Raw genomic sequence first — 57,671 nt, forward strand, 5'->3', positions numbered from 1 at the left:
GATTTTTCATCATATGAAGGACCTACTTTAAGTTCCTTTGCATATTGTACAATAAGTTCTACTAGCTTATCCGCTATACTTTCATGAGCTACTACCACTGGAAGAGCCATGCATCTTTCTCCTGCACATCCAAAAGAAGAGTTTATAATGCCGCGAGCTGTTCTTTCTAATGCTGCATCCTCTAATACAAGTCCATGATTTTTTGCTTCACATAACGCTTGCACTCTCTTGCCGTTAGCTGCTGCTGTTGCATATATATGCAAGCCAACAGAAGTTGATCCAACAAAGGTTATGCCCTTTATATCAGGATGTTTTAAGAATATCTCAGCTTCTTTTCTACTGCAGGTAACTATATTTAAAACACCATCTGGAAGACCAGCTTCTTTCCAAAGTTCTGCACATCTTAAAGCAGTCATAGGTGTCATTGAGGATGCTTTTATAACAATAGTATTTCCTGCTGCTATACAAAGAGGAGCCATCCATCCCATTGGCACCATACCTGGAAAATTAAATGGAGCTATACCTGCAAAAACGCCTAAAGGTTCACGATATAGAACAGTATCGTATCCTGTAGAGGTATCCATAAGTGATTCCCCCATCATTAATGTAGGAGCACCACATGCAAATTCTACACACTCCTTAATTTTCATTATGTCTCCTTTTGATTCTTCCAACACTTTTCCGTGCTCTGTTGCTACCATCCTAGTGAGCTCTTCAGCATGCTCATCTATAAGCTCTCTAAATTTGTATAATACTTGTACTCTTTTCATTACAGGTTGTTGAGACCAAGAAGGAAATGCATCGTTTGCTGCCTTTATTGCAAAGTTAACATCCTCTTCTGTACAGCAAGGTGCCTGCGCTAATACTTCTCCTGTACTTGGATTAAATACATTCATATATTTATCTGTTTTTGATTTATGAAATTTTCCATTAACAAAAAACCCTAATTTTTTTACTTCGCTCATAGTAACCCCCCTAAATTTGCTTACACAATAATATAATTACTTTAATATTAAAAGTCATTCATCTGTTTTATTAGATATCCAAGATAAAATTCTACTCTTACCTTTATATCCGTTAGGTCCTGTTTCAATATTTCTTGTATTTTATTGATTTTATATATCAATGTATTTCTATGCATGTAAAGCCTTTGTGCTGTTTGTACGTAATGTCCATTTTCTTGAAGGAATATATAAAATATCTTGGTGAAATCTGTACCATTTTGTGCATCATATTGTTCTAATCTTCCAATTGTAGCGTCGTAATACTCCTTTAAACTGCTTATATTTTCTATTTCAGTAAGCAGCTTATATGCTCCTATATTTGAATAGTACATGGTTTCACCCATATGTTCTTCTGACTTTATTGCTTTTAAAGCTTTCTCTGCTTCTATATAACTCTTTTTTATTCCCGAAAACTCTGTATAAGCATTACCAATCCCTATACTTATACCGACATCAGGAAAACCATTTTTAATGCTTTCTCTAATAATCTGAGAAATATCCTTTAAATTAGTAAACTTATCTTTTTCATTAATTATAAGCAAGACAATAGAGTCATTTTGTAAAAAACTTATAGCTCTATATCTAGGATCCCAAACTGCATTGTTTACCGTTCTTAGCAAGCAGTTCTTGACATGAACTATGTTTTGCTCATCTTCAATATTTTTAAAGGATAGATATTTTTCAAGTTTATTCGTTTTTACAATAATTATTCTAAATGAATTTAGATAGCTGTAACCATAGGCTGAAATCTTTTCTATAAAATCTTCATAAATAATCTTGTTATTAAATATAATATTCTTTAATAAATCCTGACAGGCAATCTCCTCCAACTGTCTTTTTATTATATCTCCACATATAATTCTAGTTATTTCAGCTAAACTAATTTCCCAAGGAATTTCAAATACTGGAAAATCATTTTTATCTGCAAGTTTCTTTACTTCATTAGGAATCTCTGCAAGATATCTACCAGTATTTACAATAAGCCCTGATGCCTTTTTTTCAATTAGTCCTTCTATCATTTCAATTAAACCTAATGTATTGTTTAAAATTCCTATGCCTGTAAGCATTATTAAATCATCATTTTTTACGTATTTTATAAGATCTGGAGTTTCTAAAGCATGAACCCAAGTTACTATTTTAGAAACTCCCTTATTTCCACCTACTAGCTTTAAATCCTTTAATTCAGGCAAGTTTATTAACTGATCAATTCTAACCCCCATAATTCAACCTCTCTATATATACAATATTTTAAAATATAATCAATACACTATTATATTTGATTATATCTCAAATTATTTGTAATTAAAATTCAGTTTTGTTTAATTATGGGTGTGCAGCGCAAATTATTATTCTACATAGCCATCAGCAATGTCTAAAGCTTTATCTATTGCGATAAACGCCTTTTTCATTTCTTCTTCGTTGATTATACAAGGTGGTACAATGAAGATATAGTTCCATCTAATATACATATAAATACCATCATCCATCAATGATTTTTTCACCTTATCCATTACTTCTCCACTTCCATTCCATGGAACAATAGGTTCTTTAGTATTTCGATTCTTAACAAGTTCTATACAACCAAATAGACCTATATTTCTCACATTACCTATGCATTTATGCTTCTTTATCTGTTCTTCTAAAAGCTCTGTCATTAAAGTGCCTTGTAATTTTGCATTTTCAATTATTTTTTCTTCTTTATAGGCCTTTATGGTTGCAACAGCTGCCGCACAGGCTACAGGATGACCACTATATGTGAGACCACAGAAAAGATTTTTATCATAAATAGCTTTTGTAACTTCATCAGATAAACCTACAGCCCCTAATGGTATATAACCAGAATTTATACCTTTTGCCATAGTCATTATATCAGGAAGCACTTCAAAGTTATCAATACCAAACCATTCTCCAGTTCTGCCAAAGCCACTCATAACTTCGTCAACAATAAGAAGTATCTTATATTTATCACATAATGCTCTAAGTTCAGTAAAGTATTCTTTTGGAGGAATAAAAATTCCATTAGATCCAGTTACAGCTTCTATAATTATTGCTGCTACAGTATCAGGATTTTCATACATAATTGTTTCTTCAATATGCTTTACACATTCCATGTTGCATTTACCATGTTCTTTGCCAAAAGTACATCTATAACAGTATGGATCAAATACTCTAACAACACCAGGCATCGCAGGTTCAACTGGCGGCCTTCTAGGATCTCCTGTCATTGCTATTGCTCCATAAGTAGAGCCATGATATGAACGATAGCGTGAAATAATCTTCCATTTTCCCGTTGCCATTCTTGCTATCTTAATCGCATTCTCATTTGCATCAGATCCTCCGTTAGTAAAAAAGAAGTGATTTATGCCTTTAGGTGTAACCTCACTTAATAACTTAGCAAGTGAACTACGAGATTCTGTAGCAAAACTTGGAACAACGTAGCAAAGCTTTTCTGCCTGTTCCTTTATGGCTTGAACAACCTTTGGATGTTGATGACCAATATTTTGATTTACTAGCTGAGCGGCCATGTCCAAATATTCTTTTCCTTTGTCATCCTTAAAATAGCATCCTTTTGCTTCATTAACTACTAAAGGGTTGAGCTTAGATTGTACCGACCAAGAATGAATTACATGATTTCTATCATTTTCATATACATCATTCGTATTCACCTTATCACAAATATTAGTATTCATTATTCCTATACACCTCGCTTTTCTAGATTATAAACCACTTATTTATTTGAATTCCCTTGCTTTATGATATTATGATAGCATCTATAAAAAGCTATGTATATGTACCAAGTGTACAAGTATTTTCGTATTTTTTACGAATAATTTAATATTATTTAATTAATTATATCGATTCATATTAAAAGTGTTAAAATTATCACAATCATCAGTCACATATTGTCAATATTTCGTATGTTTATCTATAGTAAAATAGAAGTAGTGTGCCTTTACTTTTACAAAGACCGCACACTACTTTTGTAAAATAGCACCTATTTTCTTGTATTTTAATTTAATATTTTACCTAAATCCGTTAAATTTTCTCCAAATTCATTATCTCTATTTATCTTTAGAAATATGGGAAAGGCTTTATTAGAATTCTTATATCTATTAAAGCTTTTTTCAGATATATTTAGCATTTATAACCCTCCTGTTTTTGTTTAATATTTGTTATCAGCACTTTACTTAAATACAAAAAAGGCCACTCCATCCACATAATGAGACGAAATGACCGCGGTGCCACCCAAATTAGTTTATACTTATAGTGTATTTTTAGAAATAAAAAACACCTCATCCACAAAGGACGAAATGCCAAATTTCGTTATACCACCTAAGTATAAAACTATCTCTTACAGGTACAGATTTACTCGATACCCTGTCTTTTTAACGGTAGACTACCGGCTGCTGCTACTATCATTTCGCATCACACCTCCAAGACCCATTCAATACAGGCTGCAGTGTTTGGCTCACACCATTCCAAACTCGCTTAAACTAAACTCCTCTATCTACTATTTCTTGTCATCGGTTTTAAATTGATAACTTATTTGGAATTCTATACAATTTTTTATATCTTGTCAACATTAACTTTATTCAATCTTAAGCATAAGGTTAATAATAAACTTGTTTTTTTCTTCTACTATATCAACTATTCCATTGTATTTTCTCACCACAGCCTCTATATTAGAAATTCCCATGCCATGATTAAGCTTATCAGATTTTGTACTTATAATTTTATTTTTAACATAAGAAAGCTTGTTTGTAGTAGTATTTGAGACTTCAATTATCATGTACATATCTTTGATATAAGATTTTATCCATATTGTCTTAAAGATATTGCTATCTGTAATTCTCATGCAAGCCTCTATTGCATTATCTAAGGTATTACTTAAAATAGTACATAAGTCCATAGGTTCCAACAAGGTTTCTTTAGGTATCATAAAATCACATACAAAATCTATTTCCTGTTTTTTTGCTATATTATATTTTTCGTTTATAACTGCATCAGATATAGGATTGCCTGTTTTTATTTTAAGGTCAAGTTTATTTATGGTTTGACTAATGTTATCTAAATAATTCTTTATCTCTTTAATATTGTTAACACATGCCAAAGTTCTTAAACAAGCAAGATGGTTATTCATATCATGCATTATTCCTCTTATTCCATTATAAAGTGTTTCAATGCTTTTACTATGTTTAAGCTGCTGTTCCATAAGCATATTTTTTTGTTTTTCCTGTTCTCCTTCAATCATTTTTTTAAATGTGTAAGCCGTAATTACTATTGATATTATTAAAGCGAAACTTAGAAGAGGCAAAACATAATAAATTTTAGGGAAAATAAATGGTAAATAGTATTGCCTACCATCAATTTTAATACTTTGAATAATATAAAATACAAGTGCTAAACTATAACTTGAAAGACAAGGAATAAGTAAATATAAGCCCTGATATAAATTCACTGTCCTTTCTTTTAGATCTAATAAGTTACAGATTTTTTTTAAGAATACAAATAATATTGTAAAACTTATAATATCTCTACTAATGTTATTTATAAAACTTATAATCATGTGTTCATTAAAAGACATATTTAATTTATGTGTAATGCGAAGAACTGAGAAATCAAAGGTTAAAAAAGTTATATTAATAAGTAATAATATTGCATTTTCCACAACAACAGCATAAAGCTTAATCAAAAAACTTCCTTTACATAAAATACATATAATTATTATCCAAATTGCACCATCCATAATTATTTTCAATATCTCAGATGCTGTTGTTAATATAAAAAGATTAGCAACTGTGAATAATACTATACTTAAAACAAACTTCCAAGCTTTACTTCTAAATCCTAAAAAGCTTTTATAAAAATAATATTTAACTGCATATAAAAAGGGTAATGTGAAATATGTTGATGAAAATTCAATAATTTCAGCTATTTGTTGTTTTTCCATACTTATTGTGCCTCATCTTTTAAATAATACATAAATGCCTTTGAGAAATTATTCAATCTGTATTTAGATATATATATCTTTTCTGAATTCTTTAAGGTTATAAAGGTATTATCAAAGCTCTGAACATAACTTAAATTTACAATATAACTTTTATGGCATCTAAAAAAGTGGCTCTCTCGAAGTTCCTGCTCGATATCGGACAACTTATGGTAATATTCAATAATATCATATATAGTATGAACCTTTAGCTTTCTTTGTTCTGATTCTAAATACATTATATCCTTGAGAAAAATTTTAGTTGAATGGCTAATTGTTTTAGCGACAATAAACTTGTCCTTTTTTTCCAATTGTAATAAAGCTCTATATAAAATATTCTTAAGCTTTTCCTCATCAATAGGTTTTAAAATATAGTGAAATGCGCTTACATCAAATGCATCAAAAACATAGTCTTTATATCCTGTTATAAATATAATAATTGACTTTTCATTTACAAGTCTTATTTTTTTTGCAACCTCTATTCCTGTTAGCTTATTCATCTGTATATCCAAAAAATATATATCAAAATCTAAAGCTGAGAACATTAATTGTTCACCATTTGTAAATGGCACTATTTTATAATGTTCATTTGTTAACTCTAAAGCTTTGTTAACAATATGTACTATTGTTTCTCGTTGTTTATTTTCGTCATCACAAACAGCTACTTTTATCATAGAATCACCCCAAAAGTAATTATAACATGTTTTAAGCCTGTGGATAAACCTTCCACAGACTATAATGAAACTTAAGCTGTTGCATTAATTTTTTTACCATTATTCTCAGCGCTATTAGCGGAATTATCATTATAATGTTTAAGCTTTTGTTCAGCTTTTTGTTGTTCTATTACTAATTTATCTTCACTTTCCAAATTACTCTTACTACTTAAATCCTTACTTTTTTTATTTTTAGCAGCAGCATTTTTTGAAGTATCAGCTTGTACATTATCATTATTTTGATTATTTACTTCCTTTAGTTTGTCATTGATTTTTTCATTAATATTTTCAATATTTTCATCCAACTGAGCAACACGTTTCTTTTTATTAATAGGATTAATCCCTCTTCCCTCGTCTATCTTTATTTCAAATTTTAGAACTCTTGCTTCACCTGATATTGAAGTTCTTTGTGATGATAAAGCTTTGGCCTGAGATAAGCTTCCCGAAAGACTTAGCATACTGTCCATTTTATCTTTAGGAATACCTATTTTTTCATCCTCAGTAGAAGTTTCATTTGATATTTTGTTAGTTTCTTTGCCTTTCTTATCCTTACCTTCATTGCCAAGAGCCTTACGCTGCTCCTCCAATTGAATTTTATTCATCTGCTTATCGATTTCTTCAATTTGTTTATCAATATCTTTAAGCTTTTCTTTTACAGATGATAGATTGTCGCCATCTTTCAGAGCTTTCTCCATAATGGCACTTTTACTATCCATTAAATTTTCTTTTTGTTTCATTAGGTTTTCTAGAATATTATTCTTCCTTAGACTTGCTTCTAAAGATTTATCCATATTCTTTTTATTTATTCCCAAATGTTTTTCAGTCTTTTCATTGTTATCAAGAACATTTTTAGTCGAGCTATCATTAGAACGATAGCTTAAATTTACTAGACCTATGTGTTGTTGTGATGAAAAAGATATACGCATATAAACGCCTCCTTTCGCTGTATTTTCAAATTTTGTTACACTTGTTATATCGTCAGATAATATATTAATTGCACTAAATTGCAGTAACTGGTCGTGAAAATGTAGTGAATGGATAAAATTCATATAATATTTTAAATACATTTACAATGCAGGAATTATTATGTATTATTTAAGTATAATTGTAAAATAGTGTAGGAGGCTATCATGAAAATTAGAAAAATAGGATTAATATTATTTTTATCAATAATGTTACTTTCAGTTGGATGCTCAAATACTTCTTCTAATACAAACAGCAATGCAAATGCTTCTGAAACAAAACATGAAACTAAAGAAATAGATCTTAATGAGGCAGAAAGAGTTAAAACAGAAATTAACATTGGTGCTGGAAAATTAAATATAAGTGGCGATTCAGATAAATTAATGAAAGCCGAATTTATCTACAATGTTCCTGAATGGAAACCAAATGTTAAATATGGTGTCGATGGTAAAGTAGGAACCCTTTTACTAGAGCAACCTTCAAACAATAAAAATAATGCTAGTAATGTAAAAAATGATTGGAATATATCTTTAAATAATAACATACCTATGAATTTAGATATAACATTAGGAAGCTGTACTGGCACACTTGATTTAAATAAACTTAATATAAAAGACTTATCTATAGAAATGGGGGCAGGAAACGTAAACTTAAATTTATGTGGTAACTATAAAAATTCAGTTACAGCCAATATCACTGGTGGGGTTTGTAATAGCACAATTTATTTACCTAAAAATATAGGTGTATGTGTAGAAGTAGACAAGGGAGTAGGTAAAATAAATGCAAATGGATTTTCTGTGAATGGAACCAAATATACAAATGAGGTATACGGTAAATCTCAGGTTAACATTAATTTAAAAGTAGAATCAGGAGTTGGAAATATTAATTTAGAACTTAAATAATATAAATTAAAGACCGCACTATTCATTGGTACGGTCTTTAATTTATGTTTATTTTCTAACAGCAAGACAGTAATTCACGTTATCAAAAGCTGTCATTTGATGGTTTGGATTTGCTTTGTTATATTTTTTGAAATACTGCTCTGTTATTTCATTCGGCGTCAAATGTTCATAAATCATGAAATTACTTTCGTCCAATAGTTTCTCCAATTCTATATAAGAATAGCTTCCAAGCATTTTTTCATTTGCAGCACCCGCCATTGCTGCTTGTTTTTTAGCCCGTTCTCCTGCTTTGTCTGTATAAGCATTCTCATCATTATAATCAAAAACAATACTACTGCCTTTCGGTATAAAGCTTGAAATTGCATTGATTGTTTCTGCAAATACCTGTTTGGACAAATAGTAACTTACTCCAAGCAAACTACAAAAGCTAATTTTGCTTTTGTCAAATTCTATACAGGCAAGTAAATTGTTTTGCCAGTTATTTTCTCTAAAATCCGCAGACACATAATGCAGATTTGCTGGCTTTTCTGATATCACTGATTTAATACGTTTTTGCTTGTCTGCACCAATAGCAGGGTGGTCAATTTCAAAAATTTCAATTTTTGATGCCCAGTCAGACTGGCGGTATGCAAATGTGTCATATCCAGCTGCAAAAATTAAATACTGTTTTGCACCAACTTTCACAGCATTTTCAAGTGAATTTTCTGCAAATGCCGCTCTACCAAGTGGAGTTGGAGATAACTGATTATCAACAATCCAACGCAAAGCCTCTTCCTGTCTACCTACAAAAGATGGATTGAAAAAAGATATTCCTTTTGACATATTGCTTACAATTTGTTCGTATTCATTCTCTGTCAATATTTTTTTTGCCAAATAATCATCAAATACTTTCTCTGAATTTTGTGTTGAATGATATGCTCTTGAAAAGGCACTTACGAGTGCCGTCATGCTTTTTTGCTCCATAAAATTATCACCTCTAATAATATATACAACACCCTCATCAACACTACAACACTTGACTTTTCTGCCATTTTGTGTTATAATAATAACATAGAGAATGAAAAATTTACAAAATCGTCACATTTGTTGTGGCGTTTTTTTATAGAACAAGATAATAAAGTATATTCAAGATCTAAAAAGAATTATCCCTTTTCAAACACAAGAGTCTACTTTAAACAATGCATATACCTTTCTGCTTCCTCTCCACTTACCAAAAACGATTGCCCCTTTGAACAAAAGATTGAAGTAGATGTATAATCAATATCCGCATTTTTATCGTAACCTATTTTTTTAATTACTTCCTCTTCATTGTGGCAGCTATCATATCCATCAAAAATGAAATTGGCTTTTCCTTTGCCCTTTGTTAACGCTGCAAATTCCATGCTATAGTTCATAAAAGTAGCCACAGGACCTCTTCCAGTTATAATAACTTTATCATGAAAGGTTTGTGGTGCTTCAAAAGAACCATTTAACTTCTGTATATCACTTAAAATTCTTCCAATATAATCAATACCTGCTTCCATCTTAAAACGACAATAAGGTTCTAATAAGAGATTTTTTGTATTTTCCAAACCTTGTCTTAAAGCTCTTGAGGTTGCTTCTCTAAAATCTCCTCCACTAGTATGTTTATTATGTGCTCTCCCAGTTAACAAAGTAATTTTCAAATCAGTTATGGGAGAACCTGTTAATACACCATGGTGCTCTCTTTCATAGATATGTGTACGAACTAAATTTTGATTGCCAATAGTTAGATCATCAGCATGACATATATTATCAAATATAATTCCGCTGTTTCTTTCTCCTGGTTCTATTTTAAGATGAACTTCTGAATAATGTCCTAAAGGTTCAAAATGACCATAACCCTTTGTTTCCCTTAAAATAGTCTCCTTATAGAGAATTTCACAAGGGCCAAAATCTATACATAAGCTAAATCTCTCTTCCATCAGCTGTTTTAAAACCTCCAGCTGGATAGTTCCCATGATATGAACTTGTATTTCCTTTAATCTTTCATCCCAAATTATATTTAAAGCAGGATCTTCTGCTTCCAAAAGCTTAAAACAACCTAAAACATCTTTTACATTTAAGGTTTTATCAAATATAACCTTTGATTTTAGTGTTGGAACCATTTCATAAGTTATCTTTTCCTTTAATGTCCCAACTCCATCTCCTATAGCTGCACTGGTTAAGCCTGTAACCGCAAAAATTTCCCCCGCTGAGACTTTATCGATAGTCTTAAACTTTGTTCCATTATAAACTCTTATCTGGCTGACTTTCTCATAAGTATTATCATCATTAATTCCTACAGATATTTCTTCCCTAACCTTCAAAATACCACTTAAGGACTTTATATAAGTTAATCTTGTCCCCTGCTCATCATGGCGTATTTTGTATACCAAACCGCTAAACTCTTCTTTATCATCATATTCCGTAAAAGTCAGCATATCTAATTTTTCTAAAAAGCTTTCTATGCCGATATCTTGCAGTGCTGAACCACTTAAACATGGAAAAATTTTATTTTCCTTAATCATTTTCTTCATAGCATTAAGCCATACTTCCTCTTCATAGTTCTCTTCTAAATATTTTTCAAAAAGTATATCATCATGTTCTGCAATAAATTCTATAAGTTCTTCACTCATTTCTCCTTTGTTAAATGAATCAGTAATAAAACAAACATCTTTGGTTAAACTTAATCTAATTTCTTCAAGGACTCCTTGAATATTTGCACCTATTCTATCAATTTTATTAATGAAGAAAAATGTAGGAATATTATGCTTTCTAAGGAGCTGCCACACTATTTCTGTTTGTCCCTGTATTCCTTCAACTCCACTTATTATGACAATAGCATAATCCATTATTTGAATAGCCCTCTCCATTTCCGGCGAAAAATCTACATGTCCAGGGGTATCCACCAAATAATAAGTTGAAGAATTATATTCAAAAAGCCCCTGATCAGAAAATACCGTAATTCCCCTTTCCCTTTCTATACTATGACTATCTAAAAAAGAATCTTTATGATCAACTCTTCCTCTGCTTCTTATACTTTTTGTATGATATAGCACTTGTTCTGCAAAAGTAGTTTTACCAGCATCTACATGTGCTAGTATTCCAATTGTTTTATTCATCTTCGGCACCTCTGTAAAGTAATTATATAGATTATTATAAATTAAGTATGACTTTAACTCAATTACAGAAGAATTGTTATAAGTGTAATGGCAGATACAATCTGAACTGCAGCAACTCCTAATGCATAAATTGAAATTTTAATTCCTTGATCTATAAGTTCTCTGAAGTTTACTCTCATCCCTATACCTGCAAGAGCAATTATTTCAAAATTGTTGCTTATCAATTTAAAGGTTTTAGAAACCTGCGGTGAAAGTATCCCAATTGTAAATAAGAAGCACATAATAAAGAATCCTAGTACATACCAAGGTACCTTTACCTTAGTATTAGATTTTTTACAATTTGATTGAGAATTATCTTTCTTCATTGTTCCAAAGCTTAATACAACAAAAACCAAAAAAATTATACGCACTATTTTAAATATAGTTGATAAATCCTTTACCTGTTCATTTACCATGCTTCCGCTAGCAACAACTTGTCCTACAGATTGAAGTATCCCTCCTATAAAAGCAGAAGTTTTTATTACTTCCGTTGAAAATATTATTTTAGCAATGAGTGGAAGTAAAATCATTAAGACAGTACCAGTAACATTTACTGTTGTTATAGCAATTCCTTTTTCGTTGTCATCTGCACCTACAACAGGAGCTGTAGCAGCAATAGCAGAGGAACCACATACCGCATTACCACTTGCCATTAAAAAGCGAAAGTTTTCAGAAAAACCAAGTTTTTTTCCTATCAACATTGCGAAAGTAATTGTTATAAGCATTTGTAATACTATGAAGGTTACTCCTGAACCTCCTAACTTCAGTATAGTTTGGGCACTTAATGTTCCACCAAGCAGAACTATGGAGTAGGATAATAAGTCACTTTCAGCAAACTTGGTTCCTTTAGCATATACTTTTTTATTTCCAAAGGTATTTCCAACTGCCATACCTATAAATATCGCTATAGATGCACCACCTATGCTAGGAATATAATTTCCTATAAACTTCCCCATAGCAGCAATAATTATGCATATAATAAGACCTGGTAAAATTTTGACGACTTTATTTAGCTTTTTTACAATATTTTCATGAATTCTAAGCGAAGTCAATAACATTTAATATCATCCTTTCAAAATAAGTTTTATATGAAATGATTTTTTTTACATGTTTGAGTATAATAGATATATAATCATAAGTAAAATATATATATATCATGATAATCATTAATAAAATTAATGGTTGTAGAGAAAGGAGGATATTTTGTGCTAGAGGAGATTAAAACATTTATAGCAGTTGTAGAATATAAGAACTTTACTAAAGCTGCTGAGGCTATTAATTTATCTCAGCCTAGCGTAAGTTTACATATTAGACATCTTGAAGAATACTTTAATACAATATTGATACAGCGCTCAGTTAAGCAAAAAAAAATATATATAACTCAAGCTGGAAATTTACTTTATGAGCGTTCAAAACAAATGATTAAGTTATTAGAGGATACAAAAGATGAATTAGCAGATTATGAGAATACTGTGCGAGGTCGGTTGCATATAGGAGCTAGTTTTACTATAGGCGAATATTTTTTGCCAGCTTTCTTGGGCCAATTTGCTAAAAAGCATCCCAATTTAGAGTTAGAAGTTACAATTGAAAATACCTATAATATTTGTGAAAAAGTTAAAAATTTTCAAGTTGATTTAGCATTGATTGAAGGTACAGTTCCATCATCAAATTTTGTAATCAATCATTTTTATAAAGATAAAATGGTGTTAGCTGTTCCCTATAATCATTATTTAGTGAATAGAGAATTTTCTATTGAAGAATTAGAAAATCAGACATGGATTAGTAGAGAGGAAGGCTCTGGAACTAGAGAATATTTAAACCTTTTTCTGTCATCTAATAATATTAATGCTAAAAATATTATTGTATTTGGAAGCAATTATTCTGTAAAAGAAGCAGTTAAAAATAACTTAGGTATAACATTTATATCTTCTCTTGTTACGGAAAACTCCTTAAGAAATAAAGAACTTTCTATTTTGAAAACTAGTCAGGAATATACTCGTAACTTTTCATATATTTTGCAAAAGGGTATAATTCCCTCAAAGAGTACACTAGTGTTTATAGATATGTTAAAAAATTATATAAAGCAATAATGCAATTATATTGTCGAGACTAATATTGGAAATTTAGCTATAATTCAAATAGGACAAATTTTTCTATAAATATATTCTTTTTTCAGAATTAACACATTATTCTTAATTTTTGTTGTATTTTTACATAAAAGTAGTGTAAAATGTTATTAAAACATATTACTTTTTTAAGGAGGGTTAAATATGGCTGAACAAATGTTTTGTTATCAATGTGAACAAACTGCAGGTGGTAAAGGATGTACTAAAGTAGGTGTATGTACAAAAACACCAGAAATTGCAGCAATGCAGGATTTATTAATTTATCAATTAAAAGGGACTAGCTGTTATGCTGTCAAACTTCTAGAAAAAGGAGAAAAGATTGATAAATCAATAGTTTCTTTTGTTGAAGACGCATTGTTCATGACTTTAACTAATGTAAACTTTGACCCTGAAGCTCATATTAATATGCTTAAAAAATCTCAAAAAATTAAAGAAGACCTACGACAAAAAGTTGGACAAGTATCTTTAGAGATTCCTGAGGCACTATACAACTTAAGTGATTCAAAAGAAGAAATTCTTGAAGACGCTAAAAAAGCAGGAATTATGTATAATCAAGATTTAAATGAGGATATTCGTTCTGTTAGAGAAACTATAAAATATGGATTGAAAGGAATTGCTGCTTATGCTCATCAAGCAAGATTTATAAAATACAGTAGCAATGAATTAGATGAGTTTTACTTTAAAGCTCTAGCATCACTAACTGACGATAGCTTAACTCTTGAAGATTTAATCAAGTGGCTAATGAAAACTGGCGAAATGAGCGTTAAGATTATGGAAGTGCTTGATAAAGCTAATAACGAAAAATATAACTCTCCTTCCCCTAAGAAAGTTAATGTAAATATTAAAAAAGGACCATTTATCATAGTTTCTGGACATGATTTAAGAGATTTGCAAATGCTGCTTGAACAAACTGAGGGTAAAGGTATAAATATTTATACTCATGGCGAAATGTTACCTTCACATGGATATCCTGAATTAAATAAATATCCTCATTTAGTAGGTAACTTTGGAAGCGCATGGCAAAATCAACAGAAAGAATTTGATAGTATACCAGGTTGTATTTTAATGACAACAAATTGTTTGATGAAGCCGAAAGATTCTTACAAAGATAGAATTTTTTCCACAAGCGTTGTTGGCTTTGATGGTATAAAACATATAACAAAAGATGAAAATGGTTATAAGGATTTCTCCGAAATAATAAATAAAGCGCTAGAATTAGGCGGCTTTGAAAAAGATGAAGAAGTAAAAGAAATTTTAGTAGGCTTTGGTCACAAGGCAACTTTAAGTCATGCTGATGCAATAATAAATGCAGTTAAGGATGGAAAAGTTAAACGTTTCTTCTTAATAGGCGGATGCGATGGAGCAAAACCTGGAAGAAATTATTATACAGAATTTGCTGAGAAGATTCCTAAAGATTGTATTATTCTTACTTTAGCCTGTGGAAAATATCGTTTCAACAAATTAGAGTTTGGTGAAGTAGCAGGGCTTCCAAGATTACTAGATGTTGGCCAATGTAACGATGCATACTCAGCAGTTAGAATAGCTTTAGCTTTAGCAGATGCATTTAACTGTGGAATTAATGATCTACCATTATCACTAATAATTTCTTGGTATGAGCAAAAAGCTGTAGCTGATTTATTAGCATTGCTTTCCTTAGGGGTAAAAGGAATTTATCTTGGACCAAGCTTACCAGCTTTCTTAACTCCTAATGTATTACAATTCTTAGTTGATAATTTTGACATTAAACCAATTAGCACTCCGGATAATGACTTAAAGCAAATACTTGGATAAAATAATGTTCTTATAGATCAGATGAGCTGTTTCAAAAGTGCTTAAATTACCTTTTGAAGCAGCTATTTTTGACCTATTGCAATAAATATAATAAAATTCAATACCTTATTAAGATTTAACTGCATTTTCATAACTAATAATCTTTTCTTTATTAACCATCCATATACCTAAACATACTAGTATAAGAGCAATAATATTTTTATACTCAAGAATATTTTCTCCTAAAAATACTGCCGAAAGTATTGCACCGAAAATTGGAGTTAAAAAATTGAAAATCGATACTGGACCCACCTTATTATATTTTAAAAGTAGATTCCATAATGAAAATGCTGCAGAGGACAGCAAAGCCAAATAAATTAGTAATAATGAGGAAGCCATTGTGAAGTGATGAACACTTCCACCACAAAGAGCACCAACTAATATTAATAGTATACCTCCTATAAAAAGACTGTATCCTGTTACTACCATTACATCCATACTTTTAGTAAGTTTTTTCCCATAAATAGCTCCTACTGAAAAAATGAATGCCGCAATTACTAAAAATCCTTCTCCCCAAAAACTAAAAGAGAAACTCAATAAATCATTACTAAAATTTACCATCATAACTCCTATAAATCCTGCAATACACCCAACTATTTTTTGCATATTTAACTTATCATTTACGTATATATAATGAGCTAAAATAACACTAAAAAATGTAACAGTAGAATTCATTATAGAGCTTTTAACGCCGGTAGTATTAGCAATCCCAATATAAAAGAATATATATTGTAGTGTTGTTTGAACAGTACCTAAAAATAATAAATTTGATATGTTTTTCTTTGAAAGTTTAAATACATTTTTCCCATACTTTTGTGCAAGGATAAGTAAAATTATTCCTGCTGCAGCAAACCTATAACCTGCAAATACAATTTTTGATGGGATATCACCAGTAGAAATATTAAATAATATATATCCACTTTTTACTGCAGGATATGCACTTCCCCATAGTAAACAGCATAATGTTGCAATAATAGTAACAAATTTTTTATCTGTAAAAATCTCTTTATTCTTCAAAATAATCAAACTCCTCTCTTACTCATTACCTTATGCCTAATTATATTATAGGTATTTAAATTAGTAAAATTAATGTTTATAATATATAATATGAATATTTTTCATGAAAGAAGGTTTTTTAATGACACTGCAGCAATTTGAAGTTTTTGTTAAGGTTGTTGAAACTGGAAGTTTTACAAAGGCTGGAGAGCTTCTAGCACTTACACAATCAGCGATTAGTCATATTATATCCGCACTTGAAATTGAGCTAGGTTTTACACTTTTATATCGGAATCGTACTGGTGTTAGTATCACTAACGAAGGGCAAAAAATATTTCAACATGCTCTAGATATTCTAAATAAAGCTGAGTTGCTAAAGCAAGAAGCGGCAGCTATACTTGGAATTGAGTCAGGAATACTAAAAATAGGGTGTTTTCCAAGCATATCTGCCAAAATATTACCGGATATAATTTTGAGTTATCAAAAAAAGTATCCTAAAATAGACCTACAAATCTTTGAAGGAAGTTATAATGAAATTGAAAACTGGGTTTCCACTGGAGTTATAGATTTAGGTTTTTCCGCTATTCCACCTGAAAGCTTAGATTTCATTCCATTATTTCAGGATGACATGGTAGTTATTGTAAGCGAAGATCATCCATTCAGTTTAAAAGAAGAAATATCTATTAATGAAATGGAGTCTCAATCTTTTATAATGCCAAAGTCCGGCTGTGACATACAATTGAAACAACTCTTTAAAGAAAATAAGATAAGTCCAAATACAAAATTTGAGCTTGAGGATAACAATACTATTTTAGCTATGGTCGGTAGAGGATTAGGAATATCAATAATGCCAGAAATACTTTTAGATTTTAAATCCTTGCCATTAAATGCAATTAGGCTATTACCTAGACTTTCTAGAACTGTGGGCATTTTGATAAAATCCTACAAAACTGCATCTCCAGCTTCTTTGTCTTTCATCAAAGAGACAAAAAGTTGTCTAGAAAGGTTAGCTTGATTTTTACTATGTTTTAAAATAACAAGCCAATAGGAGAACTAGTATTAAGTCCTATTGGCTTACTTTAATTTATATTAATATTCTTATCATTTAGATAGAGTACGCCCCTAAAGTAGCGTACTTATTTTTTTAAACAATTCTTTCTAGTGATCTCTTAATATCTTCCGTGTATATTCCACCATGATAGCATATGATCTTATCTATTTCATAGTTTAACAATTTTTTTATAGAATTTTTTGCCTCAGCAATATCTAGAGTATATTGTGGATTTGCAATAGCCAGTTTATTATCTTCTACTACTAATGCATCTCCGGAAATCAATGTTTTACTGTCTTTTATATAAATTGAAATATGTCCTGGCATATGTCCCGGAGTAGCAACTATCTCTACTCCTCCACACCAAGAAAATGAATCTTTATCTCTTAGGCACACATCCACATGAACATTCTCTATTGATTCAATAAACTCTTGAAATTGTTTTGCGTTTCCCTTTTGATCTTCAGGAAGATTGTCATATATTGCTTCCGCTTGCTGTAATCTTAAAGACTTTTCTTTACCGCTAATATATTTATCATCATCAATTGAGGATAAGACTTTAATGTGTGGATTCTCTCTTTTAAATTCTGCTAAAGCTCCCATATGATCAAAATCATGATGTGTTATAATTATTTTCGTTAATTTACTAATATCAATTCCATTTGCTTCAGCCTCAGCTTTTATTAAAGGTAAAAATTCAGGATATCCACAATCAATTAAAACAATTTCCTTTTCATCACTTAATATAACTGGATAAATAACATTTGTGCTATTATTAAAATCAAACTTTATTTCTAAAACTGTTAATCTATTCATTAACTTGCCCCTCCCATATTTAATATATAAATATATTACCCTTATTACCTACATTTTCTCAAATTCATAAATAGTTCTGTATCAAAGTTGTTCGTATCCTGTTATAAAAGTTTAGGTATTCTTAGATTAATTCTATATAAAATAAGCTAGTCCTTGATATATCAAAAACATTATTATACAATGAAAATTACAAGGATGTGATTTTATATGGAAAGTAAATTATTGAGTATTCCTCAAATGATTTTAATTGGTTCATCAGGCCGTAATAGCGGCAAAACTACTCTAGCTGTTGAAATGATTAATAAATGGAAAAATAAATCTTCTATCATTGCACTAAAAATAACTTCACTTCAAGAAAAAAACGGAAAATGTCAAAGAGGTGGAGAAGGCTGCGGTGCTTGTTCTCATATAAGCGGAAACTTTGAACTCATAGAAGAAACCAATAAAAATGCCAACAAAGACACTTCTCTACTGTTAGCTGCAGGTGCGGAAAAAGTATTTTGGCTTAAATCCTTACGTAGTGATATTTATGATGCTATTAAATTTTTTATGTCAACGGTTCCTCCAGACACCTTAATAATTTGTGAATCCAATAGTCTTCGCAAAGTCGTTCTGCCTGGAAGCTTTATAATGTTAAATAACACAAAGAATGGCGTCATTAAAAAATCCGCCAGTGAAGTAATTGAAAAGGCTGACCTAATTATAGAAGATGATTTTAGAAATGATATAGATAGCATAATTAAAAAAATTGAATCAGATCTATTTACTCTACCCTTAAATTTAGAAAAAGGGAAATAACAAAATACTCTCTTTTGAGAAAGTACTTAATATCAAATCTCTAATATATGTTTTCTGAATCCAAGGTTAACTTATAGATTAAGATATATTGGTAATATTTAAATTTAAGATAAATACTTTTTAGTTGAAATTTAAGAATTTAGAGTGAAAAATGATAGAGAAACTAACTAGAAAGTTGACTTATACAGAGGGATATGTTTCCAAAGCTGAAGTAGATTTAAAAACTTTGTGCCAGTCTTAGTGAAGGGTTTTAAGAGAACCTTAGAACTTTAGAGGTTGTGAAGAGCCTAAATGGCTTTTCACGAGCGACTTATCAATGGTAATTGATAAGTTGGTCCGACTGAGCACAGCGGCTTAATGTTATATGAAACTCCTCTTCTTTCCGTCAGAGGAGTAAGCGATTCGCACAAAATCATAGATTTTGGCTCTCTGCTTAACGTGCTGAAGCTTGGAAACATATACCGGCGTATAAGTTAACTTTCGGCCTAGTAACCCTATACTTTTAGCTTCTTAGCCTCCTAAGTAGCTAAAGTGCATATAATCTTTTGAGTTTGGGAAATTACCTCCCCAGTCCCAACCATATTTCTGAAATACTTTAACAACCTCTGGTGTAATTGAATATGGATCTTTATAAGGATTATAATACTTCCCTACTTGTTGCTTTACTGTCCCATCTTTTTCTAATTGAATGAAATAATTTTCATCTGGATTTATATCAATGGCAGCACCAGCAGGGTGGTTAATGCAAGGATCCTTGTCCCTAAATCCACCGACATCCTTAATTGGAAATTGCTCTGGAAGATTATATATTTCATCAAAAATTTGTTTTACATCCTCTGATATTTTTTTATTAACTTGAATGGTTTTAGTTACAGTACGCTTTCCTTTGCTTCTATCATTGTTATCTACATAATTCCATACCTTAACAGTGACAACTTCTATATTTTTTTGTTTTGCCTCTTTGCTTGTATACTGCCAGTTGCCGTCAACTTTAGCAAAACTTCCATTTTTTTCGTCATCACCAATAAGAAACGCTCGTCTATCAGCTATAGGAATAGGCTTATTTTTATTATCATTAACTCCTTGAGATTGCTGAAGCAAACTATTAACTACTTTTATAGGTAGTACACCTTCTCCACCTAGTATTATATTATTATTAATAGATTTCCCAGCTAACAGCTGTTTCATATCACTATTACTAGAATTGCTGGCAAATATTATTGGATTACCACTTTTAACAGCCAATCCTATGCCACTCAATGCATCTGCAAAACCTTCTCCAGATGTTATATAAACAGTGTTAAAATCCATACTTAATTTAAAATTATCTATAATGTTTTTATTTAAAGAATAACGTGTATTACCAGATATCCTTTTATTATTAGGAAACTTGCTAGCTACTTCATCTGTTATTACTGTTTTATCCCCTAATACATATGTAGTTTTTATATTTTGTTTTTTAAGATAAGTTTGCACTACACTGGACACTTTATCTTTAGAAACTAATATTATAGGAATGCCATTTTTGCCGGATATCGGGGCTACGGATAATGAACCTGCAAAGTCTTCACTATTTGATATGATAACCTCACTTACATTTCCCAGCTTTTCTGCAATTTTAATAGATGTCGCATATCTATCTTCTCCAGCTAATCTTTGCAAATTGTAACCACTTTTTCTTAATGAATCTTCAATACTTTGAGAAACTACACCAGTTCCACCTAGTATTGTTATATTTTTAGCTTTTAGCCTCTTTAACTCACTTACTAATATAGGGTTGTCTTTTAGCGAGTTACCCTGAACTAGCAATATAGGTGCATTATATTTATTCGATAAAGCTGCTGCTCCTAATGCATCCGGATAATTTTCACCATTTGCTATAATAACATTTTCTGAAGTGGTCCAACCGCTCTTTGAAATTTCTTGACAAGTATCATAGCGAGTTTGTCCAGCTAATCTTTTCATTGTAGTTTCTGCATTTACGCTGCTTCCCAACATTCCTGTCATTAAAAGCGTTAACACTATTGGCATTATTATTTTACTTTTGTTCATTTTCTCCTCCTTCATTTTCTAATTGCAGCTAACATTAACTGCAATCAGAAAATAGGCAAATATATAATATATGAAACTCCTTCCCCTATCGTCGAATGAGTACCCGCTGAGTAAGTGACTATCTCCAAATCATAGATTGGGAATATCTGCTTAAGATTTGGGTTCGCTACTTAACCGACCATATCAAAATCAGAGATTTTGTATGTCTGCTTATGTTCTATATTCTGCAGTTATGAGAAATATCCTTTATTTTTAGCTAAGGCATCTTCAAAAAATAATACTATATTCTGAGCAATCTAATTATCAAAATATATATCAGAAAATTCTACGCTTAATTGATCTATACTGTTGCTATCTACTGCAACTTCAAGAGTATCATTCTTAGCAGTAAATATTCTTACAGGAAACTCCATCTTAAATTCACTGCCTTTTCCATATTCACTACTTACAGTAATTTCTCCATCGTGCATATTGACAAGAGCTTTTACAATAGAAAGACCTATACCACTTCCCTCATTGTTTCTTGTTAACGATTTGTCCACTTGCCTAAGTCTATCAAATATAAATTCAAGCTTATGCTTAGGTATTCCAATTCCCGTATCCTTAACCGATATAATAATACTTTCTCCTCTATCTTCTACTGATACTAATATTTCATCTCCTGGATTTGTAAACTTAACTGCATTTGAAAGAAGATTAAGCATAATTCTTTCCATTTTTTCTGCATCACAGGCCATTGTTTTTTCCTCTACATTTGTGTCAAATATTAATTTAACTCTTTTAGTCTCTATATATTGAGCAACAGACAAAGTTATTTCTTCAACCACATTTACAATGTTATGGTTATTAAGCCTTAATTTAAAAAACCCTGAGTCCATCTTTGTGATATCAAGTAGATTGCCAAGTAATCTAATTAATCTATAACAATTTTGTTTTATCGCTTTAGCATTTTTCTCCAACGTTTCTCTTATTTTACCTGATGCATTTTGGGCAACATATAGTTCCATAAATTGAAGTGTTGCATATATAACATTTAAAGGAGTTCTAAATTCATGTGATATATTTGCGAAAAACTCACCTTTCAATTTATCATACTCTATTGCTTCATTTAATAATCTGCGTTCAGTTATATCTCTTACAACACTAACGACAACATTTTTTCCTCTTCTCACAGAAGATGTACTTGTAATTTCAACATCTACAGTTTGTCCATTAAATTTAACAAATTTTTCTTCGACTATTGGCACCGTACTAGAATCCTCTTTTAGCTTATCTAATCTATTATAGAGCAATTCATGATAGTCCTTGTGTACAAAATCCGATATCATTTTGCCTATGATATTATTAGAATCTGGTGCCCCCAAAAGTTTTTTTGCTTCATCATTTACAAGTATTATTTTTCCGTCTACATGAACAAATATAGCATCCGGTAAGGTTTCTACAAGATTTTTATATCTTTTTTCACTTGCTATAAGTTTATTTTCCGTAATTTTACGCTCTCTTATTTCTGCTTTTAGTTTTTCATTGGATTTTTCTAATTCCTGAGCCTTTAGCTTTAATTCATTATTGGCTTGAGTTAATTCATAGAATAAAAGATTATATGGACGCTGAAGACTTGTCCCGCTAATTGCCTTATACATAAGATAAAAAGATACTGCATGTAAAATATGGCCAACCATATTAGATATTCTAAATACATTTAAATATAGTGTAAAACTTATTTCTGAGATAATCATTGTTACTAAAGAAAATATCATATAAATATATACACTTCTATGAAACATCTTATTTTTTTTAATTAAAGTAAGAATCGAAAGGATTAAAATACCTACTATAATATATTCACTTATTTTTTTAAATACAGTTAACCCACTGCTCTCTATATAACATACAGGAAATACACCCCATGAAAATATTGACATTAATAAAAGTACGGACACTATAAAATAAATTAATAATATAGTTTTTTCTTTTAATTTTTTTTCTAATAGATTAAATGACACTAATATAGATGTACTTTCTATAAACTTTGTGATAATCCATAATTGTGTTGCTAAATTTGATGTACCGTCTTGAAATATTCCCATGCCTTTATATGCCAATGCATGTAATAAATTAAAGCCCCCAACAAATGCAAATGCCACTCCTAAAAAAGTAAAATAACTGTTATATGATATCTTATAGGTGTTTATAGCAATTATAGATATAATAAAGGCAGAAGTAACACTGGCAATCTCAATAAGAGTATGAAATAGCAAATAATTCTTAAAACTTATACATACTGCAGTTATTATTAATACAATGGCTAATGTTATATTCTTAAAAGCTTCTAAATTAATTAGTATCTTATTTCTCCCTATAATTTTAGTGTTAATCATAACTAACCCCACCCTTTTTATTAAATATTGGTAAAGTTCATTTTAGAATTATACTATAAGATTACTGAAGTGAGAAATACCAAGTGTAATGAGATAATTGATTTATTTTCGAGATTTTTGATAAAAAATTCTGAATTTAAAGATATGCATTTTAAAAGTCTTTGTATTACATAGTAACATTAGTTACGCAGTAATTATTTTCCTTTGATTTCATATTATAACATCTACTTTTGTTTTTTTCAAATTTATTATAAGTCAATATTTTCTATTAAACGACATATTATAATATTTGCAATTTCGCCAAATATTTTAGGTAGTATTATATTAATATTGATTACTTTAGTATAATACTACCTTATCTATTGTTAGTTTAGTCGTATTATACTATAATAGTTAAATGAAAAATCTGAAAAGGATTAACCAATGGAGGTCATAATGAGTTTAACATCCTTATTCAATGATAAAAAATTTTTAAAAACTTTGTTTAAGCTTGCATTGCCAATTGCACTTCAGAATTTAATACTTTCTTCCCTTAATCTTGTAGATACGATCATAATAGGTGGTCTTGGAGAGTATGCCATAGCCGGAGTAGGCATTGCTAATCAATACTTCTTTTTATTAAATTTAGTTTTATTTGGAGTAGTTAGTGGTAGTTCTATATTTACTGCTCAATATTATGGTGATAATGATATACCAAATATTAAAAGAGTATTAGGTATTTCTATCTTAACCAGTGGAACTGCTGCATTTGTATTTTTTATAGTAGGTTTTTTCTTTAATAATCAAATTATAAGCATTTTTTCAACTGATAAAGTAGTTATATCAATAGGAAGTGAGTATTTAAGAATAATAGTCTTTAGCTATGTTATTACTGCTATTACTTTTTCCTATTCCTTTACTTTAAGAAGCATAGGACAAGTTAAAATTCCTATGTTAATAAGTGTTATTGCATTGGCAATAAATACGATACTTAATTATTTACTTGTTTATGGTTACTTTGGTATGCCTAAGCTAGGAACTAATGGATCAGCCATAGCTACTCTTATTGCTAGAACTATTGAAATGATACTTATGATTACTGTTGTATACTCTCAAAAACTTATTATCGCTGCAAAAGTTAGAGAAATGTTAGACCTATCTATTGATTTTGTAAAGAACTTCTTTAAAATCACTGCTCCCGTAATTTTAAATGAATCTATGTGGTCACTAGGAGTTAGTATGTATGCCATTGTTTATGCAAGAATGGGTACTGAAGTAATAGCTTCAACTAATATTTCAGCTACCATTGAGAGAATCACTTGGGTAATATTTATGGGACTAGGAAATGCCTGTGCTGTTATGATAGGAAATAAAATAGGTGAAGGTAATGAAGATGAGGCTTATCTATTAGCTAAAAGATTTATAGTACTATGTCCTATCCTTGCAATTTTGGCTGGTTTAATAGTGTTTTTTACTTCTGGATGGACTCTTTCAGTATATAAAGTGTCACCAACGGTATATAATTATTCTCATAACATTTTAATGGTATTCTCCATATTCTTAATTGCAAAAGTCATTAATTATGTTAGTGTAATTGGAATTTTCAGAAGCGGCGGAGATACTAAATTTTGCTTAGCCTTAGATACTGGTGGTGTTTGGCTTATAGGTGTACCCCTTGCCTTTCTCGGTGGATTAGTTTTTAAACTGCCAATTCACTTTGTTTATGTTTTGGTATACCTAGAAGAAGTAGTAAAGCTTATGTTTTGTATACCAAGAATTCTATCTAAAAAATGGATTAATAACTTAACTGCTAAAGATTAAATTTGGAGGAGATATTGTGGATTTAAAAGCAAAAGTCAAAGAACTTCCTTCTTTACCAGGTGTGTATATGATGAAGGACTCTCTTGACAGTATTATTTATGTTGGAAAATCAAAGAACCTTAAAAGTAGAGTTGGATCCTATTTTCAAAACTCAAAGTCACATTCTCCAAAGGTTGTGAAATTAGTTAAAAATATAAAAGACTTTGAATATAAACTTACCGATACTGAGTTTGAAGCTTTTATGCTAGAATGCAAAATGATAAAAGAAATAAAACCTATATACAACAAACTAATGAAAAGTCCAAAGTCTTATTCTTATATAAAAATTAAAATCAGTGAACAATGTCCCGATATTGAAATTTCCAACGAAGCTGATAAAGATGATGGAAATCTTTATTTTGGACCATACACCAGCAAAAATACAGTCCTAAGAGCTCTCAATGGTATGAGAGAGTGTTGTAAAATACTCTGCAACAATAGCTCACGAAAAGCTTCCTCTTGTTTAAATTATTCTTTAGGCTTATGTATTGGTATGTGTTCGGAGGGTGCTCCCCGAAAACAGTATATTGATACAATAAATAAAATAATACTGCTGCTCAATGGAACTGATAAAAGCATTCTTCAAGAAATGGAGCATAAGATGACCGTTGCATCGGAGAAATTTGATTTTGAGAATGCTGCTAAATATAGGGATTATATAAGCGCAGTAAACTATCTGCTAGGTAGTGTAAAAGTTATAAAGTTTACGGAGGACAATAAAAGTATTGCTTTACTTGAGTACCTAAGTGATACTACCTTTAAGTTTTTTCTTATTAAAGGAAATAAAGTTCTTTTTAGTAAAAAGTATGACCTAGAGAGCTTTAATTTAGAAGAATTAAAATCTACTTTAAAATCCATTATTTTAACTTACTTTAATGATAAATCTCTAAAAAACCCGATAAAGATTGGAAAAGAAGACATCGATGAAGCTCAAATAATTTATACTTACTTAAAGAGCAAAGCTAGCAGCTGCAGACATGTGTGTGGTAATTTCAAAAAAGTGGCTTAATACTACAAATAATATAAATATTGATAAGGCACTCAATAAATTGCTTCCTGAAATATAACACCATGAAAATCCCTGAAATAAGCTAGAATTTTGATACTAAAAACTAAATTCTAGCTTATTTTCTTATTAGTATTTGTTTTATACTCACTATTGACTATATATCTTTCAAAAATACACTATATAATTCTTCAGCAAATTTACATTCATAATATAATTAATTAGCTTTTTCAATAAATAATTTTATTTTTTCTCCTGTTAAAGTTAATTCTTTTACTAAATCATTATGCTTTATATCCAATTTATTAATGATATCTTTCACATTATCATATATAATATAAACTTTGCCTAAGGAATCTTTTATTTTTGATTGAACAATCCAATCTGATATTAGACCATCAAAGAAATAATCTGCAAAAGTTTCAAAAGAGCCTATATTTATCTCAATATTATTGGGTAAATCTACATCAGAAAGTTCTCTTTTAAATATCCTTAATAGTTCCTGTGCATAATATAGGTAGTCTTTAGCTTCATCTATTTTGGAATGCTTTGCTGTAGTAGCTAAAAATCCCCCTCCCACAATGTCCCATTGTCCCCATCCCTGTGCACTCTCAAGTGATTTTAAAACATTTTTTAATGCATCTTGAGCATTTTCTCCAGCCTTAATTGCTTCTCTAACTTCTCCAATACCTAGTCGTAAATCTGACTCTTTGTCCATAAGACTTATCAATTTATGAGAAACAATACTGTTATCAATTAGGATTAGTCTTTCTTTCTGTTTCATTAAAGACTGATATTCTAAATTTAAAGTTGAATATTTCTTTAATTCCTCCTCGTAAGAACATAACTCTCTTTCCAGTATGCTAATCGTACTACAGCACTCATCATAATTTAGCTTCGCAGCAAGATACTCCTGTCTCTCCTTTTCAATTTGCTGCTCCTTACTTCCAAGTATAGAATAGAACAATCCCATGATACTTAAAGACTCAAGATTCTTAACATCCTTCTCTTCATTATTTAGAATATTATAAAGCTCATTTTTTCTAATTTCCTGTTTTTTTAGTGCCTCTCTTGTTTGCTCCAATGCACTCTCAAATTTTTGCTTTGTTCTCAATTTTTCTTTTACATCCGAGATTTTTTTGTTCAATTCTTCAATCATACTATCTTACTCCTTTTGTAATTTCCATACATAATCGCATAACTCATTTAATAGTATTGTATACCATATTATACAACTATAATTTTGATAATGCAAGCTTTTGAAATTTTGTTTTAAATTTAGCTTAAATTCAATTAATTGTAATTTAAGCTAAACAAGTATTTCAAAAAATAAATATAAAAGACACCAAGAATTGTATGCCTTCGATAATTTTCTTATAATTATTAATAAAGAAATTTATAGGTTTAAGGTGAAATTATAGTTACTTGTAAAAAGTGCGGTACTAATTTTAAAGGAAGAACTTAATATAGGAAATCTAGGATAAAAGTTAGAAACCCTGCAATTCGGAATATAAAAATTTTGCGAGACAAAATTTTTATTAGAGGACAATTGACAGAGGACAGTGAAGGTGAGTTTTCTTCCTTACGTCAGAAAACTAATTTATTTTTTTAGGCTTGTTTTGCTAATGCAAAACATCGCTTACACAGAGTGTACTCCTGCGAAACAAAAGAGCAGGAGTTTCTTTTAAATTAAAGATTTTTCATAGTATAGCGGAGAAAAATCCTCCTTCACTGTCCTCTGTCAATTGTCCTCTGTCCTCTAAAAAATAATATGTCATATTATTTTTATAGTGTTCTATTACTTAGCCACATTTCTACCATTTCCTGCTCTAAGGTAAGCTCTATCCATTTCTTTATCCTTTTGCCTCTTCCATGCATGAAGTACTAATGCCAAGGTAACAACACCATAAGATACAAACATTCTAAAGTATTCACCTATCATCGCCTGTCCTGTCAGGTTTTTGCCTGCCATTGGCATAACAACAAACATTAGATGGAATAAACCAGTACCAATAATGGCATTTGGTATGGAAGCTTTACTTACTGTAGCACCACCTACAAGTAGTGCCGCAGCTGCGAACAATGCTGCCTGATCTGATCCATTATAGGTATTTAGAGTACCTATATTCTGTAAATATATAACTTGACCATAACAAGCAATAACAGTAGAAATTATGATTGATTGTATACGAGTTTTTTCTACCTTTATACCTGCTGTTTCTGACACAGTCATATCCTGTCCTACAGCTCTCATCTCCTGTCCAAGCTTAGTCTTTCTAAACCACATTGTGAATATACATATTAAAGCAATTATTAGGAATGTTCCTACAGGTATAGGTACTCCTCCTATATTAATTAAGAGCAGCTTGTCAAATCCACCTGTAGCATCTAAATTTATAGCATTTCTAATACCGTAGCCTCTTGAAAGCAGCAAAGTGGGACTTTTGATTGGTATTATTGATCCACATAAATATAAGAGGAAAAATTGATATATACCAGCAATAAAAAAACCAAGCATCATTGAGGTAATCATTTCACGCCCCTTTGCTCTGTTTAAAACAACACCACCGAAATACCCTAAAAGTATTGCAATAGGCGTTCCGATTATCATTGCTAATACAAGTCCTGCAGCCCCTTTAATACCCCAGTCAGTTATGAATATTAGACCTATTTGTCCTGCCATTGCACCTAGAACCATTCCAAAGTTAATACCCATCCCGGCCATTACAGGCAGCAAAAGTGCTAATACAAGGAATGAGTCTCTTGAAAGACGTGTAACTATCTCTCTAATCAGATATATACCTGTAAATTTTGAAATAGGTATAGCCACTGCGCTTATTAATATAAATAGAATTGGAACAGCGCTGCTGGTCAAAAACTTTTTCATAGATTGATTATCAAGCTTCATGTTTCTACCTCGCTTTCCTAGTAAGGGCATATACTATCATCCCATTTGATACAATAATTCTTAAAATTTCAGAAACATCTATGCTGATTGCGCTGTTGATTACTGAAGGAGTCATTGTAAGTATACCTTGGAACAATATAGTTCCAATAACGACATTGGCAATAGACGCTTTATTTACAGAAGCCCCTCCAAGGAGTATAGCAGCTACAGAAGGAAATACAAAGGCAAGTGGAGCATTATACATTTGTATAAAGCCAAAGCTCTGTTGATAAACTATCATTCCTATAGCTGCAAGTACAGTAGAAAGAACAACTGATACTGTTCTCATTTTATCTACATCTATGCCTGCAGCCCTTGCAAATTCCGGGTTAGAACCAACGGCAGTTATTGCAGTACCTATTTTGGTCCTAAAAAACCCCCATACTAATAAACTCATAAAAATAAAGAACAATATCATCCCTGTTGGAATTATAAAATTATTCGTTATTTTTATTTTTAAAAAATCACTGATCTGGTGAAACCAGTATTCCTGAACACTTATTGTTACACGAAGACCTTCTCCTTTAAATCCCAGTACACTTGCGGGATTTTTGAAAGGAAGTACTACCCATAACATATTCATAAAAAATACGAAAGAATAACCTACATATGTAGCAATAATCATTTCGTCTCCCTTGACTTTATTTAAAAGTTTACCATATCCATATCCTAAAATCACTGCTGCAACTATAGCAATTCCAAAAGCCACTAGTATTCCAATCATACCTGTTAATTTAAATTCTAAACTCATTACTGCACCTAAAAGCCCTGCAACCAATCCTACAGGGATTCCAAAATTCAAGCCGCATCCAGACTGTATCATAGGTACCATAGCTAAAACAAGTATTGCATTCATTCCAAAACGAACTATAACATCATTTAAGGACATATCCTCTTTGACACCAAAAAACGGTGCTGCAATAAACAATGATACTAAAAATAATCCAATGATAATACGTGGCCATCCAAAATTCTTTATAAAATCTTTAATCCTATTCATAGCTTTTCACCTTCTTCAATCAAATGATGTTCACCTGACATAAGCAATCCAAAATCTGCCGCTTCAGCATTAGGAGATAGAATTCCCGATACCTTCCCCTCACTTACAATGGCAATTCTATTACATATAGACTTTAATTCCTCAAGCTCAGATGATACCATTACAATTGTGGTATTGTTTTCTGCATTATATCGTCTTAGAGAGTCAAGTACTAGCTTTTTTGCTCCAACATCTATACCTCTAGTAGGCTCGGATACAAATAGAAGGCTTGGCTCAAGTGCAAAGGCCTTAGCAAGACATACCTTCTGTTGATTCCCGCCAGAAAGCTGTCTAGTATGCTGCTTCTCACTAGTACATTTTATTTCTAAAGACTTAATGTACTTTTGTGCGCATTCCTTCATTGCCTTGTCATCACGCCATTTAATTAATCCACCTAAAAACCTCTTAAGAAATTTCTCTTGAATCTGCATTGCATCAAAAGCAATGTTCCAATCAATAGGCTCATCTAGTAAAAGACCTACACCTCTGCGATCCTCTGATACAAATGCCAATCCGCTTTTTAATGCGTTAAAGGTTGAATTTAGCGGCAGTGACTTATTATTAAAAATAACTTCTCCATCAGCTGCAAACAAACCCAGTATTCCATTTGGTATTCCAAGTTTACCTTGTCCAGCTAGTCCACCTACTCCAAAAATTTCACCTCTTTTTACGCTAAATGATACATTCTTTACTGTTTCTCCTGGCATATCAACCCAAAGATTTTTTACTTCTAGTATTATATCTTTATTATTATCAGTAGCATCAACAAATTTTATTTCTTCAGATTTTTTATTATCAACATCTCTTCCTACCATCCATTCAGCAATCTGTCTCACACTTACACCTTCAACAGGTCTTTCAACTACAACTACACCATCCCTTAATACTACAAGTGAATCACAGGCTGATGTAACCTCGTGCAATCTGTGTGAAATGAATATTATAGAAACACCGAGGTCTGCAAGTCTTCTTATGGATTTTAAGAGTATCTCTGCTTCTGATTCAGTCAAAACTGCTGTAGGTTCGTCTAATATAAGTATTTTAACCTTTTCTCTGTCAATCTCACGTGCAATTTCAATAAACTGCTTATGTCCCACTGGCATTTCTGAAACTAGTGTATCAGGATTAAGCTGGACACCTAGGGTTTCAATTGCCTTTTGAGCACTTTTTCTCATTTCCTTCATATCAACAGTTTCAAGTCTTTTCCCAAGTACCTTTGATATTACGTTAGATTTAGTTTTTTCCATATTTAATAGTATATTCTCTGTTGTTGTAAAACCAGGTATAAGAGAAAACTCCTGGTGTACCATTCCAATTCCTGCTTTTAAAGCATCAATAGGATTTTTGAAATTTATCTTTTCACCATCTAAGTATATTTGTCCTTCATACCCTCCTGTTTCCGCAATTACAGTCATTCCAAAAAGTATTTTCATAAGTGTTGATTTACCTGCACCGTTTTCCCCTACTAAAGCCAGTATTTTACCTTTTTCTAACGAAAAATTAATGTCTTTTAATACCTTGTTACCTTCAAATTGTTTGCTGACACCTTCTACCTTTAACAATAAGCTCTCATTTGACAATTATTTCACCTCTTATCATGCGAATCGATATATCCATATTTTATAGACATAGGGTTCCTAAATAAAATTTTAAGCTAGGAACCCTATATTTTAATCTCTTTTTATATTGTCATTGTTATTTTATATTTTTATATTTATCAGGAACTACTTCTTTTGTTTGACCTAAGTAACCCTTTCCAAACACATATGTGTCTTGATATAGCATAATATGATTTTTCTTTTCTGTTCCAGTTGCTCTATCTATATAGTATGAACCGTTCCATGATGCTCCTGGGGTGGATTTTTCATAACAAGCCATTAAATCTTTAAAGGAATCTTTCTGTGCTTTTCCTTCAATTATTCTCTTAGCAAATTCAGCAAGTGCCTCTGTGGAAGCATAGTTATATGAATAAGCCCATGTTCCCATTCTTCCGCTACCACCTTTAGAAATTACAGTTTGTTCAACCTTTTTAAGTATTGCAGGCCAATTTCCAGCTTCAGCTTTGAGGTCAATTCCGAATGCACCAGGATACCCCATTATTGGAGATGGAAGATCAGGTTCTACAAATATTGCGCCTAGCTCAGCAACTTTCTTTAAAAGAGGTTCTGTTTGTGCGTCGTTTGTACAGAAGAAAGCTGTATCTTTTCCATACTTTTGTACCCATGATGGCATCTTCTCAAGTATGAACTGCTGTGCACCTGGAATTCCAACGTCACTCATTGGATCTGGGGCTGTTTCAAAAGCAAATTTTAATCCTAAATCCTTACAGGCTTGTTCCATTATAGTTTTTCTTAAAGATAAAAGCTCAATGCTCATATGTCTTGGGAATGAAATGTGTACAAAGGTTTTTGCTCCCATCTTCTTTGCTGCGAGAATCATTAAGTAACCGCGGTTTACATTATCTGCATTTATTACTAGATCAGAAGCAGCTTCTACCATGTTAGTATCTTCCTGTGGTTCCCCTGCAAATAAAAGTATGTCCGGTCTTCTTTCTCTTATCTTCTTAAAAGCTGCAACTGTGCCAGGAACTGACTGATTAACGATAATAGCTTTCATATCCGGGTCATCTGCAAGTCCTGCAATCTGGGCTATAGTTGTTTCCTGTTCCTGCATGAAATTATCTGGATAAGTAACATGTTTTACTATTCCACCTTTGTCTACATCGCCATACTCTTTGATAAATGCCTCAGCACCACGCAGCTCATCCTCCGATTGTGCCACCGTACCTGTCACTATACCGATATGAAATTTCGCTTTTTTAGAATCTGAGCTTGTACCTCCGCATCCAGCCAATCCTAGAGCCATTGTTGCTGTAAGAATTAATGCTAGTATTTTTTTCAAAACATTCCCCTCCTAAAATACGTTTTTTATATTAGTTTGAAAAGCGAAGCTTCTCAATTACTAATCACCTATAGCTCTCCCTCGATACCTATTCCATTATATTTATATTTAATTATGACTAATATATTCTAAAATTATCCAAATATTCATATTTTCATTAGCACTTTTTATACAGCATTTTTAAAGATGCCTAAAGTAATAAAATCTTTAATTTTATGAACATAATGAGAAAACATGCATATAATAAATCGATGTAGTGTTTATTAGGAGGATAATTGTGAATAAAGATTATCAATTTACAGATTTTGTGCCTTTTCAGTATCCTGCAATGTGTCCAATGATGATGTATAGAATGGGGTATAGAATGGATGATCCAGAAATGGAAAGAAAAATTAAACCTCCGGCTCAACCTATGCCTCAACCGCAGCCTATGCCTAAACCAAAACCTCAACCTATACCTCATCCACAGCCTATGCCTAAACCAAAACCTCAACCTATGCCTCAACCACAGCCTATGCCTAAGCCAAAACCTCAACCTATGCCTCAACCAAAACCTCAACCTATGCCTCAACCAAAACCTCAACCTATGCCTCAACCAAAACCACAGCTTATGCCACAACCTACAAAAGAATTAAACATACAAACCAAAATACAACCAGCAAATATGGAATTAAATATTCAGCCTAGTATGCAGCCTCAAAGTATGGGATTAAATATTCAACCTAGTATGCAACCTCAAAATATGGGATTGAATATACAGCCTAGCATGCAGCCTCAAAACCTGGAATTGAATATTCAACCTAGTATGCAGCCTCAAAGTATGGGATTAAATATTCAACCTAGTATGCAACCTCAAAATATGGGATTGAATATACAACCTAGCATGCAGCCTCAAAACCTGGAATTGAATATTCAACCTAAGATGCAGCCTCAAAATATGGAACTAAATATACAGCCAATGATACCGCCTACTAAAATGGAGCTTGATGTACAACCTAAAGTAGAAGCACAAAGTATGGAATTAAATATAAAACCTAAGATGGGATCAGTAGTAACTGAACCAATAAAACTACATTTAAAGATAGAACCTAAAATGGAACCAACAAAAATGCAATTAAATATTCAACCAATAGTTCAGCCGGTGAAACAGCCAATAATGATGCAGCAGCCTATGATGAAGCCTATGATGTCATGTTATATGATGCCATGTTATATGATGAAACATCCATTCCATATGATGAAGTATCCATGTCATATGATGAAACATCCATTCCATATGATGAAACATCCATGTCATATGATGAAACATCCATTCCATATGATGAGTCCAATGGCAATGCAGCATTCATCGATGTATCCTGGTGCAGTTTCTCCAATGTCAATGCAGCATATGCACAGTTGTAAGTAATTTTATCTTAGTAGAGTTTTTTGCCTTTACAAACATAAATAAGAATAAATAATGGAATATTGAAAGTTTTTCTTGAGAGTGTAAAAAGTATCAATAGAAAAGAAAATCACCATGAAATTTACATGGTGATTTTTTGTTGATATTCTTTTATGATTCCTTATTAATATTCTTTTCTACCATCTTTCTCTACCACAAGAGGAATAGTCATATCACCCTTTAACTCTTGATTATCACTTATAATCACATATTTGTCTGTGATAATATTATTCAGCCTACCATTTTCTCCTATAATTGAATTCTGGAGAATTATGCAATTTCTAAGCTCAGCTCCTTTAGAAACCTTAACTCTTCTAAAGATTATGCTATTTTCTACTGTTCCTTCAATTAAGCACCCGCTAGCTATTATAGAGTTTTTAACTATACACTCATTATTATATCTTGCAGGAATTTCATCATTAGTCTTTGTATATATAGGCCTTTCCTGTGAAAAAAGCTCCTTATTTATTTTGTGATCTAATAAATCCATGCTTGCCTTGTAGTAGGTCTTTAAAGAATTTATACAAGCTAAATATCCCTTAAATTCATGGCTTCCAACCTTTAATTTATCTAAGGAATTGTATATATATGATTTCACTTTTCTGTAGAAACCTGTACTTATACATTCATTAATTATGTCTATCAAAAATTCCTTTTTCATTATATAAATTCCCATGCCAATATTAGCATTTTTCTTATTGCCTATGTTTTTCCCAACACTCAGCACAGTTCCTTCCTCATCTATGTTTAAAGCCTCGCAGCCACAGAAATTTTCGTCTGCATCTCCTACTTTTTTATACACCATTGTTATATCACAGTCTGACTCTATATGATTCTTTAATATAGATTTAAAATCAATATTACATATCATATGAGAAGAAGCAAATATAACATATTCTTGTTTGGCTCTATATAGATATTCTATGTTATTTGCAAAATTAGTTATATCATCTATGCAAGGATCTGTAGTGGTGAAGTTGAAAAATCTTAGTCCATCTATTTTTCTGTTTAAATCCCAAGGACGGCCGTTACTCAAATGATCCATTAAAGACCTGGATTGCATCTTAGAAAATATTCCTATACTTTCAACACCTGCATTAGTTAGATTTGATAATATAAAATCTATAATTCTATATCTTCCTGCTATTGGAATAGAAGCTAAAGGTCTATTTCTTGTAAGCTCTTTTATTTTATCTTCATTTTCGTCTAAATTAATTATACCCAAACAATTTTTTAACATAATACCCCTCCTGTAAAAATCCCTTAAATTTTCACTTTATTCTCTTGCAACGATGGACCCTGCTTTTATATCTTCACTTCCACCTATTACAGTGACTTTCTTTCCATCACCAATAATACAATCTCTCCTTATAGTTACATTACTTCCTACAATGGCCTTATTTATGATTACGTTATCTCCAATTTTGGTATCTGGCATCACTACAGAGTTTATTATTTTAGAATTTTTACCTATGATGACTCCTGAGAATAATACGGAATTACTTACCTCCCCATAAATTTCACAACCATCTACAGAAAGACTATTTTTAATCAATGCATTGGGTCCTACATATTGTGCCGGTCTAACGTGGTTCTCGGAATATATCCTCCAGCTCCTATCATGCATGTTTAGCTCGTTATCTTCTCTAAGCAAGTCCATATTTGCTTCCCACAAACTTTCTATAGTACCTACATCTTTCCAATATCCTTGAAAAGCATAAGCATACATTTTCATGCCTTCATAAAGCATCTTAGGTATTATGTCTTTTCCAAAGTCGTTGCTGGATTCTTTGTTATGCTGATCTTCTCTTAAAAATCTCTTTAAAAGCTTCCAGTTGAATATATAGATTCCCATAGATGCTTTTGTACTCTTAGGATTTTTAGGCTTCTCTTCAAATTCATATATTGATCCATCTTCATTGGTATTCATAATGCCAAATCTACTTGCCTCTTCTAAAGGTACGTCTATAACTGCTATAGTAGCATCTGCATTTTTTTCTTTGTGATATCTCAGCATATTCTCATAATTCATTTTGTATATGTGGTCTCCAGATAAAATCAACACGTATTCTGGATTATAGCTATCTATAAAGGAAATGTTTTGATATATTGCATTTGCAGTACCTTTGTACCAGTCCCCTCCGCTTTCTTCTTGATAAGGTGGCAGAATATATACCCCTCCATCTCTTCTATCAAGATCCCAAGGGCTACCTATACCTATATGAGAGTTAAGCACTAAAGGCTTGTACTGTGTTAATACTCCTACAGTATCTATGCCTGAGTTAGAACAATTACTCAAAGTGAAATCAATTATCCTATATCTTCCACCAAAAGGAACTGCAGGCTTTGCAAGTCTTTTTGTAAGTATGCCTAATCTTGAACCTTGACCGCCTGCCAATATCATTGCCACAATTTCTTTTTTTAACATATAGCACCCTCTCCTCATGAACCAATTTATTAGGAATATTAAATATATAACTTTATATAAACTTGTATATTTTGGTCTCCAACGGGTTTATTTTTACATGTTCTGAAATTATATCTTTTTCTACTAACTCTTCATCTAATAACTTATTAATATCTATGCTCAAGTCCTCAATATGCTGATAACCTTCAAGTCCTAGAGACTTTAATCTGATATTATAAGATTTCTCTTCAGACTTATTTATTATTATTATTGCTTTTGTCTTACCATAGTTTCTTTCATAACAAAGTATATCTTCATTTATGTCGTGGAAGCTTAAATCTCCCTTGATAAAAAACTCATGTTTTTTTCTTAGCCTTATAGCTGCTTTGTAAATGTTATAAATATCTATATTTTCATGTTCCCATGGATAAGGTTTTCTATTTAAAGGGTCTTTACCACCTGTAAGCCCTGCTTCATCCCCGTAATATATAAGTGGAACTCCTGGTATGGTCATTTGAATGGATAGAGCCATAATAAGCTTGTACATATTTTTTCTATTATCTTTATCTATTGAAGTTAAAATTCTTTCCGTATCATGAGTACCTAGTATATTTAAATTGCTATAAAAACACTCTATAGGATAATTTTCATAAAGACTCATGATATTTCTTATAAAATCTGCTGCAGTAATTTGTGAGTTTATAAAGCTAATTACTAAATTTCTAAAAGGATAATTTGTTACTGAATCCAATTCTTCTCCGAATAAATATTGTCTTTTTCTTGAGTAACTTATTTTGTTAGATGCATCTTCCCAGACTTCTCCTATTAATACGGAATCCTCCTTAATCTCTTTGATATGAGATTTAATTAATTTTATAAACTCATCTGGAAGCTCATCTGCTACATCCAATCTCCATCCACTAGCGCCAAGCTTCATCCATTTATTAATTACAGAATCTTTATCTTTTATTATAAAATTTATATAATCTTCATTCATCTCATCTATGCTTGGATGATTGTCTATCCCCCACCAACATTCATATTTATCTGGATATTCACTAAATATATACCACTTATAGTAGGTCGATGATTTTGATTGATATGCTCCTAAGCTTGGATAATTCCCAAATTTATTAAAATATATGCTATCTGACCCTGTATGATTAAAAACTCCATCTAATATTATCTTTATTCCTAATTGCTCTGCTTTATGGCAAAGTTCTTTAAATATATTTTCATCGCCAAACATAGGGTCTATAGACTTATAATTAGCTGTGTCATATTTATGATTGCTGGAAGCTTCAAAGATTGGATTTAAATAAATTATATCCACACCTAAATTCTTTAAGTATTCTAGTTTCTCAATAACTCCTTTAAGATTCCCACCATAAAAATCCCATCTAACTACTTTACCACTAGCATCTCTTATATACATTGGCTCATCTTGCCAGGTTCCATATATGAAGCTGTTCTTTTTAGGGTTATCTACTTTTCCATCTTTATTGCCATTTCTAAATCTATCTACAAATATCTGATATACTATACCTTCTTTAAACCATATAGGAACTTTAAAGTCTTTGTACACCGTTATTTGATAGCTTTTCGGTGAGTTTTGATAAACTCTTCCTTCTCCTCCTAAGACATCTAAATTATTGCCATAATATATAACCCTACAATCCTTATAGAGTTTAAAATGATATTTTATTAATCCCTTGTAGTCTTCTCTTATATTTATTTCAGTAAAATAATTATATAGCTCTTCATTAATTTTTTTTGAAGAAAGTTCTATATCTTCTTCTGTTCCGTCAAAATATATAAGAACTAGTTCCGCTTTGCTAAAATTCTCTGCCTCTAAGTTTATATAAACTTTTTCTCCCGATTGTACTGCTCCAAAGGGTTTTCTGAACTTCTCTTCCCATGAATTATGTTTTATATAGTAGTCCATAAAAGTCACCTCTCATTTAAGCAATCGCTCCTTTATGGTTTCTAATTAATAAGGTCACCTTATACAAGGGATACATTTACATTATTGAAAATACATTTAAAAGTGTTTATCTTGCAAAAGATGTAAATATATCCCAACCTGTGAGTTAAGTGCTAAAGATTCTTATATAAATATCCTGAACCCCATATACCTGTAGCATATTCTTGTATTGTTCTATCGCTAGAAAATACACCAGAATGTGCTATATTAATAGCGCACATAGATTGCCACTTTGAAGAATCTCTATATAAACTATCTACCCTCTTCTGTGCTTTTAAATAGGAGTCAAAATCTTTAAGCACAAAAAACTCATCATTATAGGTGATAAGGTGTTCATAAATGGATTTGAATTTTTCTTTGTCACTGCAATAGAATCCATTTACTATATCCTCAGTAACTTGCTTTATTCTATAGTCTCTATTAACCATATCCCAGGCTGAATAGCCTCCTTTATGATAATAGTCTAGAACTTCTTTTTTCGTCATACCAAAAATAACTATATTTTCGTCTCCAACTTCATCTCTTATTTCTATATTTGCCCCATCTAATGTAGCTATTGTAATTGCTCCATTCATCATGAATTTCATGTTACTTGTACCTGAAGCTTCTTTAGTGGTAGTTGATATTTGTTCACTTAAGTCTGCAGCCGGAATTATGGCTTCAGCTACGGAAACTCTATAATTTGGGACAAAAACCACCTTTATTTTTTCATTTACCCTTGAATCATTATTTATCTTATTAGCCACGGCATTTATAAGCTCAATAGTATTTTTAGCAAGATAGTATCCCGGCGCTGCCTTACCTGCGAATATGAAGGTTCTAGGAATTATATCTAAATTAGGGTTTTCTATAAGTCTTCTGTAAAGTTCCATTATTCTTAAGCAATTCAAAACCTGCCTTTTGTAAGCATGAATTCTCTTAACTTGAACATCAAATAAAGAATTTGGATTTATAGAAATTCCTTGATTAAATTTCAAGTATTCTGCAAGTTTCTTTTTATTAGAAAACTTTATATTCTGCAGCCTTTCTTGAACTATCCTGTTACCTGCATAAGCTTCGAAAGCCTCCATATCTGTAGGATGCTTTATAAAACTATCTCCTATAGTTTCTTTAAGAAGATCTGTAAGCTGAGGATTCGCTCTCATAAGCCATCTTCTATGGGTTATTCCATTAGTTTTATTGTTAAATTTTTTAGGATAAAAATAATAAAGATCAGCCATTTCCTGTTTCTTAAGTATCTCTGTGTGAAGTTTAGCCACACCATTTACGCTATGGCTTCCTACTATAGCTAGGTGTGCCATCTTTACATAGCCATCGGATATTATGGCCATTTTACTGATTTTATCCCATTGTCCAATATATTTATTCCAAAGTTCTTCACAAAATCTTCTGTTTATTTCCTCAACAATCATATAAATTCTTGGCAATAAACTTTTAAACATTTCCACAGGCCATTTTTCTAAAGCTTCTGCTAAAATCGTATGATTTGTATAAGATATTATATTAGTAGTCATTCTCCAAGCTTCATCCCAACTAAAATTCTCTTCATCCATAAAAATTCTCATTAGCTCTGGAATAGCCAAGGTAGGGTGGGTATCATTTATGTGTATAGCTATTCTTTCATCTAAATCCTTTAAAGATCCTACATGAGTTCTAAAATGTCTTATGATACTTTGAATTCCAGCAGATACAAAGAAGTATTGCTGCTTTAATCTAAGCATTTTTCCCTCATAAAAACTATCATCAGGATATAAAACCTGTGATATAGCCTCTATAGAATTTTTGTATTCTATAGCCTTTAAGTGGTCTCCCCTACTAAAAGAAGAAAAATCAAATTCGTCATATAAAGGCTCTGCACTCCAGAGTCTTAAAGTGTTAACCACTTCATTTTTATAACCTATGATAGGAATATCATAAGGAACTGCTAAGACAGGCTCATATTTAGTATGGTTAAATTTTATCTTACCATTTTCGCTGAACATATCTACTTTTCCACCAAATTTAACTATTTGAGCCTTATCTGACTTTTTTATTGCCCACACATTACCATTTTTTAGCCACTCATCTGGCGCTTCTACCTGTGATCCATCTATTATCTTTTGTTCAAAAAAACCATACTTGTATCTTATACCGCAGCCATGTCCAGGTATATTTAGTGAAGCCATGGAATCTAAAAAGCAAGCTGCTAATCTTCCTAAGCCACCATTGCCTAGCCCTTGATCTTCCTCTAAAATCTCTAAGGCATCAAGATTTATATTTAAATCATTTAATGCTTCTTTGCATATATCTCTTATTCCTAGATTGCTCAAAGCATTATCTAACAATCTTCCAAGTAGAAACTCCATAGAAAAGTAATATACCTGCTTTTCTCTAGTGATGTCATACCTTTTATTTGTATTAATCCAGGTTTTGACTACATAATCTCTAGTAAGGCTTGCTAAAGCTTCATATTTGTTATAGTCTGTTCCTTCTGATAAGTCTTTTCCATGAATTTCTATAAACTTTTCTTCATAGTCTTTTTTAAAAGTTTCCTTATCTATTTTTAACATCTAATTCCTCCTTTTAGTCGGAACACTGGGTAATTTTGCTTGCTTTCCTTATATAAAATATTAAGATAGACTAAAGCATACTTTCATAAAGATTTTTATAGGCTTCAGCTGACTTATTCCAGCTATTATCACTTTCTAAGGCTTGAGTTACTATGCTTTTCCAAAGATTTTTATCTCTATAGAGTTGCAGTGCTGTTTCTATAACATAAAGTAAGTCATGGGCATTGTAATTAGTAAAACTAAAACCATTACCTTCACCAGTAAACTTATTATATGCTTTTACAGTATCCTTAAGTCCACCAGTTTCTCTTACTATAGGTAAAGCTCCATATCTTAAAGCTATGAGCTGACCTAATCCACAAGGTTCAAATAAAGAGGGCATTAAAAATATATCTGAAGCTGCATATATTCTGTGAGCTAATACATCATCAAAATATATATTGGCAGAGACCTTCTGTGGATACTTTTCATGAAGATATTTAAAATACTCCTCATAATCACTGTCCCCAGTGCCAAGTACCACCAGCTGTATGCCCCTATTTACAAGCTCCTCACCTATATGCTTTATTAAATCCATTCCCTTTTGGGCAGTAAGTCTTGAGACTATACCAATCATTGGAATTTCCTTATTTATCTCAATACCTAATTGTTCTTGAAGTTTCTGCTTATTAACTGCCTTATCTTTTAAATTATTTTTGCTATAGTTTTTGTATATAACGACATCTTTTTCTGGATTATAAATATCATAGTCTATTCCATTTACTATGCCTGATAAATCATTAGCTCTGCTTTGCAGAAGCCCATCTAATTTTTCTCCATAATAAGGGCTTTGAATTTCTTGAGCATAGCTTCTGCTGACAGTAGATACCTTATCACTGTAGTTTATACCACCCTTCATAAAACTTACTGCTCCATACAATTCTACACTGCCGTCTTTATATATATCATCACTGAATCCAAAAAGTTCACCTAATATACTTGCATCATAATTTCCTTGGAATAATATATTATGTATGCTATATAAGATCTTTATGTTCTTGTAAAAATCCTCTTTATCATACTGAAGTTTGTATAGCACTGGTATCATACCTGTATGCCAATCATTGCAGTGTATAACATCTGGCTTCCAATCTATCTCCTCTAACATCATAAGTACTGCTCTATCAAAATATGCAAATCTCTCTCCATCATCATAATGTCCATAAAGATTATCTCTAAAAAAGTAGTATTCATTATCCAATAGATAATATTTAACTGAATCTACATCACATTCAAATATTCCAGCATATTGATTTCTCCAACCTACAGGAACTGTAAAAGATTTTTTGAAAATTATACTGTATTTGTCCCTTAGCTTTATATTTTTATATTTTGGTATTACAACTCTTGCATCTATCCCTAAAGCTTTAAGATACTTAGGAAGAGCGTAGGCTACATCTGCCAGCCCTCCTGTTTTAATAAAAGGATCCGCTTCAGAGGCTATAAATAATATTTTCATTATTCCACTTTCCTTTCATTTTTGTCCTTTTTATTCACTACTTCCTTTATATCTTGCTTATTTCTTTTATTCTCATCATCAGTTATTATCTCTATTATTTCCTTATGTTTTTTATCATTTAATTTGTAAATTTTATTTACCTTAAGTATGACTGCAGCCATAGGAGGTACCTTAATTTTTATATGATATGGCTCTTTGTGCCAAGCTTTTTTCTCTGCATAAAGTGTACTCTCCATTGTTTGTCCTGATCCACCATACTTTTTGCTATCTGTATTTAAGAGCTCCTTATATTCCCCTAAGTATGGAACTCCAATTTTGTAATCGTAATATACCATAGGGGTAAAATTACATATAATGATTAAAGTTTCCTGTGGTACATTGGTTTTTCTCATAAAAATCAATATACTTTGATTAGAGTTGTCTGCATCAATCCACTTGAAGCCCTCAAATTTATAATCATAAAGCCATAAAGCTTTTTCTTTTCTATATAAATTATTTAAATCTCTAAAAAATTCCTGGGTACTCTTGTGTATTTCAAAACTTTCAATAAGCTTCCATTCTAATTCTTCATAATGTCTCCATTCTATAAATTGAGCAAATTCTGTTCCCATAAAGGTACTCTTTTTACCTGGATGAGTGAACATATAAGCCATAAACAATCTTAGTCCTGCAAACTTGTTCCAATAATCGCCCCACATCTTATCTATCAATGATTTTTTCCCATGTACCACCTCATCGTGAGATAGAGGTAATATGAAATTTTCTGAGTAATTATACATTATAGAGAAGGTTATGCGGTTATGATGATGTTTTCTATATACAGGATCTAAACTTATATATTCTAAAATGTCATTCATCCATCCCATATTCCATTTAAAATTAAAGCCTACTCCCCCTATGTCTGTAGGTTTGGTTATCATAGGCCATGACGTGGATTCCTCTGCAATCATTAATAAATTAGGAACTTCTTTAAACAAGGATTTGCTTAACTCCTTAAAGAATTCTATAGCCTCAAGATTTTCACTGCCCCCATTTTTATTTGGAGTCCATTCTCCTTCTTTTCTGTCATAATTTAAGTAAAGCATATTTGTTACTGCGTCTACTCTCAATCCATCAATATGATATTCTCTAAGCCAAAATAATGCATTTGATATAAGAAAATTCCTTACTTCTGGTTTTCCCAGGTCAAAATTAGCAGCTCCCCAGCCTCTATTTTCTGCCTTATTTACATCCTCATATTCATAGGTAGGCGTGCCATCAAATCTATAAAGTCCATGCTCATCTTTACAAAAATGTCCTGGAACCCAATCCAATATAACCCCTATACCTGTTTTATGCAGTGTGTTTATCAAATACTTAAAATCATCTATTGTACCATATCTGCTTGTAACAGAATAGTATCCAGTAAGCTGGTAGCCCCAAGAGTCATCTAGAGGATGTTCCATTACAGGCATTAGTTCTACATGTGTATAACCCATACTTTTCACATAGGAAGCTAACTTATCTCCTATTTCTCTATAATTTAAAAACTCTCCCTTTTCATCTCTTCTCCAAGAGCCTAGATGTACCTCATAAATATTTATAGGATTCTCATATATATTTTGAGAATTTCTATACTCCAGCCACCTTTTATCTCCCCATCTGAAATTTTTCCTTTTCACAGCATAAGAGGCAGTATTAGGTCTCTTTTCACTATAAATTGCATATGGATCCGCTTTTAAAACCTTTTTGCCGCTCTTTTGAGTTATTTCATACTTATAAATAAAATTTTCTTTTAGTCCTGGTACAAATAGGCTCCATAAGCCTTCATCATTCAATCTTTTAAAAGAATATTCTTTTTTAGATTGCCAGTCATTAAATTCTCCAACTACCCTTACTTCTGTAGCCTTTGGGGCCCAGACAGTAAATCTTACTCCCCACCTTCTGTCTTCTTTTACATAATGCGCTCCCATAAATTTATAACAATTATAATGGGTTCCTTCATGAAAAAGGTGAATATCGTAATCTGATATAATAGTTCTGCTCTTTTCATAGATTTTATTTTTCACTCTCATACTTCTCACCTCTTTTTAAGAAATTTATAAATATTTCTACTTGTTCATTAATTCTACAAAACCTTTTTTATACCTTCTAAAAATAGTACAAATATTCATAATTGAAGCTTTTCAGTGGAATCTTATGCTGAAAATGATTACTACATGCTTTATATAGATATTTCAAGCTATAATGAAATATGAGATTACTAAGAAAATAAAAACATGAAAAATATAGAAAAACAAACTAATTTCACGTATAATTTATACAAAGGTAAAGCTTATTTTTAATGAAAAATATTTTCTGTAATTTTTAAGTTAAATCTAGATCTAAATATAATTTAAGCTTAGAAAAGAGGTTGAAATCGTGGAAACAAACATTTTATTAGAAAGTGGAACTGGAGAGGTCGAAATACTTGAATTCGTAATTAATAACAAACACTATGGAATAAATGTAATAAAAGTAAAAGAAGTGCTGGAAACAGACAACTTAACTAAACTACCTCAAACACCTCCTACTATTGCTGGACTTATTTTAAATAGGGATGAAATTATAACCCTTGTAAACTTAAAATATGTATTGGAAAAAAACTCTGAGGTATCTAAACAGAACACTATAATACTATGTGAATTTAATAAATCTAGAGTTGCTTTTAATATTGATAGAGTAGTAGGAACTCATAGAATAGGATGGGAAAAAATAACTAAACCAGATAATCTATTTGCTGATTCTTTAGTTATAGGCAATATAATACTTAATGATAAGATACTTTTTTTATTGGATTTTGAAAAAATAGTTACCGATATAAATCCAAAAGTAGGTATAAGTGAAGAGAGAATTGAGGATGTTGAGTATAAAGATAGATCCAATATTAAACTTATGCTAGCAGACGATTCTTTCTTAATAAGAAGTTTATTAAGAGATACTTTAACAAAGGCTGGCTTCAGTAATTTAAGTTTTTTTGATGATGGTGAACAAGCCTTAAATTATTTATATGACCTTGTAGAAGAAAAGAAGGAAAAATTTATTGAGGAAGTACAAATACTTATAACGGATATAGAAATGCCAAGAATGGATGGTCATACACTTACCAGAAAGGTTAAAGAACATAAAATATTAAAAAATCTTCCAGTAATAATTTTCTCTTCATTAATTACCGATGATTTATCTCATAAAGGAGTATCTGTTGGAGCTGATGCTCAAATGAGTAAACCTGAAATAGGCAATCTAGTAAAATTGGTAGACGAGCTTATGATAAAAAATAAAGCTCATTAGTATGTCTATATAGGGTTTCAAACTAGAAAATTGACTTACGCAAAGGGCTATGTTTCCAAAGCTGAAGGTAGATTTAAAAACTTTTATATGAAACTCCTCCTCCTTACGTCAGAGGAGTAAGCGATTCGCACAAAATCATAGATTTTGGCTCTCTGCTTAACGGACTGAAGCTTGGAAACATAGTCCGGGGTGTAAGTCAATTTTCGGCCTTATAACCCTATATATTATATTCTCTTACTTTCTAGTTCTTTTTCTTGAAGTAACTGATTTGTATATAATCTATAGTAGTATCCTTTTCTTCTTAACAATTCTTTATGATTTCCAGCTTCTATTATCTTGCCTTTTCTTATAACAAGAATTTTATCTGCTGATACTATGGTAGAGAGTCTATGGGCTATTATAAAGCTTGTTCTTCCTGATAGAGTTTTTTCTATAGCATTTTCTATCATTTTTTCTGTTTCTGTATCTATAGATGAAGTAGCTTCATCCAGTACAAAAATGGCTGGATTTGCTATAATTGCTCTAGCAAAAGAGATAAGCTGTTTTTCTCCTGTGGACAGATTTCCTCCTCCCTCTCCTACCTCAGTGTCATAGCCTTTTTCCATATCCATAATAAAGTTATGAGCGTTTACAAGCTTTGCTGCTTCTTCAATTTCTTCTTGTGAAGCATCAAGTTTTCCATATCTTATATTATCTTTGATGGTTCCGCTAAACAAATGAGGGCTTTGAAGAACATAACCTAAGTTTGATTGAAGCCATAAAAGAGATCGTTCTCTATAATCTTTTCCATCGATTAATATTTCTCCATTATTTGGTTCATAGAATCTACAGAGTAAATTTACAATAGTACTCTTCCCAGAACCAGTTTCTCCAACCAAGGCTATAGTTTCTCCTTTTTTAACCTTTAAATTGAAGTTCTGCAGTACTTTTTCTCCATTTTTATAAGAAAAGCTTACATTCTTAAATTCTATTTCTCCGTAAATCTTTTCCCAATTTTCTTTGTTCGGATTAAATAAGTCTCCGTAAACTTTCACTACATCTTTTTTGTCCCATATATCTGGTTCAGTCTCTACAAGGGTTATTATTCTCTCTGCTGAAGCCTGGGCATTCTGCAGTTCCGCTAAAGTTTCTGCTAATCTACTTAACGGGTCAAAGAACTGTATAGTATATGAAATAAACATTACAAAAGTACCATAAGTCAAAGCTTCCGTAATTACTTTATCTCCTCCGAACCAAAGGGCCAATCCTGTTCCTATGCTTCCCATGGATATAACTATAGGAAGAAATAGTGATGAAAACATTACTGCCCTTACTGCTGAGTATCTCATACTGTCGGCATCTCTCTTAAACTCTTTTAAATTTTCATTTTCACGTACTAAAGTCTTAGTAGTTTTTGCCGCTGCTACCTCTTCACTAAAGTCCGCAGTTATCTGTGAGTTTAATTTCCTAACTTTTCTGTAGGACTTTAAAATTTTCCTTTGAAAAAACATTCCTATGACAAATAGCACTGGAACTACACACATGCTTATAAGTGTCATTTCAACGTTGTAATATAACATAATAGCCAAGAATCCTATCATCATCGACACGGCCCACACCATATCAATCAATCCCCAAGATACTATTTCACTCAGCCTTGTTACATCAGATGTCATTCTCGACATAAGCCAACCAACTGAGGAATTGTCATAATAAGAAAAAGATAGCTGCTGAAGTCTTTTAAACCCAAGTTTTCTTATATGATAAGCCAGTTCCGTCTCTATTTTACCGGCCTGCATTATAAAAAGCTTAACATTTAAAGCTTGAAAAGCAAAAATTCCAAAATAAGCTATAGTGAAGGCTTTGAGTCCATCTGTGCTTTCCTTTGTGATAAAATTATCTATAGCATATTTAGTTAAAAGAGGAAGCACTGCATCTATTCCTGCTACTATAATCATTAGAAAAGCCATTATAAGAAGACCTTTCTTAAATTCATATAAATATTTAAAAAATCTTTTCCAAATACCAAGATTAAACTTTTCCGTTATTTTATATTCATCGATTCTTTCCATAAAAATCACCTCCTAAATTACTCATTACAAGCCACATTTTCATTCTCAAGGTTATCTACAGAGTTTTGTATTTCCCAAATTCTCTTGTATACACCATCTTTGTTTATCAATTCTTTATGGCTTCCTACTGCTTCAATCATTCCTCTGTTTAAGACAATAATTTTATCTGCATCCATAACTGTAGAAATTCTATGAGATATTATAAAAGTAGTAACACCTTTACTTTTTTCCTTTAACTTTTGCCTTATGATTTTATCTGTTTCCGCATCTACTGCACTTAATGAATCATCAAAAATTAATATAGGTAGATTTTTTATAAGAGTTCTTGCTATAGAAACTCTTTGTCTCTGACCACCAGATAAGGTAACACCATTTTCCCCTACTATGGTGTCATAGCCTCTTTCAAATGAAGTTATTACACCATGAACTGCTGCCATAGAAGCTGCAGTTTTTACCTCTTTATCATCTGCATCCAGCTTAGATATTTTTATATTATCTTTAATTGTTCTTGAATAAAGAAATGCTTCTTGAAGCACCATACCTATTTTGCTTCTTATCCACTTTCTTTCTATATCCATAAGCTCTACTCCGTCAATCTTTATAGATCCTTTATTATAATCATAAAGTCTTAATAAAAGGTGCACTAATGATGATTTTCCTGAACCTGTAGGGCCTACTACTGCCACTGTTTCTCCTTTATTTACTTTAAAACTTACATTCTTAATTACAGGAGTGTCTTCTTCATATCCAAAAGTTACATTTTCAAAGCATATTTCGCCCTTTATTTCAGGTTTTAAAGCTTTGCGCGTTTCTGTTTCTTGAGGTACATGCAGTATCTCCCATATCCTTCCCATAGAAACTGTCATCTTACCCATATCCGAAAGAATCCTTCCAAGCTGTCTTACAGGCCAGAGAAGCATTGTTTCATAGGTTATAAATACTACTAAAGTTCCAAGACTTATATCTCCATTTACTGTAAAATAAATACCTGACATTAATACTAAACCTATCTGAATTGTACAAAGGAAGTCTGATATTCCCCAGTAATTGGACATTAGATAAATTATTTTATAAATAGAATCCTTGTACTTCTTATTTTCTTTCTCATATTTTTCTATTTCAAAGTTTTGTCTTCCAAAGGCCTTTACTACTCTCACACCTGTTAAATTTTCTCTTAATACGGATGTAAGAACACCTTCCTGTTCATCAGCCTTTATAAAATTATGCTGAATTTTATTGAAAAATATTAAAGAAAATATAAATATTATAGGCACTATGCACATTGCAATTATTGTCATCTTCTTATTTAATGAACTCATCATAACAATGGCAAAGGTTACTATAAACACAGCTCTTCCTATCTCAACCATTTGAAGTGCAAAGAACTTTCTTACTGTATCTACATCAGAAGTACATCTTTGAATTAAATCTCCAGATTCTGATTTTATATGGTATTCATAAGGAAGTTTTTGAATATGATCATATAATCTAACCCTTATATTTCTTGCCATGTTTTCAGCAGCTTGCGCAGAAAGTTTTCCTTTTAAATAAAGAAAAATACCTCGTACGCAAGTTAAACTTACTAAGATTAAAGAACATATCCATAAGTTTCTTCCTAAAGTTTCTCTTCCTCCTAAAACTTGTACTAAATTTTCAACGGGTTTAGGAACATTTAAAGGTTTATTTCCTATTATAGAATCTATAGTAACTCTAATAACCATAGGCTCTACCATAGCTATAAAAGAAGCAATTCCAATAGATATTATCGCTATTGCATATAAAAGCCTGCTTCCTTTTGTTAGCTCTATAATCTTTTTCATCCTATTCATCTCCTTTTAACTGCCAATATAGAGTTTTAAGTTCCAAATCTATATTAGCCTGGTCAGGTGTAAAATATAGAATTCCAGCCATTGATTTTTCTTGTAATTTCTTTTTTGTTCATAATCATCACTCCTTTTTAAATGAAACTCCTTCTCCCTTTAGTCGAATGAGTACACGCTGTGTAAGCGACTATCACCAAATCAGCACTCTGTGTAAGTGACTATCACCAAATCATAGATTTGGGATATCTACTTAAGATTTTGGATGCCTACTTAAGATTTGGGATATCTGCTTAATCCATTCACACAAAATCAAAGATTTTGGTTCTCTGCTTAAATATAAAAAGCCGCAGAAGAATTTTTCTACGGCTTTCAGACAGAAATTATTATATATATATTGGGCATAGCTCGCCCAGCATATAAATAAGTAAGCAATATAAAAAGCCATAGGTATACAACCTATGGCAATTTTTCACTATAATTAATGGTAACTATTAAAAGTTAACTATACCAAGGTCGTATATATGTGTTTTATGTTGTTTTGCACTTGAACTGATTGCTAATAACATTAATCTTCTAAACATACTGACGACCTCCTTATTTTTTAATATTGATTAATACTACATTATCCATTCTATACCTAAATTTCAAAAAATTCAATACAATATTTAAAATTTATTCTTCCAATTTTGAAAACAAAAAATAAATCCAAAGCAAATATTCATGTTTTTTCTCTTATATATGTCTAATAAAAAACAAATAGTTGCAATTCTGCATTAAAATCATAAAACTCCGAAACAATATATACAGAAAGTGTAATTCATATATTGTTTCAGAGGTTTTTTATATAAAGGAGGCATAAAATGTCTACTAGAAAACATTTATTAAAATTCTTATTTATTACTTTAGTTGCTCTTATGGTCAATATAGCCATATGGTATTATATGGGTTCTGAAAAAGCATTAGAGTTCCTTGGCGGATATATTATAGAACTAAGTCTTAGTGTCGACAATCTTTTTCTATTTTTATTGATTTTTTCAAGTTTTGGAATTAAGCCAAATTACCAAAAAAGAATTTTAAACTATGGTATTATTGGTGCAATTATATTGAGACTTATATTTGTGGTATTAGGTATTGCCATTGTAAATAGTTTTAAATGGGTATTATATGTATTTGGTGTACTTCTTATTGTAAGTGGTTTAAAAATTATATTAAATAAAGATGAGGATGTATCTTTTGAGAATAGCAAATTAATTAAGCTTTTAAAAAAAATGATACCAGTTACAAAAGAACTTCATGAAGAAAAATTTTTTGTAAGAATAAATAGTGTTCTCCACGCAACACCATTATTCGCCTTATTATTTTTGATAGAAGGCTCCGACTTACTCTTTGCAATAGATTCAATCCCTGCAATATTTGCAATAACCACCAATCCATTTATTATATATACTTCAAATATTCTTGCAATATTAGGTCTTAGAAATTTATATTTTCTTTTAGAAAAACTACATAGTACTTTTGAATATGTAAAGTATGGAGTAGGTGTAATACTTATATTTACTGGTATAAAGCTTGGCATTTCATTTAAGTACCATATTCCTGTAGGAGTATCTATTCTTATTATTGTTTCAATCCTTGTGATAAGTATATTGATTTCCATATCAATTAATAAAAGAAGAAATCCTAGAAAAGAAGGCTCTGCCAAATAAGCAGAGCTTAATATTGTATTACTTCTTATTTCTTTGCTAGTTCTGCAATACACTTATTTGCATTATTGTTATATAGCCCACCATGATAACATATTACTGTTTCAATATCATATTCTGTAAGTTTTTTTAGAGATTTTATATTTAAATCCGCATCAAAATTAATAAAATCAGGAGCTTTTACAAGCACTCCATCTTCAACAGCTAAAATATCTCCAGCTATAAGAATTTTCAGCTGTTTAAGATACAGGCAAATGTGTCCTAAAGTATGGCCAGGAGTGTGAATCACCTCAATTCCTTCGCAGTAAGGAAGCTCTTCTCCATCAATTAATGTTTTATTTACATCTGCTTTGCGGCCTTTAAAGCCTGCTTTAAGTTTTTCATATATAATTTTCATGTCATCTGACAAAGAGTTAAAATTAGCTTCAAGTCGAGCTAATTTAATTGGTGTTTTTATACCGTTAATATATGCTTCCTCTTCTCTATGAGCAAGTACTTTCACACTGTTAGGTAGTTCTTTTATAATGCTAGAAAGGCTTCCAATATGATCAATATCATGATGAGTAAGAATTACCATATTTAGTTTATCAAATGATATACCTGCATCTTCAATTGCCTGGCGAATTTGAGGTGACTGTCCCGGATACCCAGTATCCACTAAAATTGATACGTCTTTATCATAAATCAATGTTGGATTAATAACACTCCTACTCCCCATAACATTGCTGGACACTTCAAGCATCTCAACACCATTAGCTATTTTCATTATTTCTTCTCCCTTCATAAATAAAATATTTTTCACAATAACTATTGACTTTTATGCTGTTATGTGTTATGATATCATTGTACAATTACGCTCAACAATTATACAATGTTTTCATATTTAAGTCAATAAATAGATTAAAAATAATATAAAACGTATACCTATTTTAAATAGATATACGTTTTAATATTTTTCAATCTTTTATGGATTAAATTTACCTATCATAACCTAATATAGAAATTTTTCACTTCAAATTTGAGTTTCTATATACTTTAATGGTATAATAAAAAACATCAGCAAATATATTAATAAAAATAACTTGATAACTGGCTTAAGGAGGTAAACGAATTGAATAAAAAGACTTTATCTGTTATTTTCACGCTGGCATTGACTATAATTATAAATGCTAATATCTTAGCTGCTCCAAGCACATCAGACGAATTAAAGCAAACTCAAGATAAAAAGAAAGAGTTGCAATCAAATGTTCAAGATTTAGACAAGCAAATTGATGATGTAATAAAAAAAATTGACAGTAATAAAAATGCCATGAATAAAATTTCTCAAGATATTAAAAAAACTCAGGTTAAATTAGAAGATGCAGAGAAAAACTCAAAAGCTCAAGAAGATTTATTTAAACAAAGAGCAAGAGCTATGTATATAAATGGTACTGGTAGCTACCTTCAAGTAGTTCTAACATCAGATAACTTAAGTGATTTTATATCGAGAGTAGATTTAATTACAAAAGTAATAGGATATGATAACAAAGTTGTTGCTCAACTGAAAGAACAAAGACAAGCTATAGAAAATCAAAAAGAAGCTTTAAATAATGAGAATAATAAATTACAAGCTTTAAAGACAAGCAATGAAGTTACTTTATCAAAATTGAGTAAAGATATAAAAGAACAAAAATCACTTCTAAGTAAAACTACAGAAAAAGAAAAACAGTTAGTTGCCATGGAAACTGAAACCAACCGAACCTATAAAAATGGTAGCTTATCCCGTGGTATGTCAAGCTCTGCGTCTTATTCACAGGTACTCAGTATGCAGGCGACTGCATATGCAGGTGATGGAATCACTGCATCAGGTACTCCAACGAAGAGGGATATAAATGGATATAGTACTATAGCTGTAGATCCTAGAGTTATACCACTAGGCTCTAGAGTTTATGTAGAAGGATACGGATATGCTATTGCAGAAGATATAGGTGGTGCTATTAAAGGAAACATAATAGATGTGTTTTTCTACTCAGAATCTGAAGCACAAAGTTGGGGAAGAAGACCTGTTAAAGTCTACATACTTAATTAAAGAATAGGCTATCCCAAAATAGATTTTTATAAAATAAAGGATTTAGTACTAAAAATAAATTATTTCTTAGTACTAAATCCTATTTTTATCCGATTACTTTTAACATCCATCTGAAGCCAAGAATTCTGTTTATCATACTATTCAACTTGTTTTACTAATCGCTTCATAACATCTCTTAATTTCGGTGTTCCCAGTTCTTCATGAGCTGTAGCCATAACTAATTTTATATCATTATCTGATTGATCCCATTTATAAGCTTTAATATCGAAAATAGCTTCTTCTGGGATATGTTCTTCAATATCAGCTGCAAGTTCTTCTGCTAAGGTGAGATATTCTTCAAATAACTCCTCCTCTGTTAGTTCAACTATATTATATTCTTCTTCCATGATTTCATTTAAAACATTTATATTAACACTTAAATTAAAGGCTAGTATATCTTCTCTTTTTGAACCTTTACTCATATCTTTCACTACTTTAAATTTTGTATTTGCTTCGATTAGTTCTTTTATTTCTTTGCTATCTACAATATTATTACCAAATACTATATACATTTTTTTATCTCCTAAAGCTAATTATTTTTAATTATTATAGATTATATCATAAATTCACATTTCGTACACCAATAAGCTATTTTACTTAAATAAACTTCCTAAGATTTTATTCCCCTCTTTGCTTATCACTCCATAATTATATATTCCCACCAACTGACCTTCATATTGTATTGATTTCCCTGTAGCTATTTCGGTTACAGTTTTTTTAGATGAATTATTTATATATATTCGTCCATCTCTTAATATATATACATCTTTTTTATTCGCATATTCTTGTAATTGATATGTCTTCCAGTTGTTTTTATGTTCATTTAAATTAGCAACAAATATTTTATTTATATTCTCGTCATTACCATTTCCTATGTATATCTGATCATTATTATCAGTACCTAATAAATAATGTGCAGAATTCTCCCCTGTAGCTATTGTCTGCCCACTTTTGCCCATTCTTATTCTATCAGTACTTCTATCTTCATATATAAGCTGATCTCCATCTTGATTATTTATAACCGCCATATTTCCAAGTATAGCTTTCGAAAGTTTTACCACATTCATTTCAGTCATACGGTTTACTCTGTATATTCGATTTATTTGCTCATTTGTCTTTGCAGCAATATAAGTTACATTACTTGCTCCAGAAAAGACTATGTTTTCAATTTTGCAATTACTATTTGGCAGTAGAATTTCAAGTACTTCATTTTCGTCATTTTTACGCTCTGTTTTAAAATCTCTCTTAGCGTCATAAGCTTCAAGTTTTAAATAAGTTGATTTTTCTTTTGAAAATTTCTCTGCTATAAGTATTACATCACTCTCTATATCCCAGGTATAATAAGCTATTTTTGAATCATTTTCTATAGATACTTTTTTCTCCTTATTGCTGTTGGTATCAATTACGTATATGGTATCATCTTTATAATAAGATATATAATTTCCATTGCGAGACACTTTTATATCTTCTGCATCATCAGGTATTTTAATATTGATTTTAGTATGAGAATTTTTTGAAGAAATATCAACTTTTTTCACATTGAAACTGGTTTTATTTCCAAGGTAAAATTTATGTATAACAAATAAACCACTTAATTCTAATATTATAGGAATTAAAGTCAAAATTATTATTTTCTTAAGCACTTTCATTAAGATTACACTCTCCTCTAAGGCTTTATATATATTGCAGTAGCTACAGTTCTCTCCCCATTCCAATCACAGGGATTATTTATTACTTCCCCATTTAAATACATAGTAGAAGAAGATCCACCATCTAGATTAGTAGCATTTACTACTCCCTGCTGTAAAAGTATATTTTGAACTTCTTTTAAAGTAGCTCCCGGTTTGCTCACCCTTCTTCCATCAATCACCAACAATACAACAGTTCCATCCTCTTTTTGACCTATAGCGGTTCTCGGATTCAAACCTACTGCATCTACAGATACAGTTTTCCCATTTATTATAAGTGGAGGATCAAAAGAAATTGCTTCTTTTACATTTTGTGACAATAGCTCATCTAAACTATGCATTCCAACTATAAGTTTTCCAGTTGAAGTAAAAGCTGCTACACTCACTTTTTCACTTGGGTTTACCTTATTAATACTTTCCCCTCCAGATATTACGATTCCATCAGGATATGCTCCTGTCCCTACCCAGAGCTTACCATTTGTCCCTTTGTCCACAAAACCTCCTCCGTTTATGGCTGCAATTGCTCCATTATCTTGAGCTATTTCACTTGTTTTTTGCCCAACTTGTCCTAGTTTTTTAGTATAACCTACTTTTACTCTGGCTGGATCTTTAACTTCAAGCATATAACCGTCAAATCTCTTATCTGGTATATCATATCTTTCTATTCCCTTGTCATTAGAATGCTTTATAGTAACATTATCCTGATTTTCAGTCTCTCCTTCAGATATCTCACCACTTTTACTTTCTTTCATTATTTGATTTATCTTTTCATTAGATAAAAAAGTAGTAGCTATATACTGATGGGTGAAAGTTTTCATTGCTGTATTAACTACCATATTGGTAACATCTTTAAAAGGACCATAAAATACTAATATGGGTGCTGTTATTATAACAACTATAATTTCATAAATTATAAAAGGTAAAAAACACTTAAAAGTTCTCTTATTTTTTTTATTCTTTCTACTCTTTCTATTCTTATTAACATCTATCATATTATTTTCTCTATCTCCTACTTAATTCTTATTTTTACTTCGCCAATATCCTCTACAAAGTTTTGAGAGCCATTATTATAATTAAGCTCATTTATTACTAAATAGAGTTCTTTTGAATTATTAAAATAGCAACTTTGAAAATCTAAGTTTATGCATTTATCATCGTCCATCTCCTTAAAGTCATTATCAGAAAGCATATATTTATTTCCCTTTTCATCAACTAAATAAGGTAATCTGTTGTCACCATACTTACGATTTTGGGTAAATGTACGTCCTATTGAATAACATTGTGATGAATCTATTTTATTTTTACCTAATTGTATTTTTGTTTCTATACGTGTAGGATATATTTTAAAAGATTTTATGTTAAAATCTGTATGATTTGCAGAAAATTTAATATTACTATATGTCTCCGCTTCTTTCCTTGCTAATTTTTGATCAATCTTTAAATTAAAGCCCCAGTCACCTTTTATACTTACCGGTTCTCTATTAAACTTCAAAAGAAAATTATCATAATTTTCTTTTGAATAACTCATTTTATAAGCTTCAGTAAAACTCATAAATCTTAAATTCAATTTCTCAGGTATTTTACTTCCGTCACGACTTG

43 protein-coding genes and 1 other annotated feature (2 of these 44 running past the window's edge) are annotated in these 57,671 nt (G+C 31.1%); of the genes, 11 read left to right on the plus strand and 32 right to left on the minus strand.

What is annotated here, in order from left to right; translation table 11 throughout:
• The 7 genes from I6U51_RS06750 to I6U51_RS06775 form a co-directional block, all read right to left on the minus strand.
• A protein-coding gene (locus I6U51_RS06750) for a CoA-acylating methylmalonate-semialdehyde dehydrogenase (protein WP_211141911.1) crosses the window boundary here: on the minus strand, positions 1-965 show its 5' portion. The gene continues 556 nt to the left of window position 1, outside the view; 965 of the gene's 1,521 nt are visible here — the first part of the coding sequence; it begins with the start codon at positions 963-965; its stop codon lies beyond the left edge, outside the window.
• 47 nt (positions 966-1,012) lie between these two features.
• Positions 1,013-2,224, minus strand: coding sequence for a PucR family transcriptional regulator (locus tag I6U51_RS06755; protein ID WP_211141912.1), 1,212 nt, complete (start codon positions 2,222-2,224; stop codon positions 1,013-1,015).
• 126 nt (positions 2,225-2,350) lie between these two features.
• Positions 2,351-3,694: an aminotransferase class III-fold pyridoxal phosphate-dependent enzyme gene (locus I6U51_RS06760; RefSeq protein ID WP_211141913.1), complete on the minus strand. Its 1,344-nt coding sequence runs from the start codon at positions 3,692-3,694 to the stop codon at positions 2,351-2,353.
• 320 nt (positions 3,695-4,014) lie between these two features.
• Positions 4,015-4,146 carry a hypothetical protein gene (locus I6U51_RS25045; RefSeq protein ID WP_281395934.1) on the minus strand — a complete coding sequence of 44 codons (132 nt, stop codon included), beginning with the start codon at positions 4,144-4,146 and terminating at the stop codon, positions 4,015-4,017.
• Between the two features lie 157 nt (positions 4,147-4,303).
• Positions 4,304-4,538 (minus strand) — a binding site (T-box leader).
• A 55-nt stretch (positions 4,539-4,593) separates the two neighbouring features.
• Complete coding sequence (locus tag I6U51_RS06765; protein ID WP_211141914.1) at positions 4,594-5,955, minus strand: sensor histidine kinase; 1,362 nt, start codon at positions 5,953-5,955, stop codon at positions 4,594-4,596.
• Positions 5,956-5,957: 2 nt separating this feature from the next.
• The gene (locus tag I6U51_RS06770) at positions 5,958-6,665 is read right to left on the minus strand and encodes a LytR/AlgR family response regulator transcription factor (protein WP_211141915.1); all 708 of its coding nucleotides are present in this window, start codon (positions 6,663-6,665) and stop codon (positions 5,958-5,960) included.
• Positions 6,666-6,736: 71 nt separating this feature from the next.
• Positions 6,737-7,630 carry a hypothetical protein gene (locus tag I6U51_RS06775; protein ID WP_211141916.1) on the minus strand — a complete coding sequence of 298 codons (894 nt, stop codon included), beginning with the start codon at positions 7,628-7,630 and terminating at the stop codon, positions 6,737-6,739.
• A gap of 204 nt (positions 7,631-7,834) precedes the next feature.
• On the opposite strand from I6U51_RS06775, the gene I6U51_RS06780 reads away from it, so the two are divergent.
• Positions 7,835-8,569, plus strand: a complete 735-nt coding sequence (locus I6U51_RS06780; RefSeq protein WP_211141917.1) for a toast rack family protein — start codon at positions 7,835-7,837, stop codon at positions 8,567-8,569.
• A 48-nt stretch (positions 8,570-8,617) separates the two neighbouring features.
• On the opposite strand, the gene I6U51_RS06785 is transcribed toward I6U51_RS06780, so the two are convergent.
• The 3 genes from I6U51_RS06785 to I6U51_RS06795 all read right to left on the minus strand — a co-directional run bounded on the left by I6U51_RS06785 (position 8,618) and on the right by I6U51_RS06795 (position 12,788).
• Positions 8,618-9,532, minus strand: coding sequence for a class I SAM-dependent methyltransferase (locus tag I6U51_RS06785; RefSeq protein ID WP_211141918.1), 915 nt, complete (start codon positions 9,530-9,532; stop codon positions 8,618-8,620).
• A 203-nt stretch (positions 9,533-9,735) separates the two neighbouring features.
• Positions 9,736-11,691, minus strand: coding sequence for a GTP-binding protein (locus I6U51_RS06790; protein WP_211141919.1), 1,956 nt, complete (start codon positions 11,689-11,691; stop codon positions 9,736-9,738).
• A gap of 62 nt (positions 11,692-11,753) precedes the next feature.
• On the minus strand, positions 11,754-12,788 hold the full coding sequence (locus I6U51_RS06795) for a YeiH family protein (RefSeq protein WP_211141920.1): 1,035 nt from the start codon (positions 12,786-12,788) through the stop codon (positions 11,754-11,756).
• 147 nt (positions 12,789-12,935) lie between these two features.
• Here I6U51_RS06795 and I6U51_RS06800 point away from each other — a divergent pair, with 147 nt between their 5' ends.
• Together I6U51_RS06800 and hcp are read left to right on the plus strand one after the other, a co-directional pair.
• On the plus strand, positions 12,936-13,820 hold the full coding sequence (locus tag I6U51_RS06800) for a LysR substrate-binding domain-containing protein (RefSeq protein WP_211141921.1): 885 nt from the start codon (positions 12,936-12,938) through the stop codon (positions 13,818-13,820).
• 180 nt (positions 13,821-14,000) lie between these two features.
• Complete coding sequence (gene hcp / locus I6U51_RS06805; protein WP_211141922.1) at positions 14,001-15,647, plus strand: hydroxylamine reductase; 1,647 nt, start codon at positions 14,001-14,003, stop codon at positions 15,645-15,647.
• A gap of 108 nt (positions 15,648-15,755) precedes the next feature.
• On the opposite strand, the gene I6U51_RS06810 is transcribed toward hcp, so the two are convergent.
• The gene (locus tag I6U51_RS06810; RefSeq protein ID WP_211141923.1) at positions 15,756-16,703 is read right to left on the minus strand and encodes a DMT family transporter; all 948 of its coding nucleotides are present in this window, start codon (positions 16,701-16,703) and stop codon (positions 15,756-15,758) included.
• Positions 16,704-16,824: 121 nt separating this feature from the next.
• Between I6U51_RS06810 and I6U51_RS06815 the strand changes: the two genes are divergently transcribed.
• A complete protein-coding gene (locus I6U51_RS06815; protein ID WP_211141924.1) occupies positions 16,825-17,697 on the plus strand; it encodes a LysR family transcriptional regulator in 873 nt (290 codons plus the stop codon).
• 129 nt (positions 17,698-17,826) lie between these two features.
• Here I6U51_RS06815 and I6U51_RS06820 read toward each other — a convergent pair whose 3' ends face one another.
• A complete protein-coding gene (locus tag I6U51_RS06820; RefSeq protein ID WP_211141925.1) occupies positions 17,827-18,549 on the minus strand; it encodes an MBL fold metallo-hydrolase in 723 nt (240 codons plus the stop codon).
• A gap of 207 nt (positions 18,550-18,756) precedes the next feature.
• Between I6U51_RS06820 and I6U51_RS06825 the strand changes: the two genes are divergently transcribed.
• Complete coding sequence (locus I6U51_RS06825) at positions 18,757-19,347, plus strand: hypothetical protein (protein ID WP_211141926.1); 591 nt, start codon at positions 18,757-18,759, stop codon at positions 19,345-19,347.
• 510 nt (positions 19,348-19,857) lie between these two features.
• On the opposite strand, the gene I6U51_RS06830 is transcribed toward I6U51_RS06825, so the two are convergent.
• A complete protein-coding gene (locus I6U51_RS06830; RefSeq protein WP_211141927.1) occupies positions 19,858-21,399 on the minus strand; it encodes a cell wall-binding repeat-containing protein in 1,542 nt (513 codons plus the stop codon).
• A gap of 296 nt (positions 21,400-21,695) precedes the next feature.
• Positions 21,696-23,777 carry an MASE3 domain-containing sensor histidine kinase gene (locus I6U51_RS06835; RefSeq protein ID WP_211141928.1) on the minus strand — a complete coding sequence of 694 codons (2,082 nt, stop codon included), beginning with the start codon at positions 23,775-23,777 and terminating at the stop codon, positions 21,696-21,698.
• 435 nt (positions 23,778-24,212) lie between these two features.
• Between I6U51_RS06835 and I6U51_RS06840 the strand changes: the two genes are divergently transcribed.
• Positions 24,213-25,577 carry an MATE family efflux transporter gene (locus I6U51_RS06840; protein ID WP_211141929.1) on the plus strand — a complete coding sequence of 455 codons (1,365 nt, stop codon included), beginning with the start codon at positions 24,213-24,215 and terminating at the stop codon, positions 25,575-25,577.
• A gap of 16 nt (positions 25,578-25,593) precedes the next feature.
• Complete coding sequence (locus I6U51_RS06845) at positions 25,594-26,625, plus strand: GIY-YIG nuclease family protein (protein WP_343069557.1); 1,032 nt, start codon at positions 25,594-25,596, stop codon at positions 26,623-26,625.
• A gap of 214 nt (positions 26,626-26,839) precedes the next feature.
• Here I6U51_RS06845 and I6U51_RS06850 read toward each other — a convergent pair whose 3' ends face one another.
• From I6U51_RS06850 to I6U51_RS06870, 5 genes are all read right to left on the minus strand, one after another.
• Positions 26,840-27,781 carry an AAA family ATPase gene (locus tag I6U51_RS06850; RefSeq protein WP_211141930.1) on the minus strand — a complete coding sequence of 314 codons (942 nt, stop codon included), beginning with the start codon at positions 27,779-27,781 and terminating at the stop codon, positions 26,840-26,842.
• Positions 27,782-28,420: 639 nt separating this feature from the next.
• Positions 28,421-29,530 carry an ABC transporter permease subunit gene (locus I6U51_RS06855; RefSeq protein WP_211141931.1) on the minus strand — a complete coding sequence of 370 codons (1,110 nt, stop codon included), beginning with the start codon at positions 29,528-29,530 and terminating at the stop codon, positions 28,421-28,423.
• A 4-nt stretch (positions 29,531-29,534) separates the two neighbouring features.
• Positions 29,535-30,569 carry an ABC transporter permease subunit gene (locus I6U51_RS06860; RefSeq protein ID WP_211141932.1) on the minus strand — a complete coding sequence of 345 codons (1,035 nt, stop codon included), beginning with the start codon at positions 30,567-30,569 and terminating at the stop codon, positions 29,535-29,537.
• On the minus strand, positions 30,566-32,188 hold the full coding sequence (locus I6U51_RS06865) for a sugar ABC transporter ATP-binding protein (protein WP_211141933.1): 1,623 nt from the start codon (positions 32,186-32,188) through the stop codon (positions 30,566-30,568). Before I6U51_RS06865 ends, I6U51_RS06860 begins: the two co-directional genes overlap by 4 nt.
• Positions 32,189-32,303: 115 nt before the next feature.
• Complete coding sequence (locus tag I6U51_RS06870; RefSeq protein ID WP_343069559.1) at positions 32,304-33,509, minus strand: DUF3798 domain-containing protein; 1,206 nt, start codon at positions 33,507-33,509, stop codon at positions 32,304-32,306.
• 277 nt (positions 33,510-33,786) lie between these two features.
• On the opposite strand from I6U51_RS06870, the gene I6U51_RS06875 reads away from it, so the two are divergent.
• Positions 33,787-34,917, plus strand: coding sequence for a hypothetical protein (locus I6U51_RS06875; protein ID WP_211141934.1), 1,131 nt, complete (start codon positions 33,787-33,789; stop codon positions 34,915-34,917).
• 160 nt (positions 34,918-35,077) lie between these two features.
• Here I6U51_RS06875 and glgD read toward each other — a convergent pair whose 3' ends face one another.
• From glgD to glgB, 6 genes are all read right to left on the minus strand, one after another.
• Entirely contained in the window at positions 35,078-36,193 is a 1,116-nt protein-coding gene (glgD, locus tag I6U51_RS06880) for a glucose-1-phosphate adenylyltransferase subunit GlgD (RefSeq protein ID WP_211141935.1), read from the minus strand.
• A gap of 36 nt (positions 36,194-36,229) precedes the next feature.
• Positions 36,230-37,381, minus strand: a complete 1,152-nt coding sequence (locus tag I6U51_RS06885) for a glucose-1-phosphate adenylyltransferase (RefSeq protein WP_211141936.1) — start codon at positions 37,379-37,381, stop codon at positions 36,230-36,232.
• A 52-nt stretch (positions 37,382-37,433) separates the two neighbouring features.
• On the minus strand, positions 37,434-39,305 hold the full coding sequence (locus tag I6U51_RS06890) for a glycoside hydrolase family 13 protein (protein ID WP_211141937.1): 1,872 nt from the start codon (positions 39,303-39,305) through the stop codon (positions 37,434-37,436).
• 152 nt (positions 39,306-39,457) lie between these two features.
• The gene (locus I6U51_RS06895) at positions 39,458-41,893 is read right to left on the minus strand and encodes a glycogen/starch/alpha-glucan phosphorylase (RefSeq protein WP_211141938.1); all 2,436 of its coding nucleotides are present in this window, start codon (positions 41,891-41,893) and stop codon (positions 39,458-39,460) included.
• A gap of 70 nt (positions 41,894-41,963) precedes the next feature.
• On the minus strand, positions 41,964-43,391 hold the full coding sequence (glgA, locus tag I6U51_RS06900; protein ID WP_211141939.1) for a glycogen synthase GlgA: 1,428 nt from the start codon (positions 43,389-43,391) through the stop codon (positions 41,964-41,966).
• The gene (glgB, locus tag I6U51_RS06905; RefSeq protein ID WP_211141940.1) at positions 43,391-45,445 is read right to left on the minus strand and encodes a 1,4-alpha-glucan branching protein GlgB; all 2,055 of its coding nucleotides are present in this window, start codon (positions 45,443-45,445) and stop codon (positions 43,391-43,393) included. Before glgB ends, glgA begins: the two co-directional genes overlap by 1 nt.
• Positions 45,446-45,791: 346 nt before the next feature.
• On the opposite strand from glgB, the gene I6U51_RS06910 reads away from it, so the two are divergent.
• Positions 45,792-46,700 (plus strand): chemotaxis protein CheW, encoded by a 909-nt coding sequence (locus tag I6U51_RS06910; protein ID WP_211141941.1) that lies wholly within the window; start codon positions 45,792-45,794, stop codon positions 46,698-46,700.
• Between the two features lie 224 nt (positions 46,701-46,924).
• On the opposite strand, the gene I6U51_RS06915 is transcribed toward I6U51_RS06910, so the two are convergent.
• Together I6U51_RS06915 and I6U51_RS06920 are read right to left on the minus strand one after the other, a co-directional pair.
• The gene (locus I6U51_RS06915; protein WP_211141942.1) at positions 46,925-48,751 is read right to left on the minus strand and encodes an ABC transporter ATP-binding protein; all 1,827 of its coding nucleotides are present in this window, start codon (positions 48,749-48,751) and stop codon (positions 46,925-46,927) included.
• Positions 48,752-48,768: 17 nt separating this feature from the next.
• Positions 48,769-50,571: an ABC transporter ATP-binding protein gene (locus I6U51_RS06920; protein WP_246517136.1), complete on the minus strand. Its 1,803-nt coding sequence runs from the start codon at positions 50,569-50,571 to the stop codon at positions 48,769-48,771.
• Between the two features lie 863 nt (positions 50,572-51,434).
• Here I6U51_RS06920 and I6U51_RS06925 point away from each other — a divergent pair.
• Entirely contained in the window at positions 51,435-52,280 is an 846-nt protein-coding gene (locus I6U51_RS06925) for a TerC/Alx family metal homeostasis membrane protein (RefSeq protein ID WP_211141944.1), read from the plus strand.
• A 25-nt stretch (positions 52,281-52,305) separates the two neighbouring features.
• Here the strand turns inward: I6U51_RS06925 and I6U51_RS06930 are convergent, their stop codons facing one another.
• Positions 52,306-53,043, minus strand: coding sequence for an MBL fold metallo-hydrolase (locus I6U51_RS06930; protein WP_211141945.1), 738 nt, complete (start codon positions 53,041-53,043; stop codon positions 52,306-52,308).
• 345 nt (positions 53,044-53,388) lie between these two features.
• Here I6U51_RS06930 and I6U51_RS06935 point away from each other — a divergent pair, with 345 nt between their 5' ends.
• Positions 53,389-54,345, plus strand: a complete 957-nt coding sequence (locus I6U51_RS06935) for a 3D domain-containing protein (protein ID WP_211141946.1) — start codon at positions 53,389-53,391, stop codon at positions 54,343-54,345.
• A gap of 137 nt (positions 54,346-54,482) precedes the next feature.
• On the opposite strand, the gene I6U51_RS06940 is transcribed toward I6U51_RS06935, so the two are convergent.
• The 4 genes from I6U51_RS06940 to I6U51_RS06955 form a co-directional block, all read right to left on the minus strand.
• A complete protein-coding gene (locus I6U51_RS06940; RefSeq protein ID WP_178906645.1) occupies positions 54,483-54,896 on the minus strand; it encodes a hypothetical protein in 414 nt (137 codons plus the stop codon).
• Positions 54,897-54,977: 81 nt separating this feature from the next.
• Complete coding sequence (locus I6U51_RS06945) at positions 54,978-56,033, minus strand: hypothetical protein (RefSeq protein WP_211141947.1); 1,056 nt, start codon at positions 56,031-56,033, stop codon at positions 54,978-54,980.
• A gap of 17 nt (positions 56,034-56,050) precedes the next feature.
• Positions 56,051-57,064 carry a phosphodiester glycosidase family protein gene (locus tag I6U51_RS06950; RefSeq protein WP_211141948.1) on the minus strand — a complete coding sequence of 338 codons (1,014 nt, stop codon included), beginning with the start codon at positions 57,062-57,064 and terminating at the stop codon, positions 56,051-56,053.
• A gap of 17 nt (positions 57,065-57,081) precedes the next feature.
• Positions 57,082-57,671 carry the final stretch of a DUF4179 domain-containing protein gene (locus I6U51_RS06955; RefSeq protein WP_211141949.1) on the minus strand. 649 nt of this gene lie beyond the right edge of the window, so 590 of the gene's 1,239 nt are visible here — the last part of the coding sequence; the start codon falls outside the window, past its right edge; the stop codon is at positions 57,082-57,084.

Source organism: Clostridium aciditolerans (genome assembly GCF_016316925.1).
GTDB classification, from domain to species: domain Bacteria; phylum Bacillota; class Clostridia; order Clostridiales; family Clostridiaceae; genus Clostridium_AM; species Clostridium_AM aciditolerans.

Coding starts and splice junctions, on each gene's coding strand:
- I6U51_RS06855 (WP_211141931.1), bottom strand. CDS start 29,530: ATGAAGCTTGATAATCAATCTATGAAAAAGTTTTTGACCAGCAGCGCT.
- glgD (WP_211141935.1), bottom strand. CDS start 36,193: ATGTTAAAAAATTGTTTGGGTATAATTAATTTAGACGAAAATGAAGAT.
- I6U51_RS06950 (WP_211141948.1), bottom strand. CDS start 57,064: ATGATAGATGTTAATAAGAATAGAAAGAGTAGAAAGAATAAAAAAAAT.
- I6U51_RS06925 (WP_211141944.1), top strand. CDS start 51,435: ATGTCTACTAGAAAACATTTATTAAAATTCTTATTTATTACTTTAGTT.
- glgA (WP_211141939.1), bottom strand. CDS start 43,391: ATGAAAATATTATTTATAGCCTCTGAAGCGGATCCTTTTATTAAAACA.
- I6U51_RS06775 (WP_211141916.1), bottom strand. CDS start 7,630: ATGCGTATATCTTTTTCATCACAACAACACATAGGTCTAGTAAATTTA.
- I6U51_RS06885 (WP_211141936.1), bottom strand. CDS start 37,381: ATGTTAAAAAAAGAAATTGTGGCAATGATATTGGCAGGCGGTCAAGGT.
- I6U51_RS06815 (WP_211141924.1), top strand. CDS start 16,825: ATGACACTGCAGCAATTTGAAGTTTTTGTTAAGGTTGTTGAAACTGGA.
- I6U51_RS06945 (WP_211141947.1), bottom strand. CDS start 56,033: ATGAAAGTGCTTAAGAAAATAATAATTTTGACTTTAATTCCTATAATA.
- I6U51_RS06840 (WP_211141929.1), top strand. CDS start 24,213: ATGAGTTTAACATCCTTATTCAATGATAAAAAATTTTTAAAAACTTTG.
- hcp (WP_211141922.1), top strand. CDS start 14,001: ATGGCTGAACAAATGTTTTGTTATCAATGTGAACAAACTGCAGGTGGT.
- I6U51_RS06860 (WP_211141932.1), bottom strand. CDS start 30,569: ATGAATAGGATTAAAGATTTTATAAAGAATTTTGGATGGCCACGTATT.
- I6U51_RS06755 (WP_211141912.1), bottom strand. CDS start 2,224: ATGGGGGTTAGAATTGATCAGTTAATAAACTTGCCTGAATTAAAGGAT.
- I6U51_RS06920 (WP_246517136.1), bottom strand. CDS start 50,571: ATGAAAAAGATTATAGAGCTAACAAAAGGAAGCAGGCTTTTATATGCA.
- I6U51_RS06770 (WP_211141915.1), bottom strand. CDS start 6,665: ATGATAAAAGTAGCTGTTTGTGATGACGAAAATAAACAACGAGAAACA.
- I6U51_RS06760 (WP_211141913.1), bottom strand. CDS start 3,694: ATGAATACTAATATTTGTGATAAGGTGAATACGAATGATGTATATGAA.
- I6U51_RS06825 (WP_211141926.1), top strand. CDS start 18,757: ATGGAAAGTAAATTATTGAGTATTCCTCAAATGATTTTAATTGGTTCA.
- I6U51_RS06790 (WP_211141919.1), bottom strand. CDS start 11,691: ATGAATAAAACAATTGGAATACTAGCACATGTAGATGCTGGTAAAACT.
- I6U51_RS06890 (WP_211141937.1), bottom strand. CDS start 39,305: ATGGACTACTATATAAAACATAATTCATGGGAAGAGAAGTTCAGAAAA.
- I6U51_RS06820 (WP_211141925.1), bottom strand. CDS start 18,549: ATGAATAGATTAACAGTTTTAGAAATAAAGTTTGATTTTAATAATAGC.
- I6U51_RS06765 (WP_211141914.1), bottom strand. CDS start 5,955: ATGGAAAAACAACAAATAGCTGAAATTATTGAATTTTCATCAACATAT.
- I6U51_RS25045 (WP_281395934.1), bottom strand. CDS start 4,146: ATGCTAAATATATCTGAAAAAAGCTTTAATAGATATAAGAATTCTAAT.
- I6U51_RS06895 (WP_211141938.1), bottom strand. CDS start 41,893: ATGTTAAAAATAGATAAGGAAACTTTTAAAAAAGACTATGAAGAAAAG.
- I6U51_RS06915 (WP_211141942.1), bottom strand. CDS start 48,751: ATGGAAAGAATCGATGAATATAAAATAACGGAAAAGTTTAATCTTGGT.
- I6U51_RS06830 (WP_211141927.1), bottom strand. CDS start 21,399: ATGAACAAAAGTAAAATAATAATGCCAATAGTGTTAACGCTTTTAATG.
- I6U51_RS06850 (WP_211141930.1), bottom strand. CDS start 27,781: ATGATTGAAGAATTGAACAAAAAAATCTCGGATGTAAAAGAAAAATTG.
- I6U51_RS06930 (WP_211141945.1), bottom strand. CDS start 53,043: ATGAAAATAGCTAATGGTGTTGAGATGCTTGAAGTGTCCAGCAATGTT.
- I6U51_RS06780 (WP_211141917.1), top strand. CDS start 7,835: ATGAAAATTAGAAAAATAGGATTAATATTATTTTTATCAATAATGTTA.
- I6U51_RS06785 (WP_211141918.1), bottom strand. CDS start 9,532: ATGGAGCAAAAAAGCATGACGGCACTCGTAAGTGCCTTTTCAAGAGCA.
- I6U51_RS06835 (WP_211141928.1), bottom strand. CDS start 23,777: ATGATTAACACTAAAATTATAGGGAGAAATAAGATACTAATTAATTTA.
- I6U51_RS06940 (WP_178906645.1), bottom strand. CDS start 54,896: ATGTATATAGTATTTGGTAATAATATTGTAGATAGCAAAGAAATAAAA.
- I6U51_RS06795 (WP_211141920.1), bottom strand. CDS start 12,788: ATGTTATTGACTTCGCTTAGAATTCATGAAAATATTGTAAAAAAGCTA.
- glgB (WP_211141940.1), bottom strand. CDS start 45,445: ATGAGAGTGAAAAATAAAATCTATGAAAAGAGCAGAACTATTATATCA.